Raw genomic sequence first — 57,538 nt, 5'->3', positions numbered from 1 at the left:
GAGATGCGCTCCTCGGGGTGGTAGATCGGCACCCACAGGCCGCCGCCCACCGGCAACACCTTGTTCTTGGCCGCCTCGATCGCGAAGACCTCCTTCAGCTCGGCGAGCTTCTCGGGGTTCTCGGCAGCGAGATCGTGGGCCTGGCTCCAGTCCTCTTCGAGGTTGTACAGCTCCCACTTGTCGGCATCGGGCGTCCACGTCGCGATGCCGGGAGGCGCTCCGGGCACCCAGGGCAAGCGGGGCCCGGGGGTCGATGCCATCCAGCCGTCGGCATAGATCGAGCGGCTGGCCATCACCTCGAAGTACTGCGTGCGGTGCCGGCCGGCCGCCGCGGCATCCTCGATCGCGTAGGCGAAGCTCGTGCCGTCGATCGGGTCCTGGTGGATGCCGTTCACCGTCTCAGGGTGCGAGATGCCGAGGATCTCGTAGAGAGTCGGCGCCAGGTCGATCACGTGGTGGAACTGCGTACGGGGCACCGGGTCGTGCTCGACATGCCCGGGCCACCGGACGAACATCGGGTTGCGCGTCCCACCCAGGTGCGAGGCCATGAGCTTCATGCCCTGGTACGGCGACGATCCCGCCCAGGCCCACGCGGCGTGGTACTGGTTGTCGGTCGCCGGGGTGCCGAGCGCATCGAGCCCGCCGAGCTCGTCGAGCGCGGCGATGTGCTGGTCGATGGTCGTCGGGATCATGTTCTGCGCGAGCAGCTCGCTGATCGTGCCGTTCTGCCCCTCGCCCGACGAGCCGTTGTCGCCCCAGATGTAGAAGACGATCGTGTTGTCGGCATACCCGAGCTCTTCGAGCGCGTCGACGACCCGGCCGGCCTGCACGTCGGCGTGCTCGCCGAACCCGGCGCACACCTCCATGAGCCGTGCCTGGAAGGGCTTCTGGTGGTCGGGGATGTCGTCCCAGCCCTGCAGGCTCTCGGGCCGCGGCGTGAGCTCGGCGTCCTGCGGCACCCAGCCGGCGGCCTTGGCCCCCTCGAGCGCACGCTCGCGGTAGACGTCCCAGCCGTCGTCGAAGGCGCCCTTGTACTTGTCGGACCACTCCTTCATGATGTGGTGCGGCCCGTGGATGGCTCCCGTCGCCCAGTACGCGAAGAACGGCTTGTCGGGCGCGAGCGCCTTGTGGTCGCGCAGCCATCCGATCGCGTCGTCGGCGATGTCCTCGCTGAGGTGGTAGCCCTCTTCGGGCGACTTGGGCGGCAGGACCGAAGTCGTGTTGCGCACCAGGTTCGGCTCGTACTGCGATGCCTCGCCGGCGAGGAAGCCGTAGAAGTACTCGAAGCCGTTGCCGGTCGGCCAGTTGTCGTAGGGCCCCGCCTTGGTGGTCTCTTCGGCGGGCGTGTTGTGCCATTTGCCCCAGGCTGCGGTCGAATAGCCGTAGTTGCGCAGCACCTCGGCGATCGTGGCGCTCGACTTGGGGATGTGGCCGGAGTAGCCGTCCCAGTCGTTGGCGAGCTCGGCGATCTGCCCCTGACCGATGCGGTGGTGGTTGCGCCCTGTCAGCAGCGAGCCGCGGGTCGGCGAGCACATCGACGTGGTGTGGAAGCGGTTGAAGCCGATGCCCTCGCCGCGGATGCGGTCGAGCGTGGGCGTGTTCACCGCGCCACCGAGCGGTGCGGGCAATGCCGGTCCCGCGTCATCGATGAGGATGACGAGGATGTTGGGAGCGCCCTCGTTCAGGCGCCGCTCCGGCGGAAGCGGCGAGTACGTGGACTCGCCCAGCGTCCGCCCGGCGATGCTGCCCGAGGGCTTGGGCGGGAACGGGAGGGTCCGTGCCGGGGGCAGCGCAGCGCCCACGATCTTGTTTCGGGTGTCGTCTGTCATGTCTCGTCCTTCGTCGTCAGTTCACCGGATCGAAGTCAGCCCAGCGGCTCGGTCGCGTACCCCGCTCCCGCCCCGCGCTCAGGCGACCGCCTTGGCCTTCAGTGCGTCGAACTCCGACTGCGAGATCGCACCCGAGGCGAGGAGGCCCTGGGCGCGCTCGATCTCTGCGGCCGGGGACGACGAGCCGTCGCCGGCGACGCTGCGGATGTAGTCGGCGTTCGCCTGCGCAGCGGCCTGCGCCTCAGCGGCCTGGCGCTTGGCCATCGAGCCGCCGCGCGCGATGAGGTAGATGATCGCGCCGAGGAACGGCAGCACGATGAGGAAGATGACCCATCCCGCCTTGGCCCAGCCGTTCAGCGTGTGGTCGCGGAAGATGTCGATGAAGATCCAGATGAAGATCCAGATGCAGACGATCACGAGGTAGATCCACAGCATCCACAGCAGGAAGTCGAAGAAGCCCATTGCCGGTCCCTTTCCGAGCAGCGTTCACAGGACAGCCGACCGGCAGCCCCACCGCGACGGTATCGGCGGCGCGATGTCGGCCGCATCACTCGAATCGTGTGAAGCCCCGCCGGCGGGATCACGCGATCTGCATGGTGCGAGTGAGGACGCGACATTGTGCACTGTGTACATGGTGCGCGGAGTGCGGAATGGAGGTGGGGCGGTGGACGATGTCGAGCGATTGCGGCGGTTCTGCGTCGATCACCCGGCGCTCGTCGACGGGACCGGCGATCAGTGGGCCGAGGTCCTCGATCCCCGGACGGCGGCGCTGGTGAGAATCGGCGCGCTCATCGCCGTCTCGGCGCCCGCCGCCTCGATGCGGTCCGCCCTCGACGAGGCGGTCGCGGCGGGCGTCTCGTTGCGCGAGATCCTGGCGGTCCTCGACGGCATGGTCAGCGTGGTGGGCCTGCCACGGGCAGTGGCCGCGGCCCCGCGGATCGCGTCGGCCCTCGGCTACGCCGACGACATCGTGCCCGAATCCGACCTCTGAGGCGCGACCGGCCGCGCCCCGTCGCTCAGCCGCCGAGCAGCCCCAGCGCGCTCGCGCGCTCGACGGCGGCGCCGCGGGTCGTGACGGCGAGCTTGCGGTAGATCGACCCGACCTCCGAGCTGACGGTGTTGCGTGAGATGAACAGCCGCTGCCCGATCTCGGCGATCGTCAGGTGCGTCTGGAGGTAGGGCAGCAGACGCAGCTCGGCAGGGGTCAGGGGCACCGACCCGCCGGCAGCGGGTTCGGCCGCCAGCCCGGCACGCAGCGCCTCGACCTGGGAGGACAGCGCCCCGACGTCGGGCCGCTTGCGCAGGAGCTCGTCGATCTCGCGCACCAGGTGCCAGGCCGCCGAGCGATCCCCCAGCGCCACGTGCGCCTTCGCCAGCTGGATGCGCGAGCGGATGGAGTGGACCGGCAGCAGATGCGTGCAGCCGATGCGCGCGCGCATGCCCCGGGCGAGCAGGCGCTTGCCCTGCTCGCGGTCGCCGTCGCGCACGGCGACGCGCGCGGCCACCGCGAGCGCGAGCGCCGTGGTGGGGTAGCCGTCCATGTGACTGTCGTCGATCGCCGCCACGCCGCGGTCGGCGTGCCGGGCTGCGGCGTCCCAGCGGCCGGCGTCGATGGCGAACATCGCCAGCTCGGGCTCGCTGAGGATGACGGTGTCGGTGTTGCCCATCATCGTGGCGAGGTCGATCGCCTCTTCGAAGGCCGACTTCGCCGCCGGGAGGTCATCGGTCAGCAGGCATGCCGTCGCCCACAGATGCACGGCCTGGTCGCGCCAGGGGCTCGTCACCGGTTCGTGCTTCATGGCGTAGGCCGCGTCGGCCACGATCCGGTCGACACCGCGCTCCCCCATCGCGGAGCGCACCATGGCACGGGCCGACTCGAACTCGGTTCTGCTGTCTTCGGGGATGGTCTCGAGATCGACGGCCCCGAGGATCCGCGACCAGCGCTCGCCGGCCGCGACATCGCCGAGGAGGATCGCGGTCCACGCCATCGAGACCACCAGCGGCGGGTAGCTGCGGACGAGGTCGTCGCCGAGCTCGGACAACCAGCGCTTGACGGTCGACACCTCGCCGCGCTGATACATCGGCAGCCCGAGCTCGGCGATCCGGTCGGCCGCCCGCTCCGTCTCGCCGGCCCAGAGCAGGTGCTCGACGGCTTGCGCGGACGCTCCGTGCTCCTGGTGCCAGGCGGCCGCCCGGCGATGCAGGTCGGTCACCACCGCCGCACCGTCGGCGCGCTCGAGCTCGACGAGCAGGAACTCGCGGAACAGCGAATGGAAGCGGAACCAGCCGCGGCGCCGGTCCATCGCGACGAGGAAGAGGTTCGCCGCTTCGAGCTCGTGCAGGCGGGCGCGTGCGTCCTCGATGCCGAGCACGGCATTGCACGAGGCGGCCGACAGCTGGTCGAGCACGGCGCTCCGGCGCAGGAAGCTCTGCATGTCTTCCGGAAGGCGTGCCACGCACTCCCGGTACAGATAGTCGGCGAGATACCGGTCGTCGCCGGTGACGGATGCCGCGTCCCCACCCGATCGGGCGACCAGCGCGCACAGGAACAGCCCTGTCGGCCATCCTTCGCACCGCTCGACGATCGAGTGCAGGTCGGCGTCGTCGACGTCATCGGCGCCGGCCTCGTGGAAGATGACGCGCGCGTCGGCGTGGCCGAGCAGCAGGTCGGCCATCGCGATCTCCCACGCGTCCCCGGCGGCGCGGAGGCGCCCGATGAGCGGCGGCTCGCGGCGGCTGGCGAGGACGATCTGCGAGCCCTCGGGAAGGCGCGAGAACAGCACCTCCAGCGCGTCCTGGCAGTCCGGCGAGTCGGCCCAGTGGAGGTCGTCCACGAACAGGACGAAGCTGTCGGGGGCGGCGGCGAGTGCACCGGCCAGAAGCGGCGCCGAGCGTCCGAGCGCCGCCGCGCCGATGCCGCGCATGTCGGCGACCACCTCCGCGGCCGCCGGCGAGAGGGCGACCGCTGCGGCGGCGATGACCGAGAGCAGCGACGCCGGGTCGATGTCGGAACGGTCGAGCGACACCCACGCGACGTTGCGGCTGTCGGTGGCGGCCCACTCGGTCAGCAGCGTCGATTTGCCGTAGCCGGCGGGGGCGGTGACCGAGACGACGCGCGCACCGCTCTCACGCGCGCGATCGATGAGCGCGCGCCTGCTGACGGCGCCCTTGCGCAACGGAGGGGTCTGGATCTTGCTGCTCAACAGCACGGACTGCAAGTCGGGTCCCCCCTGGACCGACTCGCGGAGCATCTCCGCCACGATCGGAATACTAGGGCCGCGAGGAAGCGCACCACAAACAGCAGGGGTTCGACGGCGCGTCGCCCGGTGTCCGCGAACGCGCCTCTGCGTCGGCCTCCGGCCCACCCCTCCTGCCTCTTCCAGGATACCCGGGGAGGGGGGTCTTGCGGCAAGGCCCCCCTCACGGCGCATACTTGTCGGCCGCGACGGCTCTCCGTCGCGACAGCGACCAGGAGCCGATGCCGTGAAACCCCTCGAGACCAGCGCTTTCCGCTTGCCCGACCGCCTCAAGTCCAAGGCGCAGCCCGACCTGATCGCCGCGGATGAGGCGCACTTCGCCGCCATCTCTGCGAGCCTCGCCCAGTCCACCGCCGAGCTCGAGATCCGCCTCGACGAGATCCGCCGGCACCCCGGCTCGCGCGGGCAGGCCGCCCTCGACCGGGACCTCGAGGTCCATCGCCTGTCCGCGAGACTCCGTGCCCTCCGCCGGTTCTCCATCGACGCGTGCCTCGGGCGAATGGTGCCCACGGACGGAAGCGGCACGGTCTACATCGGCCGCTTCGGTCTGACCGCCCCCGACGGGCGCCGGCTGCTCGTCGACTGGCGGACGCCGGCGGCGGAGCCGTTCTTCGCCGCGACCCATGCCCGGCCGATGGGCCTTGCGAGCCGCCGCCGCTACCGGTGGACCGGGGGCGGGGTCTCGGACTATTGGGACGAGGTCTTCACCCTCGAAGGGCTGGAGAACGGGGCGGCCCTCGATGACCAGTCGGCGTTCATCGCCAGCCTCGGCGCCAGCCGTTCGCCGCGCATGCGCGACGTGCTCGGCACGATCCAGGCCGACCAGGACGCGATCATCCGCGCCGGCGCCCGCGGGGCCCTCGTCGTCGACGGAGGTCCGGGCACCGGCAAGACCGTGGTCGCCCTGCATCGTGCCGCCTACCTCGCGTACGCCGATCCGCACGTGGGGGAAGGCCGCGGCGGCATGCTGTTCGTCGGTCCGAGCCCGGCGTACCTGTCCTACGTGGAGGACGTGCTGCCGAGCCTCGGCGAGGAGAGCGTGCAGACGTGCACACTGCGCCAGCTCGTCGCCGAGGGACGCACGGCCGTCACCGAGCCGGACCCCCTGGCCGCGCGGCTCAAGGCCGACCGGCGCCTGGTGGATGCCATCGAGCCGGCGGTCCGCCTCTACGAGGAGCCGCCGACCGCGGGGCTCGTCGTCGAGACCCCGTGGGCCGAGCTGCACCTGCGTCCCGACGACTGGGCCGAGGCCTTCGCGTCCGCGGAGCCGGGAACGCCGCACAACGAGGCGCGCGACCAGGTCTGGGAGACGGTCCTCGGGATCCTCCTGGACCAGGTCGACGGCGAGGACGTGCCTCTGCACCAGCTGCGGCGCGCGCTCGCGCGCCACGAGGAGCTCACGCGCGTCTTCGGTCGCGCATGGCCGCTGGTCGAGGCATCCGTCCTCGTCGCGGACCTGTGGACCGTCCCGGCGTACCTGCGCCGCTGCGCGCCCTGGCTCACGCCCGCCGAAGTGGAGACGCTGCAGCGACCGGCGGGATCGGCCTGGACGACGGCGGACCTCCCCCTCCTGGATGCCGCGCGCCGGCGACTGGGCGACCCGGCGGCATCGCGCCGGCGCCGTGAGCGCGAGGCGACGCTCGCGGCGGAGCGCGAGTACATGGGGCAGGTGGTCGAGCGGCTCAAGGAGGCGGGCGACGAGATGCTGCAATGGCTCGACGGCGACGACCTGCGCAACAGCCTCGTGGACGAGGCGGTGCTGCCCGCGGTCGACCCCGACCTGCTCGCGGGCCCGTTCGCGCACATCATCGTCGACGAGGCGCAGGAGCTCACCGACGCGGAATGGCGGATGCTGCTGGCCAGGTGTCCGTCGCGCAGCTTCACGGTGGTCGGCGACCGGGCGCAGGCCCGGCACGGGTTCGCCGAGTCGTGGCAGGAGCGCCTCGCGCGCGTCGGGCTCGCGGAGGCGGCTCTTGCCACCCTCACCGTGAACTACCGCACACCGAGCGAGGTGATGACCGAGGCCGAGCCGGTCATCCGCGCCGCGATCCCCGATGCGAACGTGCCGACGTCGATCCGGTCGAGCGGGATCCCTGTCCGTCACGCCGCCGTCAGCGAGCGCGATGCGATCCTCGAGGACTGGCTGTCGGCGCATGCCGAGGGCACGGCGTGCGTGATCGGCGACCCGGGGTTCGCATCGGGAGAGCGTGTGCGGTCACTGACGCCGGAACTGTCGAAGGGCCTCGAGTTCGACCTGGTGGTGCTCATCGAGCCCTCCGGGTTCGGCGACGGGATCGAAGGCGCCGTCGACCGCTACGTCGCGATGACCCGCGCCACGCGGGAACTCGCCGTCCTCGAGCGCTGAGCGCTGGGGAGTGAACGCCGCCGCTCGTGCTCTCGCGTCACCCGCTCGTGCTCTCGCGTCAGCCGCTCGTGCTCTCGCGTCATCCGCGCGGGCGGCGGTGGTCCTCCACGTCGGGCTCGGCTCGGAGGAGGTCGGCGATCTCCTCCTCCGGGCGCGGGGCGACGGTCTCGTCCTCCTCGAGTTCGGGGATGCTCGGCTCGCCCGGGCCGGGGACGTGGTCCGGGTGTTCGGCCCGCCCGCCGGTGGCCGCCATCGCTAGGCCGATCGCAGCGAGGCCTGCCAGCGGTGCTGCTCCCGCACCACGAGCAGGGCCAGGATGCTCCAGACCCCGAGGTCATCGCCGAAGCCCAGGGGGCCGAGCACGAGTTCGGGGATGAGGTCGATCGGCGCGAACGTGTAGACGACAGCGGCGATAGCGGCGGCCCACGTCGTCGGTGCGACGCGGTGTTCGCGGCTCTTGATCGCCCGGAAGAACTTCCACCACATGGATCCAGTGTGCGACCCGTCGGCACGACCGGGGCCCGGTGGTATCGATTTGTGACCTGGGAAGATGCCGAGACCGGCGAGGTCGTCCGGCCCCAGCCGGCTGCTCAGACCCGACGCCGCTTCCTTCGGATCTTGACGTAGAGGCCGGCGACCAGGGGCGTGATCGCCACCAGGACGCAGAGCGCCAGGATCACGATGTCGAGCGGGCCGACCGCTGCGACCCAGGAGTCGAACTCGGCGCGCGTCGTCGTGAACGCGACGGCGAAGCCTGCGGCTACCAGGAGCACGAGGTAGAGCAGGAGTCCGAGCCAGGTGCGCCGCTCGACCAGACTGCCTGCGAATGCGGAGACCAGGGCGGCGACGAGGGCGAACAGAAGAGCCAGCAGCCACGACCCGCCGAGCGCGGTGGTCCCGATGCCCACCAGGACGCCGACGACGGGTCCGAGGTACGCGGTCCACGACGACCCCGTCGTGCCGGCGGGCCGGTCGAGGCGTCGCTGCAGGTCGTCGGCGAACCGCTTCATGAGCCCCACGGCGACGTTGAGGGCCGCCAGCGCGACCAGCAGCACCACCACGGCGAGCCCGGCCGTCGCCACGATCACGAGGAAGGGCGAGGGGTCGACGTTGCCGAACATCGCGAGGGCCGCGCCCCCGGCGAATCCCGCGAGTGCGAGAGAGCCGGCGAGCACCAGTGCGGCGACGACCTTGCCGGCGGTCGTCTCGAGGAAGTCAGACACGCCTCTCAGTCTGCCGCAGCCCGGTCCGGCGGCCCTCCGTCCACCCGCCTGCGCGGGCCGTCGCACCGATGCCGTGGACCGCCGCGTCAGGTCGCGGCATCCCACCAATCCAGCACGCGGGTGCCGATGAGCGTGAGCCAGCGCGAGGGCTGACCCTCGGGGACGTCGACGTCGAACCAGGTGCGCCCCGCGAGGGGCGTGGTCTGCAGCCAGGTGCCGTCGGGCTGCCGCGCCTCGCGGACCACCTCGATCGCCGCGGCCAGCCGCGGGTCGGGGAGCGAGCCCTCGAGCAGCGCGACGTCGCGGAAGTGGTCGAGTGCCGCGAGCGCGCTGTAGCGGTGGCGGTTGGGGAAGACGAAGCGCGTCACGAAATCGCCGACCACCTCGCCGGTGCTCGCCCGGAACATGAGCTGTCGCGACAGCAGATACTCCTCGCCGCCGCGGCGCGCATCGCGCAGGCCGTCGTCGCCCGTGATCCGCTCGTAGGCGAGAATGCCGCGGACGGCGTTCAGCGTCGAGTGGAACGACGAGCGCACCGAGTCGCCCTCCTCCGCCTCGCAGTTCCAGCCGCCGTCGGCCAGGCGATGCGCCGGGAACCACGCGGCCAGTGCCGAGACGTCGGCCCCGAGCCACGCGCCGGAGGCCAGCGTGTACGAGTTGATGCACACGTCGACCTCGCCGCCCCAGTAGGGCAGGTCGTCGTACTCCCACCGGCTGTTGGCGGCGAGCTTCTCGGCCGTGCCCTCCAGCGCCGCGGCGTCGAGGCCCCACTCGCGGAGGTCCTTCAGCACCCAGGTCGTCGCGGTCCAGGGCTGCCCGGGTGCTTTCGCCTCCTCGCTCTCGAAGAAGCCCGCGGGGAAGAACGCGCCGCCGGCCCACTGCCCGTCGTCATCCTGCAGCTGCCGCAGCCGCGCCCCGAAGCCCTCGCTCGCCACCCGCCGCCGCGTGGCCTGCCACACCTCGGGCGGCTCGCCCGCGAGATCGCGTTCCACCTGCCAGCGCAGGGCGGGGTCCGAGTCGAGCAGCCAGTCGAGCACACGCGCATCGGTGGTCATGATCGCAGGCTACCCACCCCCGCCGACGCCCCGCATCGCCCGGCGGGAGCGGTCGGTCGCACAAGAAAGGAGAGCGGATGCCGGGGGCTCCGGCATCCGCTCTCCACCGCGAATGCCGTCGGTCAGCCGGCCGTCGCGTTCTCGTAGGCGCGCATCGCCGCAGACTGCGCGTCGGCGAGCGCCTCTTCGGGCGTCTTGTCGCCGAGCAGCGCCGCCGTGATGGCGTTGTTCAGCTCGTTCTGGATGTCTTGACCGGCCGGCGACGAACCGAACGACTGGCCGTAGCCCACGACGTCGTAGTACGTCGAGATCACCTGGTCGAAGCCGGCATTGCCGGTCTCGACGACCCACTCGCTGCGGATCGCCTCGTCGGCCGAGGGCGAGCCGGTGAAGAGGCCGGTGTTGATGCCGCCGTCCTCCTCGCGGGTCTGGGCGCGCGCCTCGCCGGCGGCGTTCCACGCGTCGTCCGACGTCAGGTCGATCATCCACGCGCACGCGGCGGCCGGGTTCTCCGCCCCGGCGGGGATGACGAACGCGGTGCCCGACGCGACCGAGAACGGGTCGCCGTCGGCGCTCTTGAACGGCACGGCCTCGATCTCGATCTGGTCCATGTACGGCGACAGGACGTTCGGGTACCACTGTGCGTTGACCTGCGCGCCGACCTGGTCGGCGACGTACTGGTTGTTGTCTCCGAAGGTGTCGAACGAGTCGGTGAAGCTCTTCACCGCCGCGAAGCCGCCCTGCGCGTCGGTGATCTTCTTCAGCGCCTCGATGCCCGCGATGTTGCTCGGGTCGTCGAGCGTCGGCTTGCCCTCGGCGTCGGTCAGCTGACCGCCCATGCCGAGGATCCACAGGCCTCCCTGGCCGGTGGCGACCGGATCGAAACCGAGTCGTGTGGGGACGCCGCCCGACTCCTGGTACATCTTGCCGATCGCCGCCACGAGGCCGTCGATGTTCGAGGTGTCGATCTCCTCCGCCGTCACACCGGCCTCGTTCATGACGCGCTTGTTCAGCAGGACGGCCGGCGGCTGGTAGAACTGCGGCACCGCCCAGATCGCGTCCTCGTAGGTGACGTCGTCGACGACGAACGGGTACCAATGGTCGCGCGGGTCGACGTCCTGCGCCTCGAAGCACGCGTCCAGCGGCATGATGAGGTCCTGCGCGGCGTACGTGGTGACATACCGGCGGTCCATCTGCACGACGTCGGGCACGTCGCCGCTGGCGACGCGGGTGGTGAACTTCTGCGCGTCGAACGCCGTGGCGTCCAGCTCGACGTCCACGTCGCTGAGCTGCTCGGCCGCGTAGTCCATGCGGGACGTGCCGACGTCGTCGGCGTTCTCGAAGCCCCAGGCGCTCATCGTCCCGGCGGGCTCGGCCGTGAAGTCGGCGTCTGCGCCGGCCTCGCCGCCGCCGCCGTCCCCACCGCCGCCGCAGCCCGCCAGCAGGACCGCGGATGCCGCGAGCGCGGCGATTCCGATCATGCGTGTGCGCATCTCTCTCCCTTTCGATCGTGGACGACCGCCGGGTGGCGGCATCCGTCTCAGCCCTTGCGGCCCTGCGTCGCGACGCCCTCGATGAAGTACCGCTGACCGAAGGCGAAGAGCAGGAGCATGGGCAGTGTCACGAGCAGCGCCGCCACCATGACGTACTGGTAGTCGCCGTGACCGCCGGCGGTCGGGCTGTACTTCGTCATGGCGTACGCGATGCCCAGCGGTGCGGTGAAGTCGTCGACCGAGCCGGCGTTCAGATAGATCAGCGCCGACTGGAGGTTGTTCCAGCTCGCCTGGAACTCGAAGAGGAAGACGATGACGAACGACGGGATCGACAGCGGCATGGCGATGCGCCAGAACAGTCCCCAGTAGCTCGCGCCGTCCAGCCGCGCCGCCTCGAACAGCTCCTTCGGCAGCCCCAGATAGAACTGGCGCTGCAGGAAGATGTAGAAGGCCGAGCCGAAGAGGTTCATACCCCACAGCGGCACCCACGTGCCGAGGAGGCCCGTCTCCTTCCAGATCAGGTAGATCGGGATCATCGTGACGGCGCCGGGGAGCATCATCGTGGCGAGCACGAGGCCGAAGAGGATGTTGCGCCCCGGGAACCGGAAGTACGCGAACCCGAACGCGACGATCGAGCTCGAGATCGCGACGGTGCCCGCTGCCAGCACGGCGATCGCGATGCTGTTCCACATCCAGCTGAGGAGCGGGAGCTGATTCCACACCTCGATGTAGTTCTCGGGGACGAACGTCTTCGGGATGAGCGCGTTGTCGAACACCTCGCCGCGCGGCTTGAGGCTCGCCGCCAGCAGCCACACGAACGGGTACAGGAACAGCAGGGCGAACCCGACCAGGATGGCGGTGAGCACCACCCGCCCGGCGAGGCTCTTCGGCTGAGCGAGGTGGCGGCGCCAGCGCGACCGCTTCGGAGCCGGCGTCGCGGCGGCCGCGACCTCGGGAACGGGCCGGGACACACCCGGGGTCTGCAGCGACACCGACATCAGCGGTCTCCCTCGTAGTAGACGAAGCGGTTGCCGAACTTCACCTGGATGACCGTGATGATCATGATGATGACGAACAGCAGCCAGGCCATCGCCGCCGCGAAGCCGAAGTTGAACTGCCGGAACGCCTGCTGGAACAGATAGATGGCATAGAAGAGGGATGCCTCGGGCGAGGCGTTGCTCTGATCCCGCCAGAACAGGATGTAGGCCTGGTCGAACACCTGGAAGGCGGCGATCGACAGCACGATCACGTTGAAGAACATGGCGCCGGAGATCATTGGCAGCGTGATGGAGAAGAACTTGCGGACGGGACCGGCGCCATCCAGCGAAGCCACCTCGTAGAGCTCGATCGGGACGTTCTTCAGCGCCGCGAGGAAGATCACCATCGTGCCCGCGACCGTCCACAGCGTCATGATGACGATGCTCGGCTTGACCCAGGCCGGGTCGACGAGCCACTGCGGCCCCTCGATGCCGAAGAGGCGCAGACCCTGGTTGATGGCACCGGTGTTGCCGTTCAGCAGCAGGAAGAAGACGGCGGCGGTGGCCACCGCGGGGGTCATCTTCGGCAGGTAGTAGAGCGTGCGGAAGGCGCCGGCGCCCCGGCCCACGCGATTGAGGAGCATCGCGAGGATCAGCGCGAAGATGATCTCGAGGGGCACGGCGAGGACGACGTAGAACAGGGTGTTGGCCAGCGACACCCCCACGCGCGGGTCTTCGAAGAGCTCCGCGTAGTTGGTCACGCCGACGGGCCGGGCGGTGTTGGTCGCCAGGTTGTAGTTGCTGAACGAGATGTAGAGGCTGTAGATCATCGCGCCGGCGGTGAACACCAGGAACCCGATGATCCACGGCGAGATGAAGAGGAAGCCCGCCAGGGACTCCCGCTTGTCGTAGTGCATCTTCACCTTGGGCGGGCGCTCCGTGCGGCGAGGCCTGCCCGGCCGGCGGCGCCTCTTCGTGGTGTCGTCGGCCTCCTGGAGCGCCTCGACCACGGCATCCGGCTGCGACGTGACGCTCATCGCGAGCCCTCGCCCGCGGTGGGGCCGTTTCGGGGTGTGCGCCGGGGATGCGTGCGGGCACGCCATCCTGCGCCGGTGGCGATCATGCGGCGATGGTAGGTACGCCCGCGCCCCGCTTTCACGGGGGTTGCGCAGAGCACCGCTTCTATGCTTCTCCCGGGCTGAGCAGTGGCCCCCGAGCGTGGCGGCGCCCGCGCCGCCGGGGGTCGGCGACGCGGGCGCGGGCGCAGCGCTGGTCACATCTTCTTCGCGGCGCGGTCGGCGGCCTTCTCGATCTTGCGGTAGGCGGCGACGCGCACCTTCTGGACGCCCGGGTCGTTCCAGACGTCCTTGGCGACGCGGCCGAGCTCGCGGTAACGGGCGGCGCCGACCTTCGCCCCGATCACGAACGCGACGCCGGTCAGGGCCGCGGCGATGATCCACACGGCATATCTCGACATGTCAGCCTCCCGACGGGTTCTCGAAGGGCGTCCCGTCACTGTCGGTCGTGTCAGGCGGCTCCGGAGCGCCACCCGAGGCGGTGTCGGCCTCCGCGTTCTGGTCGGCGACACCCTGCGTGTTCTGCTCTTCTTCGCGTGCTGTCATGGTCGGACCGTACGGCGACCGGCGCGCGGACCGGTGCGGGGTTGACCGGCGGGGAGCATGGTGCGACCATGCGGGCGGTCCGCGGGCCCCGTCGCGGTGGCCTCCGGCGCGAGAGGGCCTCGCCCACGGACGCCGCGCATGTCGGGAGCGGATCCGCCGACCCGGCGCGTACGCTTCGGGCGTGACCGACGCCGCCCACCCCGGCCCCGCCCGCATCGACGTGACGCTCGCGCGGCAGCTCGTCGCTGCGCAGTTCCCACGGTGGCGCGACCTCCCGCTGCGGCCCGTTCGCAATGGCGGCAACGACCACCGCGTCTTCCGCCTCGGCGACGATCTGAGCGTCCGGCTGCCGAGCGCCGCCGAGTACGTGCCGCAGGTGCGCAAGGAGCAGGCCTGGCTGCCCCGGCTGGCGCCGGCGGTGCGGCTGCCGATCCCGACGGTCGAAGGCGTCGGCGAGCCGAGCCCCCTGTTCCCCGCGCCGTGGTCGGTGTACGGCTGGCTGCCCGGGGCGCCGGCATCCGTCGCCCCCGTCGATGATGCGGGCGGGTTCGCCGCCGACCTGGCCGCCTTCCTCGCGGAGCTCGGCGAGGCGGACCCCACGGATGCCCCGGGCCCCGGTCCCCACAGCGCCTTCCGCGGCGGGCCCCTCGAGCACTGGGACGACGAGATGAGCGACCTGCTGCTGCGGGTGCACGGCCGCGAGCGCGACCTCGCCGCCGGAATCTGGCGCGACGCGCTCGCGGCGCCCTTCACCGGCTCGCCGCGATGGTTCCACGGCGACGTGTCGCTCAACAACCTGCTCGTCCGCGACGGCCGGCTGGCCGCCGTGATCGACTTCGGCTGCTCGGGGGCGGGCGACCCCGCCTGCGACACCGTCTTCCGCTGGACCTCCCCCGACGCGGTGGCGCGCGCGCAGTTCCACCGGGACCACGCCGTCGACGACGCGACCTGGGCGCGCGGGCGTGGCTGGGCCCTGTGGAAGGGACTCATCATGATCACGAACAAGCCGCCGGGTCAGGCCGAGTTCGCGCGGCAGGTGCTCGAGCGCCTGTTCAGCGAGTGAAGAGCAGCACCACGCTGCTGTGCAGGGTGATGCGCGCGACGCGGCGATAGCCCAGCGCTTCCAGGTGGGCGACGGCATCCGAATCGATCGTCCCGTCGCGCGCGTATTCGACCACCCACACGCGATCGACCTCACGGAACCGCCCGAGGGCGGCCGCCTCCGACACCGAGTAGACCTGCGAGTGCCAGCTGATGCTGTCGGCGTACGAGGTCTCGAGCGTGACGTCGGCGAGGCCGGCGAACGAGCCGGGATCGGTGTCGAGCGCGAGCCGCGGACGCCGCGACGGGCGCACCGCGTCGTCGAACACGATCGCATCGCCGGTCTCGGCCCGCTCCTGGATGGTCGCGGCGATGTCGTTCCAGTCCGACCGGTTCTTCGCCCACGGCGTGCGCTGCGCCGCCCACACGGGCAGCGCGCTGATGACGAGAGCCGCAAGGACGGCCGCGGCGAGCGCGACGCGCGGCACCTCGGACGGGAGACGGATGCCGGCGAGCCGCCGCAGCCCGAGAGCGACGAGGATCGCGGCGGCCGGCGCTGCGAACGTGCCGTAGCGCGGCGTGTAGCCGGCGGCGAAGGGGCTGGCCGCCAACAGCAGACCGGTCGGGACGACGAGCCACGCCAGCGCGACGAGCTCGAGGTCGAGTCCCGGTGTGTGACCGCGGCGACGCGCGCGGATGAGCCCGTGGATCCATCCGGCCACGGCCACCGCGATGAGCGCCCACGCGAGGACGGCCAGCGGCAGGCCCATGAACCACATCCGCACGAGCACCGCGTGCGGCGTGACGACGTCGCGGTGCTCGAGGAAGGCGATCTGCCGTCGCTGGCTGACCGCGAGGAGGATGACGGAACTCGCGACGGCGATCGCGGCCGCCGAGGCGGCGAGCCAATGCCAGAGGTGACGCCGCTGCCGCGCCCCCACCGCCAGCACGAGGCCCACCGCGAGCGTCAGCAGCGCGAGGTAGAGGAAGACGTAGATGCCCACGGCGAGCACGCCGGCGTACAGGGCCCACCCCCGTCGCGTGGGAGCGCCCCTCGAGAGGATCTCGGCGACGACGACCCACAGCACCGCGGCGATCGCCGCGGCGAAGGCGTAGCTGCGCGCTTCCTCTCCGGCATAGGTGATGCGCGGCAGGATCGCGGTGAGGGCGCCGGCGAGCACGGCGAAGCCCAGCGACCCGAATCGTCCGCACAACCACGTCACCGCCGCGGCGCACACGCCCGCGGCCACCGCCGAGGGCAGGCGCACCGAGAACGGGCTCGCGCCGAACACCTGCACCCACGCGTGGAGTCCGAGGTAGTACGCACCGTGGACGGCGTCCACGTGCGTCAGCATCGTGAGCAGGCTTCCGCCGGGCCGCAGCGCCGAGAGCACGCTCGCAGCCTCGTCTCCCCAGAGCGACGGCACCCACGAGCCGAGCACGCTTGCGACGCCGGCGAAGAGGCCGACGAAGGTCGCCGCCCACGCCAGGCGCCGGGGGGCCGCCGCCTCAGCGGTCAGGGCGCGGTCGCGGTCACGCAGGGCAGTGGGCACCGGCATCCGTCCCGCCGCCCGCGAGGAATCGGTGTCGGAGGATCGTGCGAACCTCTCGATCGAGGCGCCCATCGCTCCAGGGTGACGCGGGCCACTGGGAACGGGCCGAGAGACACTCCCACCTTCGCGACGGCGGGGTGCGGTAGGCTCGGGGTTCTTCTCCGCTCAATCTGCAGCGTCTCGCGTTCTCGTGCCTCGGGCTGATTGCTTCACGAATCGACTCGACCATCTCGACATCGCCTCATACCACCGCCCTCCGCGCACCGCTCTGGCTTCAGGCCGACCATGACGTGTACTCTGCGTCGCGCGACGGCGAGTTCCTCGGCTACGTCACTGCCGACGCCGCCCGCTTCACCCTTTTCGATGACCGTTCCCGCCCCGTCGGCGAATACGCCACGCTCGCGTCAGCCCAGGCCGCGCTTTCCATGCGACGCCGCCGAGCGCCCGCACAGGTCATCGAACCCCACCCGTCGCGTCGGCGCCGCCGCCGCGTCCCCCGCGCGCCGTGGAACGGCGCCGCAACCAGAAAGAGAAAACCCATGGCTTTCGGCACCGTGAAATGGTTCAACGCTGAGAAGGGCTTCGGCTTCATCGCTCCCGAGGACGGCACGCCCGACGTGTTCGCCCACTTCAGCGCCATCGAGGGCAGCGGCTACCGCTCGCTCGAAGAGGCGCAGCGCGTCGAGTTCGACGTCGAGAGCGGCCCGAAGGGCCCGCAGGCCACGCGCATCCGCGCGGTCTGACCGCCACGGGGTCGGTCGTCGCGACGACCGCGCACCCAGACACGCCCCGGACCCGGCGACAGCCGTCGGTCCGGGGCGTTGCCGCGTCCAGGCTCCGAAACCGGATGACGGTGGCCGGGCCGGCGGAACCCGCCAACAGGTGAACCGGGCTTCCACAGGAGATCTTCACTCGAATCAGCCCTGTAGAAGCCCGGTTTACCTGTGGAAGCCTTCTTCGTCGAGAACGGGCACCAGAGGAACGGATGCCTCGACCCGGCGCCGAAGCCCGGGTCGAGGCACCGACGGCCGGTTCCTCCGCGGAACCCCGCCAACAGGTCAACCGGGCTTCCGCAGGTGATCCGACCCCGGATCAGCCCTGCGGAAGCCCGGTTGACCTGTGGGAGCGGTCATCGTCCGGGGAGGAGAGCGCGGGGACGGATGCCTCCACCCGGCGCCGAAGCGCGGGTCGAGGCATCCGTCATTCCGCTACTTCGACACGGTCACCTTCACCGGCGCGCTCACCGTCGTGCCGGCGGCGTTCGTGAACTCCACCGTGTAGGTGTAGGTGCCCGCCGCCTTGCCCTCGACGGCCAGCGTCGCGCGTTGCGCCTCGGGGGTCTTCGCGGTCAGCTGACCCGCGCCGATCTCGGCACCGTTCTCGAGGAACCGGTACGACGTGGCGTTGGTGCCCCACCAGAGGTTGGCTGTCACGGTGTAGGTGCCGTCGCCGTCCTTGTTCGGCGCCGACAGCACGGGCTTGCCGGGCGACGCGTCGGTCACCTTGACGGTGAGCGGCTGGGTGGCCGTCGTGCCCTTCGAGTTCAGCAGCTCGCCGGTGAACACGTACGTGCCGTTCGGCAGCCCCTCGATGTCGACGACGGCGCGCTGCGCGCCGGGCGACATCATCGTCAGCGGCACCTTGGCGACGAGCTCGCCGTCGCGGTACAGCTTGAACAGCGACCCGTTCTCACCCCACCACAGGTTCATCGTCAGCTGGAACGTGCCGTCCTTCAGCCCGGTGTCCCATCCGTCGTTCGACGAGAGCACCCCCTTGGCCGGCGCCGACTTCGCGCCGTCGTCCGAGGCGACCTCGGGGAGGGTGACGGATGCCGTCGCCGCCGACCGTGCGCCCTCGCCGATGCGGTTGACCCCGGCGACCTCGTAGGCGTGCGTCGAGCCGAGTTCGAGGTCCTTCACCGTGCACGTGGTCTCACTGGTCTCGCAGACCGGCTCGGCTCCGCCGGCCTCGTACACGCGGTACCCCGTGAATCCCGGACCGGCGAGGGCCGCGGCATCCCACGAGACCTTCACCGAGGTGTCGCCCGCGAGCGTCGCGGTGACGTTCTGCGGCGCGCCCGGCAGCGTCTGGTCGGCCACGGCGAGCCACGAGATCACCGGCCGCTCGCCGCCGGCGCCCTCGTTTGTCACGACGTAGTCGACGGTCGCCGGCGCGGACAGCGTGAAGGTGAGCCCGGCGGCGAGGGGCGTGTTCGTGCCCGACAGCGGGATGTTGCCCTTGGCGAGCTCGGTGCCCGCGACCGACACGGTGTGGTTCATCGTGCGGCTGAGGTTCCACCACTCGGTGAAGCCGCCGGTGAGCGTGTAGGTGCCGGCATCCAGCGGCAGACGGTAGATCAGCCGCGTCGTGTCCTGGTACAGGCCCGTCGAGTACTTGTCGTTGATGTCGGTCGTGCCCTTGGTCTTCATGCCGTCGGCGACGTAGCCCCACTGGTCGGCGGCAGCCGAGACCTGGTCGACCTTGTCGTTGCGGAGCGTGACCGCCCCGGCGACGGCGGTGTACTGCGGCGACGCGACACCGCCGGTGCCCGCATCGATGTAGTACACCAGCGCCGGCGGCACGATCTCGAAGCCGGCGACGACGGCCTGGTCGGTGTCGGTCAGCCGGCCCGTGACCGTGAGCTTCGCGTACTCGCTGCGCGGCTGCGCGGCGGATGCGGCATCCCACTCCACGGCCCGCTCGGTGCCGGCGACGATCACCGTCTCGGGCAGCTCGTCGTCGGCGCCGAGCGCGCTCACGACACCGAGGTCGCGCGGCAGCGACTGCACGTAGACCAGTGCGAGGCGCGCGTTGTAGCCGCTGGTGCCGGTGGTGCCGAACTCCACGTCGATGACGGCGTCCGCGTCGAGCGTCAGCGTCTGTGCCACCGGAGTCGCGGCGCCGTTCGACACGGCCGTCTTGGTCGTCTCGGCCCCCGCGGCCCTCACCTTGGAGTAGACGTTCGTCGTGAGACCCGCACGCGGCGCCTGCACGGCGACGATGTTGTACGAGCCGGCCGGCAGGGTGAGGTGGTATGTGACCGGCTTGTTGTAGTCGACGCCCACGTACGACGAGCCCCAGTCCCGCGGCGTGCCCGCGGCCGCGGCGGTGGCTGCGGTGGAGTAGCCCCAGGTCTCGCCGGCGGCGACCCCGTCCCACTTCTGGTCGGCGGTGTCGTTGAGCAGGTCGGGGAAGGATGCCGCGACCCCGGCGTAGACCGAGCCCTCCGCCGGGCCGGCAGCACCCGAGTCGATGAAGTACTCGAGATCCGCCGGCGTCACCAGCACGGTCGCGCTGAAGCGCTGGTACACCCCCGACGGCAGCTTCTCGGTCGAGCGGCCGGTCGGGGCGAACGAGCCGAGGTCGGCGACGCTCTTCGCGCTCGCGATCGACGACAGGCTCCACGTGACCTTCGCCTCGGTGCCGGCCAGGGTCAGCTCGGCCGGCAGCGTGCGGTCGTTCGACGGGATCGACAGAACCCCGAGGTCGAGGACGTCGGCGCTGACATCCTTGGGCACGAGCCCGTCGGCCGCCGCCGTGAGGCGGGCGGCGAGCGCGACCGCGCCCTCGGTGTCGAGACCGAACTGCTGCGGGTCGTCGACGGCGGCGCGCGCGTCACCGAGGACGGCGGCGAAGACCGCCCACGTCTCGGCGCTGTAGTCTGCCTCGTCGAGCTCACCGACGGCGGCCAGCGCGGCGGTGAGCGCCGCCGTGTCGGCCTGGGCCGCGTCGGCGGTGGCGGTGATCACGCCGACCGCGTCGACGTTGATCGAGGCGTCGTTGGCGGTGCGGAGGGCGACCGTGTGCTCGCCGTCCGCCAGGCCGCGCAGCACGAAGGTGGTGCGCTCGCTGCCGGCGCTGAACGTCGGCGCCGCCGCGGCGATCTGCACGCCGTCGACGATCACGTCGAGCGTCGCCGTGCCCGGGTTGGTGCCGATGATGTCGAGCCCCGTGCCGGTGAACGTGTACGTCATCGTGGCGCCCTTGGCCGTGCTCTTGGACGCGGTGCGCTGCCACTCGAACATGCCCTGGCCGTTGACGTGGCTCCAGGCGGCGTCGAACTCCAGCACCGGCACCGACGTGTCGGCCCAGCTCGTCTGGTGCATGCCGTCGATGATCGAGTCGTAGTACGGCGTGTAGCCCGGCACCGTCTCGACCTTGAGGTTGTCGAACTGCACGAAGTTGAAGCTCGATCCGAGCTGGATGCGTCCAGCGGCCTGGGGCGCGGCATCCGTGTACGACGCGATCTCGACGCCGTTGACGTACGCCGTGTAGACGTTGCCGGCCACCTTCACGGCGAGGTTGTTCCACGCGCCCGCACCGGCCCGGAAGCCCGCCGCCGGGGTGGCGGCGAGGCTGCCGCTGGAGAGCGTCGTGCCGAAGCGCATGAACGTCCAGGCCCCCGCCGGGTCTACCCGCAGCTCGGCGGCCGAGACGTTCTGGCCGTTCGCGGTGCCACCCTGCTCGCGCGCGCCGAGGGTGGCGTACTGCGCGCCCGTCGCCTCGAACAGCACGTCCGCCGAGACGGTGTAGTTCGCCCAGCGGGCGTCGCCGATGGTCGTCTTCGGGTCGCCGGCGTTCCAGGCGCCGCCGGCCATGCCGGGGCCGACCTGCTGACGCAGCACGCGGTCGTGCGCGGCATCCGCCGTCGCCACCGACTCGAATGCGCCGTTGGTGTCGTTGGTGTAGCGCGGCGTGACCCCGTAGTCCTCGCTCTGCAGCGCCGGCGTGCCCGCGGGCCGGTCCCGGCCGCCGCGGCTCTCGAGGAACGTCTCGCCGGTGTCGACGAGCTGACGGGTCTCGGGGTCGTAGCCCTTGATGGTTCCCTGCTCGGCGTAGTCGAAGTCGTCGGCGTACAGCACCGCGTCGTCGGTCACGCCGTTGACGTACCCGCTCTCGTCGGTGTCGAGCACGTCGCGACCACCGTCGGCGTCGGTGTACTCAGGCGTCGTCGGCAGCGAGCTGCCGTAGCCGTCCCGGGCCGCGACGGTGCCGTCCGCGCCGGTCGTCGCGTGGTCGAGCGTGGTGAAGGTGAGCGCCGAGAACGGCTTGATCGTCACCGTGTACGAGCCGTCGGCGGAGGGCGCCACCTCGCCGATCGGCCGCAGGTAGTTGGCGTCGTACGCCTCTCCGTCATCGGCGGCGCGGGTCTCCCACAGCTCGGCGGTCTGGTCGCTGCCCAGGCTCAGGCCGTTCGGGACGATGCGGTACGTCTTGGTGAACTTCGAGTCGTTGATGACGACCGTCGAGAAGTCCGACGCGTCCGGTGCGGCGAGCGTCGTGTACGACGCGCCGCCGGCCCGCGCGCCGCCCGGAGGATTGCCGGTGCCGAGCTCGCTCTTGGAGGCCTGCGGGATGGCGCGCCAGATGCCCGCGGTGTTGTCGTCGTTCTCCCATCCGAGCTTCGCGAACTGCGTGAACTGCTCGATGACCGACAGCCCGCCGTCGTAGTACAGCCACCCCGACCACGGCTCGCGCGCGTTCACGAGCTCCTTGGAGGAGTACTGGAACCCGTCGTAGAACGACCCGATCACGGGCTGGAAGATGTTGAGCGTGCGCCGGGACGCGGAGAAGCCGGTGGTGACCCAGTTGCCCATCTCGAGGGCGCTGTTCGTGCCGCCGAACTGCGTGCCGAAGCCGCCCTGCTCGTCGGAGGCGTTGTTGTTGGGACGGTCGGCCGAGCTAGAGAAGGTCGACTGGCCCTCGGAGTTCCATACCTCGAGGTCGAGCTGCTCGGCGATCTTCTTCATGTTCCCGGCGCTGTCGTCGGCGCTGGAGTAGTGGAAGCCCACGACGTCCACCGCGTCGCGCAGCGACGGGTCGGTCGCCGAGGTCATCGCGTTGCCGAAGCTGACCGGTGGCGTGCCGACGGTGTCGGCGGCGACGGTGTCGATCGCCCGGTAGAGGTCGCCCTCCTCCAGCGAGACGAACCCGTTGTTCGGGTCGGCGGCGCTCGCCCCCTCGTATCCCTTGGTGTCGTTGCGCAGCCAGCCCGAGAAGCTCTTGTACAGCGGGATGTTCGGGTTGGTGGTCTCGTTCGAATCGGGGTTGATCGAGTCGACCATGATGCCGAACTCGCGGTACGCGGCGAGCACGGTGTTCTTGAACCAGATGTACTGGTCGGCGTCGTTCTGCACCCACGCCGGGCGGTTCCACCGCAGGATGCTGACGTGCACGTCGCCGTGGGCGACGTGCTGCGCGTCGGCGGCGAGCTGGAACCCGGGCTCGCGCAGCACATTGGGGTACTCGTCGCGCGAGCGCATCGTGGCGGGGTTGGGGCCCGTGGAGGTGTTGCGGTCGTTGCCCATCTCGATCTTGACGGTGTTCATGATGGGGTGGTCGCCGCCGAAGAGCGTCTCGATGAGCTCCCAGTACTTCTCGGGATGCTGCGCCTTGTAGTCGAGCAGGAGCGCGCTCGTCGAGTTGGCGGTGAGCACGCCGAAGCCCTTGAACGTGAGACCGTTGCGGTTCTGCGCGGCCGCCGCGACGTCCGCGCCGTTCACGGTCACGACGACCGGATCGGTCACCGCCGCCTGCGCGGCCGGCGGAACCGCGAGCGGCGCTGCGATCACGGCGGCGGTCACCATCGCGGCGAGCGTCGCGCGCGTGCGTCGCGGTTTCCGTTCGTCCTTCGGACGAGGCATCCATGCCTGCGACATCGCAGTCTCCGTTCCCGTGGGCTGCCGTGCGCGCGAAGCGGGTGGGCGTCGACGCACGAGAGGGCACGACCGCGTGCCCGCACCGAGATCTTCCTGCGCGGAGGACGGATGCCGGAAGCAAAGCGAACAGATTCGATCAGTGTTGAACGCACTCGAACACGATGTACGCTGAGCCGATCATGGATCAGCCTTCCGACCCGCGCGCCTTCGGGCTCTCGCGACGCGAGCACATCCTCGACGAGCTCCGCCGCACGGGCGCCGTCCGCGTGACCGAGCTCGCCCGGCAGCTCGGCGTCTCGGAGCTCACCGTGCGCCGCGACATCGGTCAGCTCGCCGACCGCGGGCTCGTGACCCGGGTGCACGGCGGAGCCACGCTGCGCAGCCGGCTCGACACCACCGTGCCGGGTGCGGCGGGGCGTGCGCCGATCCGCTTCCGCGTGGGCATGGTGGTCCCCTCCCTCAGCTACTACTGGCCGCACGTCATCATCGGCGCGCGGGCGGCGGCGACCGACCTGGGAGTGCAGCTCGTGCTCCGCGGTGCGAGCTACTCGGTCGACGACCAGCGGCGTCAGATCGCCTCGCTCGTCGACGCCGGCAGCCTCCACGGCCTCATCGTGGCGCCCGAGACCCTCGAGGCCGACGGGCGGGCGCTGCTGCACTGGCTCGAGGCCCTCCCGATCCCCGTCGTGCTCGCCGAGCGGCGCGCGGCCTCGGCGCTGGCGCTCACGCGCCTGGAGTGGGTCACCACCGACCACGTGTTCGGCGGCTCGCTCGCCGCCGATCACCTGGCCTCGCTCGGCCACCGCCGGGTGGGGATCCTCACCTCCGCCGGATCTCCGACCTCCTGGCAGCTGCGGCGGGGATGGAACCGCGCGGTCGCCGAGCTCGGACTGGAGTGCCCCGTCGACGTCGACGCGACGCTCGACGCGATGGACGGGGTGTCGCGGGAGGAGCTCATCGGCGACGTCCTCGGCCGCTGTCGCACCACCGGAACGACGGCGCTCCTCATCCACAACGACCCGCAGGCCGTGCTGCTGCAGCAGTACGCGCACGACCACGGATGGACCGTGCCCGACGACCTGGCGATCGTGGCGTACGACGACGAGGTGGCCGAGAGCGCCGAGCCGGCGATCACGGCCCTCCGTCCTCCGAAGCAGCAGGTCGGCCGGCTCGCCGTCGAGACGATGGTGGCGCGACTGACCGAAGGCGCGCGGCGACCGGTGCAGCGCGTGCTCCTGCTGCCGGCCCTCCTCCCCCGCGGATCGACCGCGCGACCGGCCTCTTAGGGTTCGCCGGCGCTCGCTCACGGGCGCGGACGCGGCATCCGTCATCGTCCCGTTGCCCGAGCGCGGCGGCTGTGGCGCAGATCTGGCCCCGGCGTGGCGGCGCTGTGGGAAAGCTGTTGCCGGCGCCTTCATAGCGTGTTCATCACGACGAAGGACCACCCAGAACAGGAACCCGCACGATGAACACCACCGCTCTTCCGGCCGCCGCGCCCGCCCGTTCGCGCATGCGCATCATCGTCCCGCTCGCGGGCCTGCTGGTCGCCGCAGCGATCACGGTGGGCTCGGGCGCCGACTTCGTGGCGAACTCGGTCAACACCGGCAACGCCTACAGCACCGGCACGCTGCTGCAGGAGAACTCGAAGGCGAACAACGCGATCTTCAACCTGGGCAACCTCAAGCCCGGCGACGTCGTCAACGGCAAGGTCACGATCAAGAACTCCGGCACGCTCGCCGCCGCCTTCACGCTGTCCGAGAACGCCGTCAACGGCTTCGCCGACAAGGACAAGCTCACCCTCACCATCAGCACGGGCGGCGCCACCGTCTGGACCGGCACCCTCGGCGCGCTCACCGCGGGCGGACCCTTCAGCCTCGGCACCTTCGCCGCGGGCGAGGCGCGCGAGTACACGTTCAGCGTCGCGCTCGCCTCGACCGCCGGCAACGAGGAGCAGGGCAAGAGCGCCACCGCGACCTACACGTGGAACTCCACGCAGACCGCCGCCACGACGACCAACCAGTGACCTGAGCTGGGGAGGGGGACACGACATGAGCGCCGCGACAACGTTCCAGCGAGTCGGCAAGGGCGCGATCACCGCGATCGCCGTCGCCGCCACCATCATCGCGGCGCTCATGTTCGTGCCGGGGCTGCTCGGCCTCGACCGCTACGTGATCACGGGCGGCTCGATGTCGGGCACCTTCGAGCGCGGCGCGCTCGTCTTCGAGGAGCAGGTGCCGGTCTCGGAGCTGCGTCCCGGCGACGTCATCACCTACCTCCCTCCCGCCGATTCGGGCGTCACCGAGCTCGTCACCCACCGGATCGTGTCGATCGAGCCCCACCCGAACGGCGGCGACGCGATGGTGTTCCGCACCCAGGGCGACGCGAACGCGGGCATCGACCCCTGGACCTTCACGCTCGCCGACTCGGTCCAGCCGCGCGTGGTCGGCTGGGTGCCGGCGGTGGGGTGGGTGTTCATCGCCCTCGCCGACCCGCGCATCCGGATGCTGGCCATCGGGCTCCCCGCCGCCGCCATCGCCCTGCTCTTCCTGCGCGACCTCGTCCGCACCACGGCGCGGAGCCGCGACCGCTCGCCCGCCACGGCGGCAGCGCACTGAGCTCTTGGCCCGCGCGGCGCGCGGGTCACGACCCACCCTCCCGACGCCCGTCGCCCCACGACGGCGCACCGTCCCCCGGAGCCCGCCATGGCACGCCTCCCCGCCCGCCTGCACGTCCCCGCCCGGCACCGCCTGCTCGCCGGTACCGCGACGGCGATCCTCCTCGTCGTCTCGGTGCTCCACCTCATGAGCGCCGCGGCGGGCGATCCCGGCCAGGAGCCCGCGGCGATGGCCTCGGCCGCGCTCGGCGCCGCCGGCATCGTCGCGGCGCTGCGCCTCAGCACCGCTCGCTGCTTCGAATCCCGCCTGACCATCGTGCTCATCGGCGGCGCCACGCTTCTCGGCGTGGCGCTCGCGCACACCGTCGGCGCCCCCGGTTCGGCCCCCGTCGCGTGGAGCCCGCGCGACGTGCTCCTGGCCGCGCTCGCCGCCGGGCTCACGGCCTCGTGGCCCGCCACCGTCGCCCGCCGTGCGGCCGAGCGCTGCCCGCGCTGAGCGCCGCGCCCCACCGACCCGGGTGAGCTGCCCCCGCTGATTGTGGCTCGGGCGAGGCGGTCCCGTGGCACGGCTGTTACCCGCCCGCGCGTAGCGTCGGGAGCACCGCATCCGACGAGGAGAACCCGATGACCGCTGGCGCATTCCGCACCTCGGTCCTCTTGCTGCTCGCGGCCGTCCTCCTCGTGGTGGGCCCGCTCAGCCCGGCGCTCTCGTCGGCGTCGTTCACGGCGCAGACCTCCAACACGGGCAACCGCATCGGCGCCGCCGCCGACTGGACGCCCCCCACCGTCGCCGTGCAGCAGCCGGCGGGCACGCTGCGTGACACGACGACGGTCACCGCGCTCGCGTCCGACGCCGAGACCGGCATCCGCAGCGTCGTCCTGTCGTTCCAGGCCGTCGGCGCGACGACCTGGACGACCCTGTGCACCGCGACCGCGAGCCCCTACACCTGCTCGTGGAGCACCCGCAGCGTGGCCGACGGCGCATACGACCTGCGCGCCGTCGCGACCGACAATGCGGGCTACGTCACGACGTCGGCCCCGGTGCGCGCGACGGTCGGCAACACCGTCACCGTAGTCCTCGCCGAACCGGGCGACGTGGTGCGTGGAAGCATCTCGCTGGCGACGACGCTGCAGAACGCCGGCACCGCCGCCTACGCGGTGAGCGTCGAGTACGCCCCCGCCGGGTCGACCAACGCCAACAGCTGGAAGACCGCGTGCACGAGCACCGTCGCCCCCTACACCTGCTCCTGGAACACCGCCTCCGTCGCCAACGGCTTCTACGACCTGCGCGCGACCGCCACCGCGAACGGCGTCACGACCCTGTCGAACGTCGTCACCGAACTGCTGGTCGACAACGCCGCGCCGACGGCGGTCATGACCGACCCGGGCTCGCCGCTGCGCGGCACCGTCACGCTCGCCGCGACCGCGTCCGACGCCGACTCCGGCGTGGCGCGCGTCGTGATCCAGCTCGCTCCGAACGGCACCTCGTCTTGGCAGGACGCCTGCATCCTCACGGCCCCGCCGTACTCGTGCCGGTACTCGACGACGTCGCTCGCCGCGGGTGCGTACGTCTTCCGCGCGGTGGCGACGGATGCCGCGGGCAACACCGCGATGTCCGCAGCAACCGCCGCGCGCACCGTCGACAACTCCGTCGCGTCCGTCGCGATGGAGGACCCGGGCGCCTTCCTCGGCGGAACGGCGACCCTCACGGCGACGGCCAACGCGACCGCCGGCATCGCGAGCATCGCCATCCAGGTCGCGCCCAACGGCACCACCTCGTGGACCACGGTGTGCACTCCCACGGCCTCGCCCTTCAGCTGCGCGTGGAACTCCCGCTCGGTCGCCGACGGACTGTACGACTTCCGCGCGGTGCTCACCGACGCCACGGGCGCGACGACGACCTCCGCGGTCGTGAGCGCCCGGCGCGTCGACAACCGCGCGGTGCGCGGCGTGGACGTGCAGACCGCGAACGGCGGCGCGACCGCCGGACGCCTGGAAGCCGGCGACACCATGACGTTCACCTACAGCACCCAGATGAGCCCCGCCAGCATCGCCACGGGCTGGAACGGCGCCGCCACCGCCGTCACTCTGCGCCTGCGCGACGGCAACCTGCTCTCGCTCGGGGCCGCGGGCGACACGGTCGACGTTCTCCGGTCGAACGCCGCGGTGAACCTCGGCTCGGTGAACCTGCGGGGCGACTACATCAAGAACAACAAGACCTCCACGTTCAACGCCACCATGACGGCGACCACGGTCACCGTGAACGGCCTTCCCGTGACCGTCGTGCAGATCACCGTGGGCACCCTCGCAAGCGGTGGTGCGCTGCGCACGGCGCCGACCACGGCGGCGGCCGCCATGGTCTGGACGCCGTCCGCATCGGCCACCGATCTCGGCGGCATCGCCTCTTCGAACGCGCCCGTGACCGAGACGGGCACCCTGGACCGGGAGTATTAAGTGAGCGACCGACGCGACGACACCCCGGGCACCACTGCCGCGCCGGGCGACGACGACATCGATAGCATCGACGTCGTGGGGCAGCGGATCCTGGTCGTGGAAGACGACGACGGCATCGCCGTCCCCCTGGTGCGCACCCTCAGCCGCGAGGGCTACGAGGTCGAGCGAGTCGCCGAGGGCGCGACGGCCGTCGCCCGCGCGCTCGGCGACAGGTTCTCGCTCGTCGTCCTCGATCTGGGCCTCCCCGACATCGACGGACTCGACGTTTGCCGGCAGCTCCGCGACGAGGGCTTCGCCGGGGGCATCATCATCCTGACCGCCCGCGACGGCGAGCTCGACCGGGTGGTCGGGCTCGACGTCGGCGCCGACGACTACATCGCCAAGCCTTTCGCGCTGGCCGAGCTGCTCGCGCGGCTGCGCGCGCTGCTGCGGCGGAGCGCGGGCCCGCTCGCCGCCGCGCCTCCGGCGGACGCGCCGCAGCCGGCATCCGCCGACGCCCTCACCGTCGACGCCGACGCACGCCGGGTGTTCGCCGGCGACCGCGAGATCGCCCTCAGCACGAAGGAGTTCGATCTGCTCGAGCTGCTCGACCGCAACCGGGGCGCCGTCGCCACGCGCGAGCGGCTGATGGACGAGGTGTGGGACGAGAACTGGTTCGGCTCGACCAAGACCCTCGACGTGACGATCGCCCGTCTGCGGCAGAAGCTCGAGGACTCGGGTGCCGACGTGCGGATCACGACGATCCGCGGCGTCGGCTTCCGCCTCGACGACGGGGCGGCGGATGCGTGAACGCCTCGTGCTGGCGTTCGTCGCCCTCGCGGTCGGCATCATCGCGCTGTACGGCATCCCCCGCGCGTACATCGTCGCCGACCTGATCCAGACCAGCGAGGAGCGCCGCGTGGTGCGGCTGGCCGACTTCCTGGCGGTGCTCATGGCCGAGCGCGAGGCGGAGGGCGAGGTCACCGAGGAGTTCCTCGAGCCGCTCCTCATCTCGGGCGAGCACATCGTCTACGTCGGCGCCGACGGCACGCGGGTGCAGGCGGGCGAGGAGCCCGCCGACGACGACATCGTGGCCACCGCCGAGATCGAGGGCGGCGGGAGCGTCGAGTTCGGTCGTTCGAACGAGCTCATCTCGGGCCGCGTCCAAGAGGCGGTGATGCCGGTCGTCGTCATCGGCGTCGCGCTCATGATCGCCTCGGCCGTGGTCGGCGTGGTGCTCGCCCGGCGCCTGTCGCGGCCCTTCACGCGCCTGGCCGGCGCGGCGCGCGACCTCGGCACCGGCTCGCTCGCCCCCGAGCCCGCCGACCTGCGCATCCCCGAGGCGCGGGCGATCGACCAGGCGCTGCGCGCCAGCGCGACGACGCTCGAGCAGCGGATCCGGCGCGAGCACGAGTTCGCCGCCAACGCCTCGCATCAGCTGCGCACGCCCATCACCGCACTGCGCCTGGAGCTCGAGGATCTGTCGCTGTGGCCCGAGACGCCACCCCCCGTGCGGGCGCAGCTCGAGCACGCGCTGCGTGAGATCGACCGGCTCTCGGACGCCATCGGGCAGCTGCTCGAACTCGCACGCGGCGCGACCCCGGGGTCGGACGCCTGGACGCCGCTCGGTCCGATGCTGGAGCAGGCGGGCCGACGCTGGACGGCGCAGGCCGTCTCCCAGCGGCGCGAGATCCGCGTCGAGTCGGCGCGGGTCGCCGACGTGACCGCGCCCGCCCCGACGACGCAGATCCTCGACGTGCTGCTGCACAATGCCCTGCAGCACGGCCGCGGGCGGGTCACGGTCTCGGCAGCGCGCGCGAACGGCTACGTCACCGTGAGCGTCGCCGACGAGGGACAGCGCCCCAGCGGCAACGCCATCTTCCAGCGCAGAGCCGGCAAGAGCACGGGCGGCGGCGAGGGCATCGGCCTCGCGCTGTCGGCCGAGCTGGCGGAGGCGCTCGGCGGGCACCTCCTCCTCGACTCCTCCCCGACGACACGGTTCTCCCTGATCCTCCCGCAGCGGTGAACTTGCACGCTCGTCGCTAGAGTGCAAAACTGCATGATGTGACCGATAGTGCAGATGGACTCCGCGAGCGCCGCCGCGCCGAGACGACGCGCGCCCTCATCCGCGCCGCCCGTCGCTTCACCGCCGAGCACGGCCTGACCGGCTTCACGGTCGAAGAGCTGTGCAGCGAGGCCGCGGTGTCACGACGCACGTTCTTCAACTACTTCGCCTCCAAGGACGACGCGGTGCTGGGCATGCCGCTGGAGCGGTCGGATGCCGTGGCCATCGCCCGCTTCCTCGCGCGCGACGCCGACGGACCCGGCCTCTCGCCCACCCTCCTGACCGACCTCGCCGTGCTCGCGGAAGAGCGCTGGCGAGCCCTCGACATCGCCCCCGACACCGTGCAGGACCTGTTCCGCGCGGTCGAGAAGGAACCGCGGCTGCTCGCCCGCATGCTCGAGCTGGGCGCCGAAGGCGAGAAGTTCGACGCGCGGCTCATCGAGCAGCGCGAGAGCCTGCCGCCCGGCGACCTCCGCGCCCAGGTCGCTGCGCACGTCGTCGGCGCACTCGTCCGCTCGGCGGCCGCCGAGTTCCTGCAGCCGGGCAACACCGACACGTTCATCGACATCTTCGAGCGCCGCATCGACGCCGCCCGAGACCTCTTCGCCAGCCAGACCGCACTGATGGGAATCCCCGAATGACCACCGCCACCGTCCCGACCGCCCCGCCCGGCGGCGATGCACCGTTCCTGCTGACGCAGCGCCGCATCTGGATCATCTTCTCGGCGCTGATCGCCGGCATGCTCCTCTCGAGCCTCGACCAGACGATCGTCTCGACCGCGATGCCGACGATCGTCGGCGAGCTGGGCGGCGTCTCGCACCAGGTGTGGATCACCACGGCCTACATCCTCGCCACCACCATCGTCATGCCGATCTACGGCAAGTTCGGCGACGTGCTGGGCCGGCGGCGGCTGTTCATGGTCGCGATCGCGATCTTCACGCTCGCCTCGATCGGCTGCGCCTTCGCCACCGACTTCTGGATGTTCGTCGTCTTCAGGGCTCTCCAGGGCGTCGGCGGCGGCGGCCTCATGATCCTGTCGCAGGCGATCATCGCCGACATCGTGCCGGCCGATCAGCGCGGCAAGTACCTCGGCCCGCTCGGCGGCGTCTTCGGCCTCGCCGCCGTCGCCGGCCCGCTCCTCGGCGGGTTCTTCGTCGACCACCTCACGTGGCAGTGGGCGTTCTACATCAACATCCCGATCGGCATCGCGGCGTTCCTGGTGGCGATGTTCGCCCTGAAGCTGCCGAACAAGAAGGCCGAGAAGCCCATCGACTGGCTCGGCGTCGTGTTCCTCTCGATCGCGACCACGTGCCTCATCTTCTTCACCGATTTCGGCGGCTCTGCCGACTTCGGCTGGGAGCACGGCGCCACCTGGGCGTGGGGAGCGGGCCTCGTCGCCGCGGCCGGCCTCTTCGTCTTCACCGAGTCGCGGGCGGCGGACCCGATCATGCCGCTGGCGATGTTCCGCAACCCGATCTTCGTCAACGCCACCGCGATCGGCATGGCGATCGGCATCGGCATGTTCGCCGCGCTCGGCTTCGTGCCGACGTTCCTGCAGATGTCGTCGGGCACGTCGGCTGCGGCATCCGGTCTTCTCCTCCTTCCGATGATGGTCGGCGTGATGGGCACGTCGATCGCGTCGGGTCTGCTGATCACACGGACCGGCAGGTACAAGCTGTTCCCCATCGTCGGCACGCTCATCGTCGGCGTCGCGATGGTGCTGATGACGACGCTGACGGCGACCACCCCGATCTGGCTGATCTGCACCTATCTGTTCCTCTTCGGCGTCGGGCTCGGCTGCATCATGCAGGTCGTGGTGCTCGTCGTGCAGAACGCCGTGCCCGCCGCCGACCTCGGCACGGCGACCTCGACGAACAACTACTTCCGCGAGGTGGGCGCCGCGCTCGGCGTCGCGGTGTTCGGCACGCTGTTCACCACGCGGCTCACCGAGAACCTGACGAAGGTGTTCACGGATGCCGGCGCCACCGCCGAACAGGCCGGTGAGGCGACGTCGACCATCGACCCGTCGGTGCTGAACTCGCTGCCGGACGCCGTGCGGACCGGTGTGGTCGACGCGTACGCCGACGCGCTGGCGCCGGTGTTCTGGTACCTCGTGCCGTTCATCGCCGTCGCGTTCGTGCTCGCGCTGTTCCTCAAGGAGATCCCGCTGTCGGACGTCGCCGGGCTCGTGGCCCGCGGCGAAGCGGTCGGCGGCGAGGAGGCGGAGCGCCTGGAGGCCGAGCAGCGCGCGACCGCGGCATCCGCCAAGACCCCTCGGGCCCGCGCGGCGTCCTCCGACCACGACGAGTAGCGGCAGCTGCCCGCCCGCCCGCCCCGTCACGCGGGGGCGGGCGGGCCGCGCCGTCAGCCGCGGAAGGCGGCGATGCCCGTCAGGTGCTGGCCGAGGATCAGCGTGTGCACCTCGTCGGTGCCCTCATAGGTGCGCACCGACTCGAGGTTGTTCGCGTGGCGCAGCGGCGAGTACTCGAGCGTGATGCCGTTGCCGCCCAGCATCGTGCGGGCCTCGCGGGCGATCTCGATGGCCGCGCGCGTGTTGTTGAGCTTCGCCGCCGAGATCATGTGCGGCTCGAGCTTTCCGGCATCCTTCAGGCGCCCCAGCCGCAGCGCCAGCAGCTGCGCCTTCTGGATCTCGAGAGCCGCGTCCACCAGCTTCCGCTGCGTCAGCTGGAAGCCGGCGAGCGGGCGGCCGAACTGAGTCCGCTCCAGCGCGTAGGCGAGCGCCTGCTCGTAGCTGTCGCGCGCCGCCCCGACCGCGCCCCATGCGATGCCGTAGCGGGCCTCGTTCAGGCACGAGAACGGCCCCCGCAGGCCGATCGCGCCGGGGAGCACGGCGTCCTCCGGCACTCGGACGCCGGCCAGCTCGATGTCGCACTGGATCGACGCGCGCATCGAGAGCTTCTGCGCGATCGGACGCGCGGTGAACCCGGGGGCGCCGGTCGGCACGAGGAAGCCGCGCACCCCCTCCTCGGTCCGCGCCCACACGACGGCGACGTCCGCGATGGACGCGAGCCCGATCCAGCGCTTGGCACCGTCGATCACCCACTCGCCGCCCTCGCGCCGCGCGACCGTCGCCATCTTCGTGGGGTCCGATCCCGCGGTCGGCTCGGTCAGCGCGAAGCAGCCGATCGCCTCGCCGCGCGCCATCGCCGGCAGCCACCGCTGCTTCTGCTCGTCCGACCCGTGCTTCGAGATGGCCGTCATCGCGAGCGATCCCTGCACCGAGACGAAGGTGCGGATGCCGGAGTCCCCGGCTTCGAGCTCCTGCATGGCGAGCCCGTACTCCACAGCCGAGCGCCCCGCGCACCCGAAGCCCTCGAGATGCATCCCCAGGAGCCCCAGCTCGGCCAGCTCGGGTACGAGCTCGATCGGGAAGACAGCGTCGTCGAACCACCGCGCGATGCCCGGACGGATGCGGCGGTCGACGAACTCGCGGACGGTGTCGCGCACCGCGCGCTCGGCGTCGGTGAACTCGTCGTCGAGGTTCAGCAGGTCGCTCGCGGCGCGCAGCTCGTCGATGTGCAGGGCGGGATCGGTCATGCGCGAACACTAGCCGCTCGACGTCGGGATCCTCACTGCGGATCCTCGGTCACGGCTTCGGTCGCGTCATCTAGTCTCATCACCATGGCGACCACCGCGACGGCGTACCTGACGGGGTTCGGCCGCTATCTTCCCGGCGCGCCGGTCGACAACGACGGCATCGTCGCCCGGCTGGGCGGCGATGACCCCGTCACCGAGCGGATCCGCCGCCGCGTGCTCGAGTCCAACGGCATCCGTCAGCGTCACTATGCGCTGGACGAACAGGGCGAGCCGACCGAGCTCAACGAGGAGCTGGCGGTCAAGGCGCTGCGCGCGGCGCTCGACGACCGCGGGATCGGCGCCGAGGACCTCCGCATGCTCGCGACCGCGACGACGATGGGCGACGTGCTCGTCCCCGGCTTCGCTTCGATGGTGCACGGGCGGCTCGGCGGCGGCCCCCTGCAGCTGCTGTCGGCCTCGGGCGTCTGCGCGTCGAGCCTCGCCGCGCTCGACGCGGTCGTCAGCAAGATCCGGCTCGGCGACCACCCGCGAGGAGCCGTCGTCGCCTCGGAGGTCGCGAGCCGCAGCCTGCGTCAGCGCCGCTACGACGGCATCCGGGCGGGCATGGACGCGCACTTCCTCCGCTGGATGCTCTCCGACGGAGCCGGGGCTGTCGTCGTCGAGTTCCAGCCGCACCCCGACCGCCCGTCGCTGCGCGTGGACTGGGTGCGTCAGGTGTCGCTCGCGCACGAGCACGACGTCTGCATGCGCGCCGGCATGACCGGAGCCGAACCGGTGGTCGGCGGCACGTGGCAGGACCTCTCCATCGACGACGCCGCCTCGGCCGGCATGTTCCTGCTGCGGCAGGACGTGAGCATGCTCGACGACCTCGCCGAAGCCGGCATCCGTCAATTCGAGCAGCTGGTCGACATCGGGCTGGTCGACGTGCGCCATCTCGACCATGTCGTCTGCCACTACAGCACCAACGTCTTCCGCGACGTCGCGTTCGAGGCGCTCCGCCGCCGCATCCCCACCCTCGACACCGAGCGCTGGTTCTCCAACCTCGAGACGCGCGGCAACACCGGCTCGGCGAGCATCTTCATCGCCCTCGAAGAGGCCTGGCGCACGGGCCGCTTCGCGCCGGGCGAGACCGTCCTCCTCGCCGTCCCCGAGTCGGGACGGTTCTCGTTCGCCTTCGCCCACCTGACCGTGGTGGCGCCACCCGCCCTATAGGAGCACCGCAATGACGACCTACGCCACGACCACCAGCGCGGATGCCGCACCCCAGGTGGCAGTGTCCCTCTACGAACGGCTGGCTGAGGTGTGGACCCACCTCGAGGAGCAGCTCGACGAGGTGCCGGTGCTGCGCCGGCTCGCCGACGGCACCGTCACCATCGACGACTACCGCCGGCTGCTGTTCAACCTGCGCCAGCAGGTCGTCGACGGGTCGCCGTGGATCTCGCGCGCAGCGGCCAGCTTCGACATCGCCCACTTCGAGCTGCGGTCGGCGGCCATTCGTCACGCCGAGGAGGAGCACCGCGACTACCTCATGATCGAACGCGACTACGTGGCGGTCGGCGGGTCGCTCGACGAGCTGCGCGCGGGCCGCAAGAACATCGGCTCCGAGGCGCTGTCGGGCTACATGTTCCACTACGCCGCCCAGCCGAACCCCGTGGGACTGCTCGGCGCGATGTTCATCATCGAGGGGCTGGGCGCGCAGCGGGCCGCCGGGTGGGCCGCTCGCTTCCAGGAGGTGCTGGGCCTGGCCGACAGCCAGGTGCACTTCATGCGGTACCACCAGCAGGCCGACGCCGAGCACACCGGCGCCCTCGAGGCGATCCTCTCGTCGGGCATGATCGACGACGCGGCGGCCGACGACATCGTCCGCTGCGCCGAGGTGGTGGCGCGGCTCTACGTCATGCAGCTCACCGAGCTGGACTCCTGACGTGCCCGAGTTCGTCCGCTCCGACCCCAGCATGTGGGAGGCGATCTACTCCGATCCCTCCGTCCCGCTCGACCGCGCACTGGTGCGGCAGATCATCGACGACCAGCGCCGGCTGTCGCGACGCTGGCTGTACCCGATCGCACGCGTCGTCTCGCGGGTGCTCGTCGCGCTGATCTCGGTGGTCAAGCGGGTCCTGCCGTTCCGCTGGATGCCGCTGCACACCATGGACACGCTGTGCGTCTGGTTCCTGCGGCGCTTCGTCTCACCCGACGCGGTCGAGCTGCTGATCCGCCACTTCGTGATCGAGACCAACCTCGTCAACTTCATCATCCGCAACACGTCGGTGCAGATGGCGCCGGTGACGCTCCGCCCCGAGACGCTGTCGGGCCTCGGCGACCAGGCGGTCGTCGAGCACGACGTCAACGTCTACGACGTGCTCATCGCGCTCGACGGCGTGCCGCTCACGCGCCCCGAGACGCTCGACTTCCAGCAGCTCGACATCCCTCGATTGGATGCCGAGCGCGGCCGCCGCCGGCTGCTCAACCTCGACATCCAGACCGCGCTGTGCTTCATGAACATCCCGTTCTCGATGGCGCTGACGGTCGAGGAGTACCGCCGGGCCGTCCACTCGATCCGGTTCGACGACTCGTTCCTCGAGATCCTCGCCCTCGTGTGCGACGACGAGACGTTCCGGCACTGGAAGATCGCGGGCATGAGCCTGTGGATGGACTCGAACGTCGATGTGCCGCGCATGGTCTACCGTCACGCGCTCGTGTGCGAGTACGCGCACGCGCAGCTCGTCAAGATCGCGCACGGCGCCTACCCGCGGCAGACCGCGGTCGAGTTCGACTGATAGGCCTCGGCGCCGCGGTCCGCAACCCCTGCCGCCGCGGCGGTGGTCATCCCTAGCCTGGGGGCATGGCGGTTCAGGAGCTATGGCTGGTGCGGCACGGCGAGAGCGTCGGGAACGTCGCGGCGACGCAGGCCGAGATCGACGGGCTCGACGCGATCCCGCTCGACATCCGCGACGCGGACGTGCCGCTCTCGCCCACCGGCGAGGAGCAGGCGGAGGCCCTGGGGCGCTGGCTCGACGAGCACCGCGGCGATCTCGACGTGCTGTGGGTGTCGCCGTACGCCCGCGCGCGGCAGACCCTCGCCATCGCGTGGGGCGATGGCGAGGAACCCGCGGCGCTGGCGGTCGACGAACGGCTGCGCGACCGGGAGCTGGGGATCCTTGACCTGCTGACGCGCCGCGGCGTCGCCCGCCTGCATCCCGAAGAGACCGCGCGTCGGCTGCATCTCGGAAAGTTCTACCACCGGCCGCCGGGCGGCGAGTCGTGGGCCGATGTCGCGCTTCGGCTGCGGTCGTTCCTCCGGGACGCTCTGGCCGGTCCGGGCGAGCGCGCCCTGCTGGTCGCGCACGACGCGGTGGTCATGCTCGTGCTCTACATCCTGCTGCCGATGCGCGAGGAGGAGCTGCTCGACTTCGCCGTCGACCACACCGTGCTGAACGCCTCGGTCACGCACCTCGTGCGGGGCGCCGACGGCTGGAGGCTCGAGACGTTCTCGGACGTCACCCACCTGCAGCGCGAGGGCGCTGAGATCACCGTTCACCCCGGAAACCCCGATGTCGAGCCCGAGTGAGGCCGTCACCCCCGCGCTGCTGCGCGAGTGGGGGCTCCCCGACCCCGGCGACTCGAAGAAGGCGCGGGGCGAGATCATGGTCGTCGGCGGGTCGCGCAGCTCTCCGGGCGGCGCCCTGCTGGCCGGCGAGGCGGCGCTGCGCGTCGGTGCCGGGCGGCTGGGCCTCGCGGTGCCGCGCTCCATCGACGCCCACGTCGGCATCGCGCTGCCCGAAGCGGGGATCTTCGCACTTCCGGACGACGCCGCCGATCCGCTCGAGGGACGACTGCGCGACCATGTCGCGTCCGCTGACGCGGTGCTCGTGGGCCCCGGCTTCGACGACCCCGACGAGACCCGGGCGACGCTCCTGGCCGTCGCCGCCACCGGGACCGCGTGCCTCGTCCTCGACGCCTTCGCCATCGGCGTGCTGCCCGGCGTCGACCGATCCGCTCTGCCGTCGCGGTTGATCCTCAACGCCAACAAGGAGGAAGCCGCGATCCTGCTCGGGCGGGAGCTCGGCGACGACGTGTCCGCCGACCTCGGGGAGGTGGCCCGCCGATACGACGCCGTGATCAGCTGCTACGACGTGACGGTGCATCCTGACGGACGCTCGTGGCGGATGGACGAGGGCGGCCCGGGCCTCGGGACCTCGGGCAGCGGCGACGTCCGGGCCGGCGCGATCGCCGGTTTCGCCGCCCGCGGCATCCCGTCCGAACGGGCGGCCGTCTGGGGCGCCTGGACGCACGCCCGCGCCGGCGACCGGCTGACCGAGCGCACCGGGCTCGGGTTCCTGGCGCGCGACCTCGCGGCCGAGCTCACGCCGACCCTGAAGGACGCACTCGCTCCCAGCTGACGGCGACAACACCGCGCCCGTGCCCGCGCCTCACCCCACCCCCGTCGAGATCGTGCGTTCTCGGCGAGACTCTACGTTGTCGGCGCCCACGACGTGGTGTCTCGCCGAGATGCTGCCATCTCGGCGCGGGTGGGGCGGACGAACGAGCGCGCCGGGTCAGTGCCCGGCGCCCATGCCCCCGCTGAGCCGGCGGTGCATCGTGCTCGTGGCGTCGTTCATGCCCTCGAGCACCACCGTCTTGCCCTGGTGCTCGTACTTGGTGACGACCGCGTCGAGCGCCGCCACCGTCGACGCGTCCCAGATGTGCGAGCGCGACATGTCGATGACGACGCGCTCCGGGTCGTGCGAGTACTCGAACTGGGTCGTGAGGTCGTTGCTCGACGCGAAGAACAGCTCGCCGTCGACGGTGTATCGCACGGTCGGCTCGGCCGCATCCCGGTCGACCCGGCGCTGCACCGTCACGAAGTGGGCGACCCGGCGCGCGAAGAGCACCATCGCCGCAAGCACGCCGACGCCGACCCCGATGGCGAGGTTGTGAGTCCAGACCGTGATGCCGACGGTGACGAGCATCACGGCGGTCTCACTCTTCGGCATCCGCTTCAGAGTCGACGGCTTCACGCTGTGCCAGTCGAAGGTGGCGACCGACACCACGATCATCACGGCCACGAGCGCCGCCATCGGGATGATCGCGACGATGTCGCCGAGCACCAGCACGAGCACCAGCAGGAAGACACCCGCCAGGAACGTCGAGATGCGCGTGCGTGCACCCGAGGCCTTGACGTTAATCATCGTCTGGCCGATCATCGCGCAGCCGCCCATGCCGCCGAAGAGGCCCGACAGCACGTTGGCGGCGCCCTGACCGAACGCCTCGCGCGTCTTGCGCGAGTGGGTGTCGGTGATCTCGTCGACGAGCTTCGCGGTCATGAGCGATTCGAGGAGGCCGACGACCGCCATCGCCGCCGCGTAGGGGGCGATGATCTGCAGGGTCTCCCACGTGAGCGGCACGTTCGGGATGAAGAGCTGCGGCAGGCTCTCGGGCAGCTCCCCCTGGTCGCCGACGTTCGGCACGTTCAGACCGAACACCACGACGGCGGCGGTGAGCAGCACGATCGCGACCAGCGGTGCGGGCACGACCTTCGTCCACCGCGGCATGAGGTACATGATCAGCAGGCCCACTGCGACAAGCGGGTACACCAGCCACGGCACGTCGATGAGCTGGGGGAACTGCGCGGCGAACACCAGGATCGCGAGGGCGTTGACGAAGCCGACCATGACGCTGCGCGGGATGAAGCGCATGAGCTTCGCCACGCCGAGGGCCGCGAGCACGATCTGAACGAGCCCGCCCAGCATCACGGTGGCGATGAAGTAGTCGATGCCGTACTCGCGCGCGACCGGTGCGATCACCAGCGCGACGGCGCCGGTGGCCGCCGTGATCATCGCGGGGCGGCCACCGAGGAACGCGATCGCCACAGCCATGACGAACGACGCGAACAGACCCATGCGCGGGTCGACCCCCGCGATGATCGAGAACGCGATCGCCTCCGGGATGAGCGCGATGGCGACCACCAGACCGGCGAGCACCTCGCGGGTGAGCAGGCGCGGGCTGCGCAGCGCCTGCAGGACCGTGGGCTCGATGCGATAGCGGCTGGCGGGATCCTGGACGGGGATGACGTCGGTCATGGCGCTCCTGATGGTGGAGGGAGGAGTGGATCAGCGCGCCGTCGCGCCGGGCCGGAAGGGGCGGCGGGGGGAAGGAGGGGACGCGACGTGATCACGCCTCGGCGATTCCAGCGTACGTCTCCCACGCGCTCGCGCCCGCCCGGCGGCGTCCTGGCGCACGGGGCAGCTTCGATGACGGATGCCGCAACCCGGCGCGGTACGGAGGTCAGTGCTCCTCGTGGTCGCCGTCGGCGGCGGCGAGGAGCTCGTGCGGCGACCGGCCCTTCGGCTGGCGCGGCGCGGGACCGGGGTCGGCGAGGGGCGGCGTCTCAAGTCGCACCGGCGTGCCGGGCTCCAGAGTGACGTCGTCGTCGAAGTGGCGTATCCGCAGCGCCGGCCCGGCGTCGATCGCGTAGGTCGTCGCCTCCTCCGTCACCTCGACCCGGAGCGTGCGGCCCTCGAGGCAGATTCCGAACGCCATCCCCGTCAGCGGGTGGGCGAGCCGCGGCGTGAACTGCAGACCCGCATCCGTCTCGCGCATGCCGCCGAAGCCCGCGGTCAGCGCTGTCCAGACGCCGGCGAGCGCGGCGATGTGCAGGCCGTCGTCGACGTCGTCGCGCAGGTCGGCGAGGTCCACGGTGGCGGCCTCGGTGAGGTAGTCCATCGCGAGGTCGACGTGACCCACCCGCGCCGCGACCACCGCCTGCGCCGGCGCCGACAGCGACGAATCACGGACCGTGAGCTCTTCGTAGTAGGCGAAGGCGCGCGCGGTCTGTTCCGCGGTGAACGCCTCGTGAGCGACCTGCAGCGCCAGCACCAGATCGGCCTGCTTCACGACCTGCTTGCGGTAGAGGTCGAAGTAGGGGAAGTGGTCCTGCAGCGGGTACTGCGCGGCATCCGTCCCCTCGAAGTCCCACCGCTCGCGCTCGGTGAACCCCGCGGACTGCTGGTGCACCTGCCGCTCGTGGTCGTAGGGGATCGTCATCGCCACGGCCGCGCGGGTCCATTCGGCCATCTCGTCGGCGCCGACGCCGAGCCGGCGCGCATGGTCGGGGTGCCGGCGGGCGACCGCGGCGGCCGCCTCGAGGTTGCGCTGCGCCGAGAGGTTCGTGAAGACGTTGTCGTCGACGAGCGCGGAGTATTCGTCGGGCCCGGTGACGCCGTCGATGTGGAACGACCCGTCGGCGCCCCACCGGCCGAGCGTCACCCACAGCCGCGCGGTCTCGACGAGCAGCTCGAGCCCATGATCGCGTTCGAAGTCGGTGTCGCCGGTCGCGCCGACGTAGAGGACCACCGCCGCGGCGATGTCGGCGTTGATGTGGAAGGCCACGGTGCCGGCGGGCCAGTACCCCGAGCACTCGCGGCCGCTGATGGTGCGCCACGGGAACGCCGCACCCGCCAGGTGCAGCTGCGTCGCCCGTTCGCGCGCGAGGCCGAGCACCGCGTGGCGCCAGCGCAGCACGTCGCGCGCGGCATCCGGAATCGTGTAGGTCAGCACCGGCAGGACGAACGCCTCCGAGTCCCAGAACGTGTGCCCCTCGTAGCCCGGCCCCGTGAGCCCTTTGCCGGGGATCGGGCGGCCCTCGGCGCGCGCGGCCGACTGCAGCACCTGGAAGAGCGCGAACCGCGCCGCCTGCTGCAGGCGCGGCGAGCCGTCGAGGCGCACATCGGCGTGCGCCCAGAACCGGTCGAGGTACGCGCGCTGCTCGTGCACGAGTCCCTCCCACCCGAGCTCCCGCGCCGCCGCGAGCGTGGCCTCGACGCGATCGCGCAGAGTGGCGTCTTCGAGGGCGTCGGCGGATTCGTGGGCGACGTACTTCACGATGCGGATGCCGTCGCCCCGGCCGAGTCGCGCGCGCACCGTGGTGCGGGCGACGTCGTCGGCGACCTCGGTGTCCACGGTCGCGCGGCCCTCGACCACGTGGTCCATGCCCACCGCGACGGAAATGCCGCTGCGCCGCGTGCGGTGGAGGAGCGTCGCCCGCTCACCACTCACGAACGTCTCGACCGGCACCAGGGGTCGTTCGAGCGCCTTCTTGACGCGCTCGTCGGGATGGACCTCGGGCAGCGGCTCGTTCGCGACGATCTCCGAGAGGAGCGTCACGTCGAGGTGGGCGTCGGTCGCCTCTACCTCGTAGTCGATCGCGGCGAGGGAACGGTGCGTCAAGGAGATCAGGCGGGTCGAGCGGACGGTCACACCGCGCCCGGTGGGCGACGTCCATCGCACTTCGCGGCGCAGCACGCCGGCGGCGAAGTCGAGGAACTGCGTCTGCTCGTGGAGCGTGCCGCTGCGGATGTCGAAGGGCTCGTCGTCGACCAGCAGCCGGATCACCTTGCCGTCGGGCACGTTGATGACCGTCTCGCCGGTCTCAGGGTAGCCGTACCCGTCTTCGGCGTAGGGCATGGGGTGCTGCTCGTGGACGCCGTTGAGGTACGCGCCCGGCACCTTGCACGGGTCTCCCTCGTCGAGGCTGCCCCGCCAGCCGACGTGCCCGTTCGACAGCGCGAACACCGACTCGCGCCGCGCGATGCGCTCGGGATCCCACCCGGTGGCGCCGATCCCCCAGGGCGCGATGTCGAAGGGGTCGCCCGAGGTCATGCGTCGTCCTGCCGTCGGGCTTCGCGCGGGCTGTCCATGCCGCCATTCTGTGCGGCGGCGATCGACGGCGACCGGGGGTTGCCTGCCGTCCCCCGCGCCGCTATGCGATGGTTCGGAAGCTCGTCGCCTCACCCGCCGACGAGATGGTGGTCGGGGTGCGGTTGGCTGCTCGGCGCAGCCGGCTCCGGTACGACATACAGTCCGGACTGAGAGTTCGCGGTGCACGACAGCGCGTCGATCCATGCGGGATTCAGCTGGGGCAGCCGGCTGCCATAGAACTTGTAGACGAGCGAGCACCGCGGATGCACCCAGATCGCCGTGCGTCCGTCGCCGATGCTGGCGTCGTCGCGCCAACTGAAGTGGAAAGGCTCACCGCGCCGGAGTTTGGTGCCGATCACGACCATGAGGTGCGCGAGCGTACGGTCGTCGAGATCGACCTTTACCGTGCCTTCGTACGTCAGCTTGCCCATGTGCGCTGCCCTCTTCGGCTGATGTCATCGGTTTCAGGGGCGAGCCTGAGAGTCAGGAGCCGGCGGACCCGGCCACTTCGTACGGTACGCCGATATCCGACATGCGCAACCGCCTGTCCGCATGACGCGGCGACCGTTGGGAGACACTCTGAGGAGAGGTTGCGCGATGCGGATGGCCCGTGAGCGCGGCGAGTACCGGATCCACCTACCTTTTTCCGCCGAGGGACTACGAATTGTCCGCCGAGGGGCTACGAACTGATCGCGCCGATCAGTTCGAGGTGATGCGCCCGGTCGACGGCCTCTGAACGAGTGGTGGCGCCGATCTTGCGGAAGACCGCCGACAGCTGGGTATTGACCGTGTTCACCGACACATGCAGCCGTTGCGCGATCTCGTCCCGGGTGAGATGCGTCTGCAGGTACGGGATCAGACGCTGCTCGGCCGCGGTGAGCGCGATCGACGGGTGAGACGCCGCCCGCAGCGCCTTCTGCGCGCGAGCCTGTTCGCGCACATCGGCGATGCGGGCGCGGAGCGCCGCGCCGACGGTCGGGGCGGGAAAGAGCTCGTCGATCTCGTCGAGCAGCACCGTCGCAGAGTCGGTGTCGCCGATGAGGAGATGCGCGCGCGCGATGAGGAGTCGGGTCGGAATGCTCAGCAGCGGCACGGCGGTCCCGGAGCGGTGTCGCTCCGACATCGCCTGGGCCAGGTGTCGCCGTCCCGACACGCTGCGCCCGGCTTGCAACTGAACGCAGGCGGCCGCCGCCTGGGCGTACGGCGCCATCACATATCCGTCGATGCCGCCGTCGTCGATGGCATCCAGGGCGCGCTGCACGTGCTCCTCGGCCACGCCCCATGCGCCGTCCTCGATCGACACGAACGCGAACTCGGACTCGGCGATCGCCACGGACGCCGGGTTGTTGCGCGCCCGAGCGACGTCGATCGCCTCCCTGAGCACCGCGAAGCCGCGCTCGGTGTCGCCGCTGTGGAGGAGCGTGCTGCCCAGGATCTGCAGGGCCGGGTCACGCCAAGGGCTCTCGAGGGGCTCGGTCGCGACGGCGAACTGCGCATCCGCCAGGGCCGTGTCCACGCCGCCCGGCATCATGATGGCGCGGATCATGGCCTTCGCGGAGGCGACGTTCATGCCCCCGGCATCCGCGTCATCGGGGACCCGCTCCAGCAGCGTCGCCCACTTGCGGGCATCGTCGTCGTCGCCGGCGAGAACGGCGAACCAGGTGATCACGATCACGGCGGACGCGTTCTCGAGCAGGTTCGCATCGCCGATCGCACGGAACCACCGCCCGAGGGTGGCGCTCTGGCCCGCCTCGTACGCCTGCAGGCCCGCGGCGGTGACGAGGTTGGTGGCCAGGCGGAAGTCCGCCGCGGCGAGCGCGTGGTCGATCGCGGCAGGCAGCTCACCGCGCTCGGCGAACCATGCGGCGGCACGGGCGTGCAGCCCCGGCACCGAGCTGCCTTCCTCCAGCTGGAGCGCCGCCTGGAGGTACTCGCGGAAGAGCGGGTGGAGCCGGTACGCCCGGCGCGTGGGGTCCGCGGTCACGAAGAGCTGGCGCGCTTCCAGGTCGCGCAGAACGTGCGCCGAATCCGTGCGTTCCAGCACGGCGTTGCAGAGATCTGGGATGTGCGTGCTGAGGATCGAGCTGCGCATCAGGAACGTGCGGGTGTCCTCAGGCAGGTCGCGGATGAACTCCTGGTACAGGTAGTCGGCCAGAACGGGGCTCTCCGCGGACGGACGGAACGGCTCCTTCGCCGACAGGAGCGCACACATGTGGATGCCGGCTGCCCACCCGTCGCACAGCTCCACCCACTGGTCGAGCACCGACTCCGAGACCTGTACGCCGGCCTCGGCAGCCAACTGCTCGGCGCCGTGGGCATCGATCCGCAGATCGCCGGCGTCGATCTCCGCCGCCGAGCTCGCCAGCCGATTGCGGGCGAGCTGAGTGAGCCGGTGTCGACTGGCGAGCACGACCTGCGACCCCTCGGGGATGCGACTGAAGACGACATCCAGCACATCGATGCAGTCGGGGTCCTGCAGCACATGCAGGTCATCGACGAACAGGACGAACGGAACGTCCTGCCGTTCGAGCACGAGGGCAAGAGCCGGCGCGAGGCGTCCGAGGACGGCATCCTGCGCGCTCGCGAGAAGATCGATGACCGCACGCGACTCGGAAGCGAATCCGGCGCACGCATGGGCGAGCAGGCGAACGAGTGTCGACGGGTCATCGTCCTCCGCACGGAGGGTGAGCCATCCCGTCGGGCGTGTCTCCGACTGCGCCCACTCGGCGAGGAGCGACGTCTTCCCATAGCCGGCCGCGGCGGTCACCGTGACGAGCCGGGAGGAACCCGTGCGTGCCGAATGGATGAGGTCGGCGCGATGGACGAACGAGCTGTTGAACTTCGGCGCGCTCGTCTTGCTCTCGAGCACAAGCGCACTCAGGAGCGGATCGTCGGTACCCATTCAGCTTCCCCCTCGCCTGCGCCGCCCTGCGGCCCGCGCCGTTCTCTCGCAGCCACCGCCCGATGGCCGACGAGACTCACCGGTCGTCGCGACGGCCGCGCGCGCTGTCGCGCCAGGCTTCACAGTATCTCGGTGATGCGGGGGTCGCGTGCCGCGTTCTACCTTTCAGGAGGTCGCGACTGACCCAGCGGCTCGCGATCCGGTACCCGGGGGCTCGCCCTCTCGGGGTGAGGGTGGGAGAACGTGCTCACTCCCGCGCGTCGCGCCAGACCCCACTGGCGCGGCGCGCGCTCTTCGCGGAATGGCACCCAGGGCTCAGATCCGAGCGGTTCCCGACCGACCCGCACGGCGGCGAGCTCTCAGGCGGTGGAGGGCGTAGGCGGCGGTCGCGAACGCGACCCCCGCAGCGATGAACAGCCAGAACGGCAGCGCGTAGCCGGGGTTGCCGGAACATAGCTCGTGCACCGGTCCGCTGGGGAGCACGGCAGTGGGCGGCAGAAAGAGAGACCCGCAGGACTCCGTAGGCAGGAAGCCGATGATCACCGCGGCGACGAACGCCGCGACGGCTCCGCCTTGCAGGCGCCACAGCACGAGGGGCATGGGCGTCAGGATATCGGCACCGTCAGAGAAGAAGGCCTGCGTCGCGATGAGCCAGAGAAGACGAAAACCCCTGCTTCAACAGGGGTTTTCATGGCGGTGACGGTGGGATTTGAACCCACGGTAGGGGGTTACCCTACACAACTTTTCGAGAGTTGCACCTTCGGCCGCTCGGACACGTCACCGCCGACAAGCTTACGACACGCGAGCGGATGCCGCGAATCGGCGTCCGACCGGCCTCGGCCGCGGCATCCCGGCGTCACGCGTCGAGGAACGGCCGGTGGTGGTAGCCGTCGGGATCCAGCACGGCGACGGTCGACTCCGGCACCTCGAGGAACACCCCCGGCAGATCGTTGAGCGGCTCCGACACGACGACCTGCGCGTGGTCGCCGAAGAGCGACAGCCGCTCGGCGTCGGGGTACATGGACCGGATCGTCGGCACGTCGGCCGAGTGGAAGAGCGTGCGAGAGCGTCCCTGCGACGAGTAGCGGAACGCCCACATGGTGCGCCCGTCCGAGACGGCGAGCGTGCCCTGCATCGGGAACTGCACCCCGGCGGCGTGCCCGACCTCCTCGACCCGGCGGATCGCCGCGCCGACCGCGGCGACCGGGTCGTCGGCCAGGCCGAACGTGAGCGCGAGGTGGAAGAGCACCTCGGTGTCGGTCGTCCCCTGGATCTCGGGGTACAGCGACGGGTCGACGGCGAGCGCGAGTTCGCGCTTGATGAGCCCGAACTGCGAGATCGCGCCGTTGTGCATGAACAGCCACTCCTCGTGGCGGAACGGGTGGCAGTTCGTCTGCTGGATCGGCGGCGCCGCGGCCGCCCGCACGTGCGTGAAGAAGAGCGGGCTCAGGATCGCGCGGCTGATCTCGCGGAGGTTCGCGTCGTTCCAGGCCGGCTCGATGCTGCGGAAGACGAACGGATGCCGCGACCCCGCGGCATCCGTCCCCTCCCCTTCGACGGGGTACCAGCCGAGGCCGAACCCGTCGCCGTTGACCGTCTCGGCCCCGAGCGGGGAGTTCTGCGACATCGCGACGACGGAGTGCTTCGCGTCGAGGATGAGGGCGGCCGGCTGGAGCGGCTCCCCGGTGTAGGCCAGCCAGCGGCACATCGCAGCCCCCTGTGTGCATCGGTTCGTCGCGCCGCGGCGCGGCACTGCCGTCATCGTAGGGCCGGGTGCCCGTGCGACGCATCCCTTCCGGGCCCGGCCCCGGTGTCCTCAGCCGGGACTAGCGTGGAACGGGTGACCGACGACCGCGCCGCCGCCGAGACGGCGGCGCGCTCGGGCCGCGCCACCACGACGCAGCGGTTCGTGCTGTGGATCGCGATCCTCGGCTCGTTCGTCGCGTTCCTCGACGGAACGATCGTCAATGTCGCACTCCCGGCGATCAGCGATGAGCTGGGTGGCGGCATCACGACCCAGCAGTGGGTGGTGGACGCGTACCTCATCACCCTCGGCGCACTCATCCTCGTGGCGGGGTCGGTGAGCGACGCCTACGGACGCGTGCTGGTGCTGCGCATCGGCCTCATCGGCTTCGGCATCGCCTCGATCGCCATCGCCGCCGCGCCGACCGCGGAGTTCCTCATCGTCGCCCGCGGCGTGCAGGGCGCCGCCGGCGCGTTCCTCGTTCCGAGCTCGCTGGCGCTCATCACGTCGAACTTCACCGGCGCGGCGCAGAGCCGGGCCATCGGCATCTGGACCGCCATGACCACCTCCGCCATGATCGTCGGGCCGCTCATCGGCGGTGTGCTGGTCGACCTCGCGTCGTGGCGGCTGGCGTTCCTCATCAACGTCCTGCCCATCGGCGCGACCCTGGTGCTGCTCGCGCGCGGCGGCTTCCGCGACACCCGGCATCCGGGGGCCTCCATCGACTGGCTCGGCGCCGCGCTGTGCACGCTCGGACTCGGCGGCATGGTCTACGCCCTCATCGAGCAGCCGAACCTGGGCTGGGCGTCACCGGCGATCTGGCTGCCGCTCGTCGTCGGCGCCGCGCTCTTCGCCGCATTCCTTCTCCGCCAGCGGTCGGTGCGCAGCCCGATCCTGCCGCTGGACCTCTTCCGGGTCCGCAACTTCTGGACCGGCAACGTCGCGACCGCGTTCATCTACGCCGCGCTCGCCCTCAACGGGCTCGTCGTCGTGGTCTACCTGCAGGAGGGCGCGGGGCTCCCCGCCACGTTGGCAGGCCTCGCGAGTCTGCCGATGACGGTCCTGATGATCGTGTTCAGCTCGCGCGTGGGGACGCTCGCCGGCGTGTGGGGCCCGCGCCTGTTCATGACCGTCGGCCCGCTCCTGATGGGCGGCGGCGCGCTGCTCCTCCTCACGGTGGGGACCGACTTCGCCTACTGGTGGCAGGTGCTGCCCAGCATGATCGTCATGGGCGCGGGCCTGGCACTGACCGTTGCACCGCTGACATCGGCGATCCTCGGGGCCATCAGCACCGAGCGCTCGGGCATCGCCTCCGCCGTGAACAACGCGGTGGCGCGCGTCGCCGGGCTCGTCGCCATCGCGCTCCTCGCGACGATCGTCGGCGGCGAGCTCGACCTCGACGGCTTCCATCGCGCCGCCATCGTCACGGCCGCGCTCATGATCGCGGGAGGGATCACCTCGTTCCTCGGCATCCGCAATCCCCCGCGTCCGGCGCACGCCGGCCCGACCGACGCGACGCCCGGCTCTTAGTCCCGGCGCCGGTGCTGGCCGCACCCGCCGCGGCCCTGCAAGACTGGCGGCATGGCCGTCATCGAGAACTCGAAAGTCACCGTCGTCGGCGCAGGCAGCGTCGGCTCGAGCACCGCGTACGCTGCGCTCATCCGCGGATCCGCCCGCCACGTCGCCCTCTACGACATCGCGACGCAGAAGGTCGAGGCCGAGGTGCTCGACCTCGCCCACGGCACGCAGTTCACCGGCTCGAGCGACATCATCGGCGGCAGCGACCTGTCGGTCGTCGAGGGCTCGCACGTCGTCGTCATCACGGCGGGCGCGAAGCAGGACCCCGGCCAGACCCGCATCGAGCTCGCCGGCGTGAACGCCGGGATCATGAAGAAGATGATGCCGCAGCTGCTCGAGGCGGCCCCCGACGCCGTCTACGTCCTCGTGACGAACCCGTGCGACGTGCTGACGGTGCTGGCCCAGGAGCAGACCGGGCTCCCGCCCGAGCGCATCTTCGCCTCGGGCACCGTGCTCGACACGTCTCGGCTGCGCTGGAAGCTCGCCGAGCGCGCCGGCGTCTCGACCGGCAGCGTGCACGCCTACATCGTGGGCGAGCACGGCGACACCGAGTTCCCGCTGTGGTCGAAGGCGACGATCGGCACCGTGCCGATCCTCGAGTGGGTCACCCCGCGCGGCGACCGCATGACCGTCGAAGAGCTCGACCAGATCGCCGTCGACGTGCGCGACGCCGCCTACAAGGTGATCCAGGGCAAGGGCGCGACGAACTACGCGATCGGTCTCTCCAGCGCCCGCATCATCGAGGCGATCCTCAACGACGAGCGCGCGGTCATGCCGGTCTCCCCCGTGCTGCATGATTTCCACGGGGTCGACGGCGTCGCGCTGTCGGTGCCGTCGGTCGTCAGCGCGGCGGGCGCCGTGCCGGTGCGCGAGACGCAGTTCGACCCGCGCGAGCTCGAGCTCTTCCACGCCTCCGCCGCGGCGCTGCGCGACGTGGCGACCTCCTTGCGCGGCTGACGCGATCGACGGATGACGGATGCCGCGACCCGGCCTCCTTCGGCTCGCCGCGGCTGCCCGCTAGTCTCGACGTGCACCGACGATTTTCGGGGGTCATCGTGCGCACAATTCACCACGCTTCCACGCGCCGCGGGCTCGCGGCGGCCGTCGCCGTCATCGCGCTGATGCTCACCGGCTGCGCCGCGCCGGGGCCGGAGCCGGCAGCCACGTCGACGCCGAGTGCGACGACACCGGCGTTCCCGGCGGAGACCGCCACGGCCCTGCAGGACGTGCTCGACGCCGCACCGATCGGCGACACGCTGCCGGGGGTGATCGCGCGCGTCGTGACCGCCGACGGCACGTGGACGGGCACGGCCGGGGCCACGGCGCCCGGCGTGGACGAGATGCCGACGGCGGTCGACCGCACCCGCATCGGAAGCCTCACGAAGACCATGACCGCCACGATCCTGCTGCAGCTGGTCGGTGAGGGTCTCGTCTCGCTCGACGACCCGATCGCGCAGTACGTCGCGGATTCCCCCAACGGCTCGGCGACGCTGCGCCAGCTCGCCGACATGACCAGCGGCATCCCCTCGTACTCCCTCGCCCCCGACTGGCAGACGGCGTACTTCGCCGACCCGGAGCGCGTCTTCACCTCGCAGGAGCTCCTCGACTACGCCAAGGCGCTGCCGGTGGACGGTGCACCCGGCGAGAAGTGGGTCTACTCGAACACCAACTACCTGCTGCTGGGTCTGGTGATCGAGCAGGTGACCGCGCAGCCTATGGAGGACGTCTTCGCGGCGCGTCTGTTCGAGCCGCTGGGCATGGACGACTCGGTGTACCCGGGGGAGTCCGCCGATATCGCCGAACCTCATCTGCGGGGCGTGACCCAGCAGGGGCAGGCCGACGACACGACCGTCGACGCCACGGACTGGAACCCCTCGTTCGGCTCGACGGCGGGCGAGGTCATCTCGACCCTCGACGACCTGACGCTCTGGGCCGACGCCCTGTTCACCGGCGAGGGTGTGCTGACTCCCGAGCTGCAGCAGCTGCGCCGCGACTCGATCCTGTCGTCGCCGCCGCCGAACAGCGCCGACGGCGGCTACGGCCTCGGCTGGGGGCAGCGGCCCGACGGATGGTGGGGTCACTCCGGCACGATTCCCGGCTACACGACGTCGCTGTTCCACTCGTACGACCTCGACGCGACGATCATCGTCGTGACCTCGAGCGACATCGCGTTCCCCGACGGCGGCGGCGAGCCGGCACCCACCCTGTTCGCGGAGCTCGCCGCGGCATTGGGCTGAGGCGCCGGCGAGTCGGATCCCGCGCGTCCCCGCGCTCGGGTCCGTCCGCGCGCACGGGCTCGGTGCCCACTCCGGGCTCGACGTGCGGGCGCCCTCCGGGCTCGACGTGCGGGTAATGCGGGTACCCCTCCGGCCGTGGCCGCGCGGCCGCGCTCCGATGTCGGGCCCGCCGCCTACGCTGGGCCTATGGCCGCACCCCGACGCCCGACGCAGACCGCGCCCTACCGGTGCACCGAGTGCGGCTGGACCACGATCAAGTGGGTCGGGCGCTGCGGCGAGTGCCAGCAGTGGGGCACCGTGGTCGAGGCATCCGAGCAGACCGGCATCCTCCGCTCGGTGACGCCGGTCGCGCCGGGCGCAGGCCGGTCCGCACAGCCCATCACGCGCATCGACACCTCCGACGCCCCGCGCCGGACGACGGGCGTGAGCGAGTTCGACCGCGTGCTCGGCGGCGGCCTGGTGCCCGGGGCGGCGATCCTGCTGTCGGGCGAGCCCGGAGTGGGCAAGTCGACGCTGCTGCTCGAAGTCGCGGCGCAGTCGGCGCAGGCCGGGCGCCGCGTGCTGTACGCGAGCGCCGAGGAGTCGACCGCCCAGGTGCGGCTGCGGGCCGAGCGCACGGGCGCCCTGCACGACGAGCTGTACCTCGCGAGCGAGACCGACCTCGCGACGATCCTCGGCCATGTCGACGACGTCGCGCCCGACCTGCTGATCGTCGATTCGGTGCAGACGGTGTCGTCAGCCCTGTCGGAGGGCATGGCGGGGCACCCGTCGCAGGTGCGCGAGGTCGCCGCCACGCTCATCCGCGTGGCGAAGGATCGCGGCCTGCCGACCATCATCGTCGGGCACGTCACGAAGGACGGCTCGATCGCGGGGCCCCGCATCCTCGAGCACCTCGTCGACGTCGTCTGCCAGTTCGAGGGCGACCGGCAGACCTCCCTCCGCTTCGTGCGGGCCCTCAAGAACCGGTTCGGGCCGACCGACGAGGTGGGGTGCTTCGACATGACCGGAGCCGGCATCGCTGAGGTGCCCGACCCCAGCGCCCTCTTCCTCGGCCACGGCAGCACCGAGCCAGGCACGTGCGTGTCGATCGCGCTCGAGGGCCGCCGTGCCCTGCCGGTCGAGGTGCAGGCGCTGACGATCGACAGCAAGTCGGGCAATCCCCGGCGCATCGTGAACGGCGTCGACGCCGCGCGCGTGGCGACGGTGCTGGCCGTGCTCGAGAAGCGGATGAAGATCAAGACCTCCGACCAGGACGTCTACGTCTCGACCGTCGGGGGCGTGAGGTTCGTCGAGCCCGCCGCCGATCTCGCCATCGCGCTCGCGGTGGCCAGCGCGGTCGAGGGCTGGACCATCCCTCGGCACATCGCCGTGGTGGGCGAGCTCAGCCTGGCAGGAGAAGTGCGACCCGTCACCCAGGCCGCGCAGCGGCGCACCGAGGGAACCCGACTCGGCTACCGCGACGTGATCGACCACCGCTCGGGATCGCTGGGCGGTGCCGTCACCGACGTGCGGACGCGGTCCAAGGGGCGGCCCGGGGACGACGTCCCGGACTTCTGACCCGGGCCGGTGCGCCGGGCCGGTGCCCGCGAGCAGGGCCGTTCGACTGACTGCGGCGCAACCGCAGCGCGTGCGGCCGCGGCATCCGTTCAGCGGCCGCGCGGCCGCCGTCGGCGCTGGGACGGAGCCATCCCGAGGGCCAGGGGGATCACGAGGCCCGCGGCGCAGACGATGCCGACCAGGAGGAATTCCACCCGGCGAGTCTGCCCCTGCCCTGCCCCGGCACGCAAATCTCCGTCGGAGTGTCGCCGGTTCGATGCGTCCGCCCGCGTCGCGCGGGAGCGGAACCTCAGGCGTCGAGCGCCGCGATGACGTCGGCGGGCGAGGCCTGCATCGGGTGCGGACCGGCGATGTCGAAGAACACCGTGGTGATCTCGTCCTCGTGCGCGCCCAGGAAGGCCCGCAGCCACGCGGGCGACTGCAGTGCGACCCCCGGAGGCAGGGTCGCCGGTTTGTGCGCGGCATCGCTGAAGAGCAGCAGCGCCACATCGCCGGTGCGCGGATCGCGGTAGGTCCAGACCTCGCCGGAGTCGAGCGGGTTGTCGCGCTGCCCCGGCCGCATGAGCGGCACGACCGTCGGCCCGTGCCGCAGCGCGAAGGCGACGGCGGCCATGTCCTGCGTCTGCAGCGCGTCACTCAACGGGGTGTTGCGGAACTCCAGGGGCTCCTGCGCCTTCTTCGCCCGCTTCTTGCCTGCCACCCGTCCAGCGTAATCGCCCGCCCACGGTCGTCTGGTTCGCCCTGCCTCAAGTGCGGAAGCCACCGTCCCTTTGCTCACCTGTCACAAGGTGCCACCCGCAGCGACCATTCGCGACAGGCGAGCAAGAGGAGACGACGAGAGACGCTCGCGCCGGCGAGTGCGGCCGCTCAGGTGAGGAAGCCGCGCAGCAGGGCCTCCGAACCGGCCAGGTGCTGCAGGATCGCCGCTTCGGCGGCATCCGGTCGCCCGGCGAGGATCGCCGTGACGATGTGCTCGTGCTGCGCGTTCGAGTGCTCGATATTGCGCGGCAGCAGCGGAAAGGTGTCGAGCCACTCGTTGACGCGCGCGCGGTTCTCGGCGGCGAGCGCGACGAGCGACGGGATGCCGGCGAGCTCGGCGATCGTGAGGTGCAGCAGCGTGTCGAGCCGCCGATAGTCGGACTCGGATGCCTCGGCCACGGCCTCGTAGCGCGCCCACAGCTCGTCGCGCGCCGCGGCGTCGAGCGTGCGTCCCGCGGCGGCCCGCGCCGCCCCGGCCTCGAGAACGCGGCGCAGGCCGAGGACGTCGTCGAGCTCGGCCGGCCCGACGTCACGAGGATGCGGCGGCTGGGGCAGCGGCTCGGCGACGAAGGTGCCGCCGTACCGGCCGCGGCGCCGCACCAGGTATCCGGTGTCGGCGAGCTCGCGGATCGCCTCGCGCACGGTGTCGCGGCTGACCGCGTAGAGCACCGCGAGCTCTCGCTCGGACGGCAGCGACTCCCCCGGGGCCACGACCCCGAGCCGGATGGTCTGCACCAGGCGAGCGACCGTGTCTTCGAGCGCGTTGCCCTCTCGCACCGGCCGGTAGACGGCGCGGCGCACCTCCCGCAGCGGCGCGTCGGTCATGCCGTCAACCTCCGATCCGGTTCGCAACTCAGGATGGATGAGGTGCCGAGCCCGCGCAGCGCGCGAACGCGCCATTCATCCTGAGTTGCGAACACGGCGAGACCTTAGAGCGGCGTCACGTAGGCGTTGGTGATGCCGCCGTCCACCACGAACGCCGTCGCCGTGATGAACGAGGCGTCGTCCGAGGCGAGGAAGGCGACGGCGGCCGCCATCTCCTCCGGCTCGGCGAAGCGGCCCATCGGCACGTGCACGAGGCGCCGCTGCGCGCGCTCGGGGTCTTTGGCGAACAGCTCCTGCAGCAGCGGGGTGTTGACCGGCCCCGGGCACAGGGCGTTCACGCGGATGCCCTGGCGCGCGAACTGCACGCCGAGCTCGCGGGTCATCGCGAGGACGCCGCCCTTCGAGGCGGTGTACGAGATCTGCGACGTCGCCGATCCGAGCAATGCCACGAACGACGCGGTGTTGATGATCGACCCGCGGCCCGCCGGCACCATGTGGCGCAGCGCCGCGCGCGAGCAGAGGTAGACGCTCTTGAGGTTGACGTCCTGCACGCGGTCCCAGGCGGGAAGCTCTGTCGTCTCTATCGAGTCGTCGTCGGCGGGCGAGATCCCGGCGTTGTTGAAGGCGATGTCGAGCCGGCCGAACTCCGCGGCGACGCCGTCGAACACGGCGTTCACCTCCGCCTCGTCGGCCACGTTCACCCGGCGGAAGACCCCGTCGACCAGGTCGGCGGCGACCTCGCCGCTCGCCGGATCGAGGTCGCCGATGACGACGCGCGCCCCTTCCGCCGCGAACCGGCGCGCGGTCGCGAGCCCGATGCCCGACGCCCCGCCCGTCACGATCGCGACCCGATCCTTCAGTCTCGCGGTCAGATCCATGCGTGTTCCCTTCCCCTCTGGCCTGCGATGTCCGGATTTCGCCGGGCTCCTCGTGCCGCACCCCGTGGAGTCCGGACTTCGCGACGGGGGTGCGTCCCGGTCATGAGGCGTCCGTCGCGAAGAAGACGTTCTTGGTCTCCGTGAAGTGCTCCGCGGCGTCCGGGCCGAGCTCGCGGCCGAGGCCGGAGGCCTTCATGCCGCCGAACGGCGTCCAGTACCGCACCGACGAGTGCGAGTTGACCGACAGCACGCCGCTCTTCACTCCGCGCGAGACGCGCACCGCGCGGCCGAGGTTCTCGGTCCAGATCGATCCGGCGAGACCGTAGATCGTGTCGTTGGCCAGGCGGATCGCGTCGGCCTCGTCCTCGAACGGCAGCACCGCCACGACCGGGCCGAACACCTCGTCCCGCGCTATGCGGTCGCCCCGCTCCGCCAGCACGACGGTCGGCGGGAACCAGAACCCGTCGCCCTCGGGCGCCGAGCCGCGGAACGCCACGTTCGCGCCGTCGAGGAATCCTTCGACGGTGGAGCGATGGGATGCCGAGATCAGCGGTCCCATCTCGGTCGTCTCGTCTGCGGGGTCACCCACACGCCAGGCGCCGACCGCGGGCTCGAGCAGTTCGAGGAACCGGTCGTACACGGAGCGCTGCACGAGGATGCGGCTGCGCGCACAGCAGTCCTGGCCGGCGTTGTCGAACACCGCCGCCGGCGCCGCGGCGGCCGCCTTCTCGAGGTCGGCGTCGGCGAACACGATGTTGGCGCTCTTGCCCCCGAGCTCGAGGGTCACGGGCTTCAGCTCGCGCGCGCAGCCGGCGGCCACGTCGACGCCCACCGACGTCGACCCGGTGAACACGACCTTGCGCACGTCGGGGTGCGACACGAAACGCTGCCCGACCACCGAGCCCGACCCCGTCACGACCTCGAACAGTCCGCGCGGGAGGCCCGCCTCGAGCGCCAGCTCGCCGAGCCGCAGCGCCGTGAGCGGCGTCAGCTCCGCCGGCTTCAGCACGACCGCGTTGCCCGCGGCGAGCGCCGGCGCGAAGCCCCACGACGCGATGGTCATGGGGAAGTTCCACGGCACGATGACACCCACGACGCCGTACGGCTCGTGGATCGTCACGTCGAGGCCCCCGGCGACCGGGATCTGCTGCCCGCTCAACCGCTCGGGCGCCCCGGCGTAGTAGTTCAGCACCTGCGCGACGTGCGACGCCTCCCACCTCGCCGACCCGATCGGGTGCCCCGAGTTGCGCACCTCGAGCTGCGCGAGCTCCTCGACGTGCTCCTCGACCACGCGCGCGAAAGCCCGCAGGGCGTCGGCCCGGCCCACCGGGGGCAGTGCCGCCCACGACCGCTGCGCGACGACGGCGCGCGCGATCGCGGCATCCGTCTCCGCGACGTCCGCGCGGCCGATCTCGCGGATCGGCTGCGCGGTCGAAGGGTCGATGAGGGTGAAGGTCGCACTCATGCGTGTCCCGCTTTCTCGCTGCCGTGTCCCCATTTCGCCCGCAAGAGCGCCCGGGAACGACGGAAAGTGGGACATGCGCCCCCCGGCGTCGGGAACGGCGCACTCATGCGTTCACCGATCCGGTCGTTGAGCGAGCGAAGCGAGACGAAACGCCCTGGCCCCCGGCGTCGCCCCGATGCTCGCGGCGTTTCGTCTCGTCGCTGCGCTCCTCGCTCAACGACCGGGCCCCGCGAGCGGCGTAGACGGATGCCTCGGCCACGAGCCCCGCGAAGAGCCGCCGGTCTTCGCGGTTCTCCTCGGGGTGCCACTGCACGCCGACGAGGTACCCCGTGCCGTCGGACTCGAACGCCTGCACCAGGCCGTCGTCGGTTCGGGCCGTCGCGACGAGGCCGTCGCCGAGGCGGTCGATGCCCTGGTGGTGGTAGCTGTGCACGTCGAGCGCGCCCGGTCCGATGAGCTCCGCGAGCCGCGTCCCCTCGTCGACCGTCACCTCGTTCGTCGCGAAGACACCGCCGCCGATGCGGTACCGCTCGGTGCCGAGCGCGTCGGGCAGGTGCTGGTGCAGGCTGCCCCCGTGCGCCACGTTGACGAGCTGCAGGCCGCGGCAGATGGCGAGCACCGGCATCCGTCGCTCCTCCGCGCCCCGGTACAGCGCGAGCTCCCACGCGTCGCGGTCGGGACGAGCCGGATCGGTCAGCGGATGCCGCTGCGCACCGTAGAGCGCCGGCTCGACGTCGAGTCCCCCGGTGAGGATGAGCCCGTCGAGGCCATCGAGCACCGCGGCGGCCGCGCCCTCCGGGTCGGGCTGCGGCGGCAGCAGGACGGCGACACCGCCCGATGCGGTCACCGAGTCGAAGTACTGCTGCGGAAGGAACGCGGCACGGACGTCCCAGACGCCCTGCTTCGCCTGCTCGAGGTACGTCGTCAGTCCGATGACGGGCTTGCGCGTGTCAGAGGCGTTCGAAACCACGCACCCTCTCCCAGTCGGTCACGGCGGCGTCGTAGGCCTCGACCTCGATGCGCGCCTGATTCAGATAGTGCTCCACCATGTCGTCGCCGAAGGCGGCGCGGGCGATCGCCGACTCGTCGAACAGCTGCGCCGCCTCGCGCAGGGTCGTAGGCAGATGGTCGACACCGGCGGTGTAGGCGTTG

Annotated in this window: 49 protein-coding genes and 1 tRNA gene (2 of these 50 cut by a window edge); 22 read left to right on the top strand and 28 right to left on the bottom strand. The window is 71.3% G+C overall.

Annotation, left to right across the window (positions count from 1 at the left end; genetic code table 11):
- Both R8Z57_RS13070 and R8Z57_RS13065 read right to left on the bottom strand, forming a co-directional pair.
- On the bottom strand, positions 1–1,829 hold the 5' portion of the coding sequence (locus R8Z57_RS13070) for an arylsulfatase (protein WP_318354223.1). It extends 526 nt beyond the left edge of the window; 1,829 of the gene's 2,355 nt are visible here — the first part of the coding sequence; it begins with the start codon at positions 1,827–1,829; the stop codon falls past the left edge of the window.
- 78 nt (positions 1,830–1,907) lie between these two features.
- Positions 1,908–2,291: an SHOCT domain-containing protein gene (locus tag R8Z57_RS13065; RefSeq protein ID WP_318354222.1), complete on the bottom strand. Its 384-nt coding sequence runs from the start codon at positions 2,289–2,291 to the stop codon at positions 1,908–1,910.
- A gap of 202 nt (positions 2,292–2,493) precedes the next feature.
- Between R8Z57_RS13065 and R8Z57_RS13060 the strand changes: the two genes are divergently transcribed.
- The gene (locus tag R8Z57_RS13060) at positions 2,494–2,820 is read left to right on the top strand and encodes a carboxymuconolactone decarboxylase family protein (protein WP_318354221.1); all 327 of its coding nucleotides are present in this window, start codon (positions 2,494–2,496) and stop codon (positions 2,818–2,820) included.
- A 25-nt stretch (positions 2,821–2,845) separates the two neighbouring features.
- On the opposite strand, the gene R8Z57_RS13055 is transcribed toward R8Z57_RS13060, so the two are convergent.
- Positions 2,846–5,080: an AAA family ATPase gene (locus tag R8Z57_RS13055; RefSeq protein ID WP_318354495.1), complete on the bottom strand. Its 2,235-nt coding sequence runs from the start codon at positions 5,078–5,080 to the stop codon at positions 2,846–2,848.
- Between the two features lie 232 nt (positions 5,081–5,312).
- Here R8Z57_RS13055 and helR point away from each other — a divergent pair, with 232 nt between their 5' ends.
- Entirely contained in the window at positions 5,313–7,451 is a 2,139-nt protein-coding gene (gene helR / locus R8Z57_RS13050) for an RNA polymerase recycling motor ATPase HelR (RefSeq protein ID WP_318354220.1), read from the top strand.
- Between the two features lie 79 nt (positions 7,452–7,530).
- Here the strand turns inward: helR and R8Z57_RS13045 are convergent, their stop codons facing one another.
- The 9 genes from R8Z57_RS13045 to R8Z57_RS13005 form a co-directional block, all read right to left on the bottom strand.
- Positions 7,531–7,704 (bottom strand): hypothetical protein, encoded by a 174-nt coding sequence (locus tag R8Z57_RS13045; RefSeq protein WP_318354219.1) that lies wholly within the window; start codon positions 7,702–7,704, stop codon positions 7,531–7,533.
- A gap of 2 nt (positions 7,705–7,706) precedes the next feature.
- Positions 7,707–7,937 carry a YkvA family protein gene (locus R8Z57_RS13040; RefSeq protein ID WP_318354218.1) on the bottom strand — a complete coding sequence of 77 codons (231 nt, stop codon included), beginning with the start codon at positions 7,935–7,937 and terminating at the stop codon, positions 7,707–7,709.
- 104 nt (positions 7,938–8,041) lie between these two features.
- Positions 8,042–8,674: a hypothetical protein gene (locus tag R8Z57_RS13035; RefSeq protein WP_318354217.1), complete on the bottom strand. Its 633-nt coding sequence runs from the start codon at positions 8,672–8,674 to the stop codon at positions 8,042–8,044.
- Positions 8,675–8,760: 86 nt separating this feature from the next.
- On the bottom strand, positions 8,761–9,729 hold the full coding sequence (locus R8Z57_RS13030) for a squalene cyclase (protein ID WP_318354216.1): 969 nt from the start codon (positions 9,727–9,729) through the stop codon (positions 8,761–8,763).
- 122 nt (positions 9,730–9,851) lie between these two features.
- Complete coding sequence (locus tag R8Z57_RS13025; RefSeq protein ID WP_318354215.1) at positions 9,852–11,222, bottom strand: extracellular solute-binding protein; 1,371 nt, start codon at positions 11,220–11,222, stop codon at positions 9,852–9,854.
- A gap of 47 nt (positions 11,223–11,269) precedes the next feature.
- Entirely contained in the window at positions 11,270–12,220 is a 951-nt protein-coding gene (locus tag R8Z57_RS13020; RefSeq protein WP_318354214.1) for a carbohydrate ABC transporter permease, read from the bottom strand.
- Positions 12,220–13,236 carry a carbohydrate ABC transporter permease gene (locus R8Z57_RS13015; protein WP_378723049.1) on the bottom strand — a complete coding sequence of 339 codons (1,017 nt, stop codon included), beginning with the start codon at positions 13,234–13,236 and terminating at the stop codon, positions 12,220–12,222. Before R8Z57_RS13015 ends, R8Z57_RS13020 begins: the two co-directional genes overlap by 1 nt.
- A 236-nt stretch (positions 13,237–13,472) precedes the next feature.
- Positions 13,473–13,676, bottom strand: coding sequence for a hypothetical protein (locus R8Z57_RS13010; RefSeq protein WP_318354213.1), 204 nt, complete (start codon positions 13,674–13,676; stop codon positions 13,473–13,475).
- 1 nt (position 13,677) lies between these two features.
- The gene (locus R8Z57_RS13005) at positions 13,678–13,821 is read right to left on the bottom strand and encodes a hypothetical protein (RefSeq protein ID WP_318354212.1); all 144 of its coding nucleotides are present in this window, start codon (positions 13,819–13,821) and stop codon (positions 13,678–13,680) included.
- A gap of 181 nt (positions 13,822–14,002) precedes the next feature.
- On the opposite strand from R8Z57_RS13005, the gene R8Z57_RS13000 reads away from it, so the two are divergent.
- Complete coding sequence (locus tag R8Z57_RS13000; RefSeq protein ID WP_318354211.1) at positions 14,003–14,884, top strand: aminoglycoside phosphotransferase family protein; 882 nt, start codon at positions 14,003–14,005, stop codon at positions 14,882–14,884.
- On the opposite strand, the gene R8Z57_RS12995 is transcribed toward R8Z57_RS13000, so the two are convergent.
- Positions 14,874–16,415 carry a hypothetical protein gene (locus tag R8Z57_RS12995; RefSeq protein ID WP_318354210.1) on the bottom strand — a complete coding sequence of 514 codons (1,542 nt, stop codon included), beginning with the start codon at positions 16,413–16,415 and terminating at the stop codon, positions 14,874–14,876. The two genes, R8Z57_RS13000 and R8Z57_RS12995, sit on opposite strands and share 11 nt — an antisense overlap.
- Positions 16,416–16,954: 539 nt before the next feature.
- On the opposite strand from R8Z57_RS12995, the gene R8Z57_RS12990 reads away from it, so the two are divergent.
- Positions 16,955–17,158 carry a cold-shock protein gene (locus R8Z57_RS12990; RefSeq protein WP_318354493.1) on the top strand — a complete coding sequence of 68 codons (204 nt, stop codon included), beginning with the start codon at positions 16,955–16,957 and terminating at the stop codon, positions 17,156–17,158.
- Between the two features lie 465 nt (positions 17,159–17,623).
- Here R8Z57_RS12990 and R8Z57_RS12985 read toward each other — a convergent pair whose 3' ends face one another.
- Positions 17,624–23,002, bottom strand: coding sequence for a chitinase N-terminal domain-containing protein (locus tag R8Z57_RS12985; protein ID WP_318354209.1), 5,379 nt, complete (start codon positions 23,000–23,002; stop codon positions 17,624–17,626).
- Between the two features lie 251 nt (positions 23,003–23,253).
- Here R8Z57_RS12985 and R8Z57_RS12980 point away from each other — a divergent pair, with 251 nt between their 5' ends.
- From R8Z57_RS12980 to R8Z57_RS12940, 9 genes are all read left to right on the top strand, one after another.
- Positions 23,254–24,360, top strand: coding sequence for a substrate-binding domain-containing protein (locus R8Z57_RS12980; RefSeq protein ID WP_318354208.1), 1,107 nt, complete (start codon positions 23,254–23,256; stop codon positions 24,358–24,360).
- Positions 24,361–24,539: 179 nt separating this feature from the next.
- Entirely contained in the window at positions 24,540–25,097 is a 558-nt protein-coding gene (locus R8Z57_RS12975; RefSeq protein ID WP_318354207.1) for a TasA family protein, read from the top strand.
- Between the two features lie 25 nt (positions 25,098–25,122).
- Positions 25,123–25,689 (top strand): signal peptidase I, encoded by a 567-nt coding sequence (locus tag R8Z57_RS12970; RefSeq protein ID WP_318354206.1) that lies wholly within the window; start codon positions 25,123–25,125, stop codon positions 25,687–25,689.
- 87 nt (positions 25,690–25,776) lie between these two features.
- Positions 25,777–26,184 carry a hypothetical protein gene (locus R8Z57_RS12965; protein WP_318354205.1) on the top strand — a complete coding sequence of 136 codons (408 nt, stop codon included), beginning with the start codon at positions 25,777–25,779 and terminating at the stop codon, positions 26,182–26,184.
- 128 nt (positions 26,185–26,312) lie between these two features.
- Positions 26,313–28,142, top strand: a complete 1,830-nt coding sequence (locus R8Z57_RS12960; protein WP_318354204.1) for an Ig-like domain-containing protein — start codon at positions 26,313–26,315, stop codon at positions 28,140–28,142.
- A 75-nt stretch (positions 28,143–28,217) separates the two neighbouring features.
- Positions 28,218–28,931, top strand: coding sequence for a response regulator transcription factor (locus R8Z57_RS12955; RefSeq protein ID WP_318354492.1), 714 nt, complete (start codon positions 28,218–28,220; stop codon positions 28,929–28,931).
- Positions 28,924–30,147 carry a sensor histidine kinase gene (locus tag R8Z57_RS12950; protein ID WP_318354203.1) on the top strand — a complete coding sequence of 408 codons (1,224 nt, stop codon included), beginning with the start codon at positions 28,924–28,926 and terminating at the stop codon, positions 30,145–30,147. Before R8Z57_RS12955 ends, R8Z57_RS12950 begins: the two co-directional genes overlap by 8 nt.
- 38 nt (positions 30,148–30,185) lie before the next feature.
- Entirely contained in the window at positions 30,186–30,827 is a 642-nt protein-coding gene (locus tag R8Z57_RS12945) for a helix-turn-helix domain-containing protein (RefSeq protein WP_318354202.1), read from the top strand.
- A complete protein-coding gene (locus R8Z57_RS12940) occupies positions 30,824–32,497 on the top strand; it encodes an MDR family MFS transporter (protein WP_318354201.1) in 1,674 nt (557 codons plus the stop codon). Before R8Z57_RS12945 ends, R8Z57_RS12940 begins: the two co-directional genes overlap by 4 nt.
- A gap of 53 nt (positions 32,498–32,550) precedes the next feature.
- Here the strand turns inward: R8Z57_RS12940 and R8Z57_RS12935 are convergent, their stop codons facing one another.
- Complete coding sequence (locus R8Z57_RS12935; RefSeq protein WP_318354200.1) at positions 32,551–33,744, bottom strand: acyl-CoA dehydrogenase family protein; 1,194 nt, start codon at positions 33,742–33,744, stop codon at positions 32,551–32,553.
- Positions 33,745–33,828: 84 nt separating this feature from the next.
- Here R8Z57_RS12935 and R8Z57_RS12930 point away from each other — a divergent pair, with 84 nt between their 5' ends.
- From R8Z57_RS12930 to R8Z57_RS12910, 5 genes are all read left to right on the top strand, one after another.
- Positions 33,829–34,956: a 3-oxoacyl-[acyl-carrier-protein] synthase III C-terminal domain-containing protein gene (locus tag R8Z57_RS12930; protein WP_318354199.1), complete on the top strand. Its 1,128-nt coding sequence runs from the start codon at positions 33,829–33,831 to the stop codon at positions 34,954–34,956.
- Positions 34,957–34,966: 10 nt separating this feature from the next.
- Positions 34,967–35,668, top strand: coding sequence for an iron-containing redox enzyme family protein (locus tag R8Z57_RS12925; protein ID WP_318354198.1), 702 nt, complete (start codon positions 34,967–34,969; stop codon positions 35,666–35,668).
- A 1-nt stretch (position 35,669) separates the two neighbouring features.
- The gene (locus R8Z57_RS12920) at positions 35,670–36,521 is read left to right on the top strand and encodes a DUF6999 family protein (RefSeq protein WP_318354197.1); all 852 of its coding nucleotides are present in this window, start codon (positions 35,670–35,672) and stop codon (positions 36,519–36,521) included.
- A gap of 65 nt (positions 36,522–36,586) precedes the next feature.
- Positions 36,587–37,312: a histidine phosphatase family protein gene (locus tag R8Z57_RS12915; RefSeq protein WP_318354196.1), complete on the top strand. Its 726-nt coding sequence runs from the start codon at positions 36,587–36,589 to the stop codon at positions 37,310–37,312.
- Positions 37,296–38,144, top strand: coding sequence for an ADP/ATP-dependent (S)-NAD(P)H-hydrate dehydratase (locus R8Z57_RS12910; protein ID WP_318354195.1), 849 nt, complete (start codon positions 37,296–37,298; stop codon positions 38,142–38,144). The genes R8Z57_RS12915 and R8Z57_RS12910 overlap by 17 nt, the downstream gene beginning before the upstream one ends.
- A gap of 156 nt (positions 38,145–38,300) precedes the next feature.
- Here the strand turns inward: R8Z57_RS12910 and R8Z57_RS12905 are convergent, their stop codons facing one another.
- The 7 genes from R8Z57_RS12905 to R8Z57_RS12875 form a co-directional block, all read right to left on the bottom strand.
- Positions 38,301–39,824, bottom strand: a complete 1,524-nt coding sequence (locus R8Z57_RS12905; protein WP_318354194.1) for a SulP family inorganic anion transporter — start codon at positions 39,822–39,824, stop codon at positions 38,301–38,303.
- Positions 39,825–40,029: 205 nt separating this feature from the next.
- On the bottom strand, positions 40,030–42,402 hold the full coding sequence (locus tag R8Z57_RS12900; protein WP_318354193.1) for a glycoside hydrolase family 65 protein: 2,373 nt from the start codon (positions 42,400–42,402) through the stop codon (positions 40,030–40,032).
- 128 nt (positions 42,403–42,530) lie between these two features.
- Positions 42,531–42,872, bottom strand: a complete 342-nt coding sequence (locus R8Z57_RS12895; RefSeq protein WP_318354192.1) for an ATP-dependent DNA ligase — start codon at positions 42,870–42,872, stop codon at positions 42,531–42,533.
- Between the two features lie 248 nt (positions 42,873–43,120).
- Positions 43,121–45,343 carry an AAA family ATPase gene (locus tag R8Z57_RS12890; protein ID WP_318354191.1) on the bottom strand — a complete coding sequence of 741 codons (2,223 nt, stop codon included), beginning with the start codon at positions 45,341–45,343 and terminating at the stop codon, positions 43,121–43,123.
- Positions 45,344–45,658: 315 nt separating this feature from the next.
- Entirely contained in the window at positions 45,659–45,943 is a 285-nt protein-coding gene (locus R8Z57_RS12885; protein WP_318354190.1) for a hypothetical protein, read from the bottom strand.
- Positions 45,944–46,034: 91 nt separating this feature from the next.
- Positions 46,035–46,125: transfer RNA gene (locus tag R8Z57_RS12880), tRNA-Ser, on the bottom strand.
- Positions 46,126–46,199: 74 nt separating this feature from the next.
- Positions 46,200–47,051, bottom strand: coding sequence for a class II glutamine amidotransferase (locus R8Z57_RS12875; protein ID WP_318354189.1), 852 nt, complete (start codon positions 47,049–47,051; stop codon positions 46,200–46,202).
- A 132-nt stretch (positions 47,052–47,183) separates the two neighbouring features.
- Here R8Z57_RS12875 and R8Z57_RS12870 point away from each other — a divergent pair, with 132 nt between their 5' ends.
- The 4 genes from R8Z57_RS12870 to radA all read left to right on the top strand — a co-directional run bounded on the left by R8Z57_RS12870 (position 47,184) and on the right by radA (position 52,459).
- The gene (locus R8Z57_RS12870; protein WP_318354188.1) at positions 47,184–48,617 is read left to right on the top strand and encodes an MFS transporter; all 1,434 of its coding nucleotides are present in this window, start codon (positions 47,184–47,186) and stop codon (positions 48,615–48,617) included.
- Positions 48,618–48,668: 51 nt separating this feature from the next.
- Positions 48,669–49,622: an L-lactate dehydrogenase gene (locus R8Z57_RS12865; protein ID WP_318354187.1), complete on the top strand. Its 954-nt coding sequence runs from the start codon at positions 48,669–48,671 to the stop codon at positions 49,620–49,622.
- A gap of 98 nt (positions 49,623–49,720) precedes the next feature.
- Positions 49,721–50,902: a serine hydrolase domain-containing protein gene (locus tag R8Z57_RS12860; protein WP_318354186.1), complete on the top strand. Its 1,182-nt coding sequence runs from the start codon at positions 49,721–49,723 to the stop codon at positions 50,900–50,902.
- Positions 50,903–51,088: 186 nt separating this feature from the next.
- On the top strand, positions 51,089–52,459 hold the full coding sequence (radA, locus tag R8Z57_RS12855) for a DNA repair protein RadA (RefSeq protein ID WP_318354185.1): 1,371 nt from the start codon (positions 51,089–51,091) through the stop codon (positions 52,457–52,459).
- Between the two features lie 289 nt (positions 52,460–52,748).
- Here the strand turns inward: radA and R8Z57_RS12850 are convergent, their stop codons facing one another.
- The 6 genes from R8Z57_RS12850 to R8Z57_RS12825 all read right to left on the bottom strand — a co-directional run.
- Entirely contained in the window at positions 52,749–53,159 is a 411-nt protein-coding gene (locus R8Z57_RS12850) for a dehydrogenase (protein ID WP_318354184.1), read from the bottom strand.
- 167 nt (positions 53,160–53,326) lie between these two features.
- Positions 53,327–54,043: a FadR/GntR family transcriptional regulator gene (locus tag R8Z57_RS12845; protein WP_318354183.1), complete on the bottom strand. Its 717-nt coding sequence runs from the start codon at positions 54,041–54,043 to the stop codon at positions 53,327–53,329.
- 104 nt (positions 54,044–54,147) lie between these two features.
- On the bottom strand, positions 54,148–54,921 hold the full coding sequence (locus tag R8Z57_RS12840) for a 3-oxoacyl-ACP reductase (RefSeq protein ID WP_318354182.1): 774 nt from the start codon (positions 54,919–54,921) through the stop codon (positions 54,148–54,150).
- 100 nt (positions 54,922–55,021) lie between these two features.
- Positions 55,022–56,386 (bottom strand): aldehyde dehydrogenase family protein, encoded by a 1,365-nt coding sequence (locus R8Z57_RS12835; RefSeq protein WP_318354181.1) that lies wholly within the window; start codon positions 56,384–56,386, stop codon positions 55,022–55,024.
- Positions 56,387–56,489: 103 nt separating this feature from the next.
- The gene (locus R8Z57_RS12830) at positions 56,490–57,356 is read right to left on the bottom strand and encodes a gamma-glutamyl-gamma-aminobutyrate hydrolase family protein (protein ID WP_318354180.1); all 867 of its coding nucleotides are present in this window, start codon (positions 57,354–57,356) and stop codon (positions 56,490–56,492) included.
- On the bottom strand, positions 57,337–57,538 hold the end of the coding sequence (locus R8Z57_RS12825; protein WP_318354179.1) for a glutamine synthetase family protein. 1,154 nt of this gene lie beyond the right edge of the window; 202 of the gene's 1,356 nt are visible here — the last part of the coding sequence; its start codon lies beyond the right edge, outside the window; its stop codon occupies positions 57,337–57,339. The genes R8Z57_RS12830 and R8Z57_RS12825 overlap by 20 nt, the downstream gene beginning before the upstream one ends.

Origin of the sequence: Microbacterium sp. M3, from assembly GCF_033548675.1 — a bacterium.
GTDB lineage: Bacteria > Actinomycetota > Actinomycetes > Actinomycetales > Microbacteriaceae > Microbacterium > Microbacterium arthrosphaerae.
This window is presented reverse-complemented; position numbering and strand designations above follow the sequence as displayed.

What these genes read in the sequence shown, in the direction of transcription:
- R8Z57_RS13065 (WP_318354222.1), bottom strand. Translation starts at nt 2,291, where the DNA reads ATGGGCTTCTTCGACTTCCTGCTGTGGATGCTGTGGATCTACCTCGTG.
- R8Z57_RS13055 (WP_318354495.1), bottom strand. Translation starts at nt 5,080, where the DNA reads ATGCTCCGCGAGTCGGTCCAGGGGGGACCCGACTTGCAGTCCGTGCTG.
- R8Z57_RS13045 (WP_318354219.1), bottom strand. Translation starts at nt 7,704, where the DNA reads ATGGCGGCCACCGGCGGGCGGGCCGAACACCCGGACCACGTCCCCGGC.
- R8Z57_RS13040 (WP_318354218.1), bottom strand. Translation starts at nt 7,937, where the DNA reads ATGTGGTGGAAGTTCTTCCGGGCGATCAAGAGCCGCGAACACCGCGTC.
- R8Z57_RS13030 (WP_318354216.1), bottom strand. Translation starts at nt 9,729, where the DNA reads ATGACCACCGATGCGCGTGTGCTCGACTGGCTGCTCGACTCGGACCCC.
- R8Z57_RS13025 (WP_318354215.1), bottom strand. Translation starts at nt 11,222, where the DNA reads ATGCGCACACGCATGATCGGAATCGCCGCGCTCGCGGCATCCGCGGTC.
- R8Z57_RS13020 (WP_318354214.1), bottom strand. Translation starts at nt 12,220, where the DNA reads ATGTCGGTGTCGCTGCAGACCCCGGGTGTGTCCCGGCCCGTTCCCGAG.
- R8Z57_RS13015 (WP_378723049.1), bottom strand. Translation starts at nt 13,236, where the DNA reads ATGAGCGTCACGTCGCAGCCGGATGCCGTGGTCGAGGCGCTCCAGGAG.
- R8Z57_RS13010 (WP_318354213.1), bottom strand. Translation starts at nt 13,676, where the DNA reads ATGTCGAGATATGCCGTGTGGATCATCGCCGCGGCCCTGACCGGCGTC.
- R8Z57_RS13005 (WP_318354212.1), bottom strand. Translation starts at nt 13,821, where the DNA reads ATGACAGCACGCGAAGAAGAGCAGAACACGCAGGGTGTCGCCGACCAG.
- R8Z57_RS12990 (WP_318354493.1), top strand. Translation starts at nt 16,955, where the DNA reads ATGGCTTTCGGCACCGTGAAATGGTTCAACGCTGAGAAGGGCTTCGGC.
- R8Z57_RS12985 (WP_318354209.1), bottom strand. Translation starts at nt 23,002, where the DNA reads ATGGTGACCGCCGCCGTGATCGCAGCGCCGCTCGCGGTTCCGCCGGCC.
- R8Z57_RS12980 (WP_318354208.1), top strand. Translation starts at nt 23,254, where the DNA reads ATGGATCAGCCTTCCGACCCGCGCGCCTTCGGGCTCTCGCGACGCGAG.
- R8Z57_RS12975 (WP_318354207.1), top strand. Translation starts at nt 24,540, where the DNA reads ATGAACACCACCGCTCTTCCGGCCGCCGCGCCCGCCCGTTCGCGCATG.
- R8Z57_RS12970 (WP_318354206.1), top strand. Translation starts at nt 25,123, where the DNA reads ATGAGCGCCGCGACAACGTTCCAGCGAGTCGGCAAGGGCGCGATCACC.
- R8Z57_RS12965 (WP_318354205.1), top strand. Translation starts at nt 25,777, where the DNA reads ATGGCACGCCTCCCCGCCCGCCTGCACGTCCCCGCCCGGCACCGCCTG.
- R8Z57_RS12960 (WP_318354204.1), top strand. Translation starts at nt 26,313, where the DNA reads ATGACCGCTGGCGCATTCCGCACCTCGGTCCTCTTGCTGCTCGCGGCC.
- R8Z57_RS12950 (WP_318354203.1), top strand. Translation starts at nt 28,924, where the DNA reads ATGCGTGAACGCCTCGTGCTGGCGTTCGTCGCCCTCGCGGTCGGCATC.
- R8Z57_RS12940 (WP_318354201.1), top strand. Translation starts at nt 30,824, where the DNA reads ATGACCACCGCCACCGTCCCGACCGCCCCGCCCGGCGGCGATGCACCG.
- R8Z57_RS12935 (WP_318354200.1), bottom strand. Translation starts at nt 33,744, where the DNA reads ATGACCGATCCCGCCCTGCACATCGACGAGCTGCGCGCCGCGAGCGAC.
- R8Z57_RS12930 (WP_318354199.1), top strand. Translation starts at nt 33,829, where the DNA reads ATGGCGACCACCGCGACGGCGTACCTGACGGGGTTCGGCCGCTATCTT.
- R8Z57_RS12925 (WP_318354198.1), top strand. Translation starts at nt 34,967, where the DNA reads ATGACGACCTACGCCACGACCACCAGCGCGGATGCCGCACCCCAGGTG.
- R8Z57_RS12915 (WP_318354196.1), top strand. Translation starts at nt 36,587, where the DNA reads ATGGCGGTTCAGGAGCTATGGCTGGTGCGGCACGGCGAGAGCGTCGGG.
- R8Z57_RS12910 (WP_318354195.1), top strand. Translation starts at nt 37,296, where the DNA reads ATGTCGAGCCCGAGTGAGGCCGTCACCCCCGCGCTGCTGCGCGAGTGG.
- R8Z57_RS12905 (WP_318354194.1), bottom strand. Translation starts at nt 39,824, where the DNA reads ATGACCGACGTCATCCCCGTCCAGGATCCCGCCAGCCGCTATCGCATC.
- R8Z57_RS12900 (WP_318354193.1), bottom strand. Translation starts at nt 42,402, where the DNA reads ATGACCTCGGGCGACCCCTTCGACATCGCGCCCTGGGGGATCGGCGCC.
- R8Z57_RS12895 (WP_318354192.1), bottom strand. Translation starts at nt 42,872, where the DNA reads ATGGGCAAGCTGACGTACGAAGGCACGGTAAAGGTCGATCTCGACGAC.
- R8Z57_RS12890 (WP_318354191.1), bottom strand. Translation starts at nt 45,343, where the DNA reads ATGGGTACCGACGATCCGCTCCTGAGTGCGCTTGTGCTCGAGAGCAAG.
- R8Z57_RS12885 (WP_318354190.1), bottom strand. Translation starts at nt 45,943, where the DNA reads ATGCCCCTCGTGCTGTGGCGCCTGCAAGGCGGAGCCGTCGCGGCGTTC.
- R8Z57_RS12875 (WP_318354189.1), bottom strand. Translation starts at nt 47,051, where the DNA reads ATGTGCCGCTGGCTGGCCTACACCGGGGAGCCGCTCCAGCCGGCCGCC.
- R8Z57_RS12865 (WP_318354187.1), top strand. Translation starts at nt 48,669, where the DNA reads ATGGCCGTCATCGAGAACTCGAAAGTCACCGTCGTCGGCGCAGGCAGC.
- radA (WP_318354185.1), top strand. Translation starts at nt 51,089, where the DNA reads ATGGCCGCACCCCGACGCCCGACGCAGACCGCGCCCTACCGGTGCACC.
- R8Z57_RS12845 (WP_318354183.1), bottom strand. Translation starts at nt 54,043, where the DNA reads ATGACCGACGCGCCGCTGCGGGAGGTGCGCCGCGCCGTCTACCGGCCG.
- R8Z57_RS12840 (WP_318354182.1), bottom strand. Translation starts at nt 54,921, where the DNA reads ATGGATCTGACCGCGAGACTGAAGGATCGGGTCGCGATCGTGACGGGC.
- R8Z57_RS12835 (WP_318354181.1), bottom strand. Translation starts at nt 56,386, where the DNA reads ATGAGTGCGACCTTCACCCTCATCGACCCTTCGACCGCGCAGCCGATC.